Origin of the sequence: Actinomadura sp. 3N407 (assembly GCF_052245875.1) — a bacterium.
In the GTDB taxonomy this organism is placed as follows: Bacteria; Actinomycetota; Actinomycetes; order Streptosporangiales; family Streptosporangiaceae; genus Spirillospora.
Genome location: NZ_JBQQBP010000017.1, coordinates 1 through 57,671 on the forward strand (window position 1 = coordinate 1; position 57,671 = coordinate 57,671).

At 72.2% G+C, this 57,671-nt stretch carries 47 protein-coding genes (1 of these 47 running past the window's edge); 31 read left to right on the forward strand and 16 right to left on the reverse strand.

Features of this window, described 5'->3' with window-relative positions; translation table 11 throughout:
• The 3 genes from ACTWPP_RS33730 to ACTWPP_RS33740 all read left to right on the forward strand — a co-directional run.
• On the forward strand, positions 1-427 hold a 427-nt coding region (locus ACTWPP_RS33730; RefSeq protein WP_443108449.1), incomplete at its 5' end, for an alpha-glucosidase C-terminal domain-containing protein.
• 2 nt (positions 428-429) lie between these two features.
• On the forward strand, positions 430-1,869 hold the full coding sequence (locus tag ACTWPP_RS33735) for a maltokinase N-terminal cap-like domain-containing protein (protein WP_443108450.1): 1,440 nt from the start codon (positions 430-432) through the stop codon (positions 1,867-1,869).
• Positions 1,870-2,038: 169 nt separating this feature from the next.
• Entirely contained in the window at positions 2,039-3,118 is a 1,080-nt protein-coding gene (locus ACTWPP_RS33740; RefSeq protein WP_443108451.1) for a C40 family peptidase, read from the forward strand.
• A gap of 171 nt (positions 3,119-3,289) precedes the next feature.
• On the opposite strand, the gene ACTWPP_RS33745 is transcribed toward ACTWPP_RS33740, so the two are convergent.
• Both ACTWPP_RS33745 and ACTWPP_RS33750 read right to left on the reverse strand, forming a co-directional pair.
• Positions 3,290-5,098 carry an N-6 DNA methylase gene (locus ACTWPP_RS33745; protein ID WP_443108452.1) on the reverse strand — a complete coding sequence of 603 codons (1,809 nt, stop codon included), beginning with the start codon at positions 5,096-5,098 and terminating at the stop codon, positions 3,290-3,292.
• A gap of 167 nt (positions 5,099-5,265) precedes the next feature.
• On the reverse strand, positions 5,266-6,087 hold the full coding sequence (locus ACTWPP_RS33750) for a PP2C family protein-serine/threonine phosphatase (protein WP_443108453.1): 822 nt from the start codon (positions 6,085-6,087) through the stop codon (positions 5,266-5,268).
• 187 nt (positions 6,088-6,274) lie between these two features.
• On the opposite strand from ACTWPP_RS33750, the gene ACTWPP_RS33755 reads away from it, so the two are divergent.
• The 8 genes from ACTWPP_RS33755 to ACTWPP_RS33790 all read left to right on the forward strand — a co-directional run bounded on the left by ACTWPP_RS33755 (position 6,275) and on the right by ACTWPP_RS33790 (position 16,691).
• Positions 6,275-7,198 carry a metal ABC transporter solute-binding protein, Zn/Mn family gene (locus ACTWPP_RS33755; protein ID WP_443108454.1) on the forward strand — a complete coding sequence of 308 codons (924 nt, stop codon included), beginning with the start codon at positions 6,275-6,277 and terminating at the stop codon, positions 7,196-7,198.
• Positions 7,195-7,857, forward strand: a complete 663-nt coding sequence (locus ACTWPP_RS33760; protein WP_443108455.1) for a metal ABC transporter ATP-binding protein — start codon at positions 7,195-7,197, stop codon at positions 7,855-7,857. Before ACTWPP_RS33755 ends, ACTWPP_RS33760 begins: the two co-directional genes overlap by 4 nt.
• Positions 7,854-8,780 carry a metal ABC transporter permease gene (locus ACTWPP_RS33765; protein WP_443108456.1) on the forward strand — a complete coding sequence of 309 codons (927 nt, stop codon included), beginning with the start codon at positions 7,854-7,856 and terminating at the stop codon, positions 8,778-8,780. The genes ACTWPP_RS33760 and ACTWPP_RS33765 overlap by 4 nt, the downstream gene beginning before the upstream one ends.
• 181 nt (positions 8,781-8,961) lie before the next feature.
• Complete coding sequence (locus ACTWPP_RS33770; protein ID WP_443108457.1) at positions 8,962-10,026, forward strand: rod shape-determining protein; 1,065 nt, start codon at positions 8,962-8,964, stop codon at positions 10,024-10,026.
• 63 nt (positions 10,027-10,089) lie between these two features.
• On the forward strand, positions 10,090-11,088 hold the full coding sequence (locus tag ACTWPP_RS33775; RefSeq protein WP_443108458.1) for a DUF5954 family protein: 999 nt from the start codon (positions 10,090-10,092) through the stop codon (positions 11,086-11,088).
• A 49-nt stretch (positions 11,089-11,137) separates the two neighbouring features.
• The gene (locus ACTWPP_RS33780; protein WP_443108459.1) at positions 11,138-12,076 is read left to right on the forward strand and encodes an MBL fold metallo-hydrolase; all 939 of its coding nucleotides are present in this window, start codon (positions 11,138-11,140) and stop codon (positions 12,074-12,076) included.
• 109 nt (positions 12,077-12,185) lie between these two features.
• Positions 12,186-15,734 (forward strand): protein kinase domain-containing protein, encoded by a 3,549-nt coding sequence (locus ACTWPP_RS33785; RefSeq protein ID WP_443108460.1) that lies wholly within the window; start codon positions 12,186-12,188, stop codon positions 15,732-15,734.
• Positions 15,735-15,791: 57 nt separating this feature from the next.
• The gene (locus ACTWPP_RS33790) at positions 15,792-16,691 is read left to right on the forward strand and encodes a tetratricopeptide repeat protein (protein ID WP_443108461.1); all 900 of its coding nucleotides are present in this window, start codon (positions 15,792-15,794) and stop codon (positions 16,689-16,691) included.
• Between the two features lie 36 nt (positions 16,692-16,727).
• On the opposite strand, the gene ACTWPP_RS33795 is transcribed toward ACTWPP_RS33790, so the two are convergent.
• Positions 16,728-18,116, reverse strand: a complete 1,389-nt coding sequence (locus tag ACTWPP_RS33795; protein WP_443108462.1) for an FAD-dependent oxidoreductase — start codon at positions 18,114-18,116, stop codon at positions 16,728-16,730.
• Between the two features lie 125 nt (positions 18,117-18,241).
• Positions 18,242-19,339 (reverse strand): amidohydrolase family protein, encoded by a 1,098-nt coding sequence (locus ACTWPP_RS33800; protein WP_443108463.1) that lies wholly within the window; start codon positions 19,337-19,339, stop codon positions 18,242-18,244.
• Positions 19,340-19,432: 93 nt separating this feature from the next.
• Between ACTWPP_RS33800 and ACTWPP_RS33805 the strand changes: the two genes are divergently transcribed.
• A complete protein-coding gene (locus tag ACTWPP_RS33805; protein ID WP_443108464.1) occupies positions 19,433-20,905 on the forward strand; it encodes a hypothetical protein in 1,473 nt (490 codons plus the stop codon).
• Here the strand turns inward: ACTWPP_RS33805 and ACTWPP_RS33810 are convergent.
• On the reverse strand, positions 20,902-21,048 hold the full coding sequence (locus ACTWPP_RS33810) for a hypothetical protein (RefSeq protein WP_443108465.1): 147 nt from the start codon (positions 21,046-21,048) through the stop codon (positions 20,902-20,904). The two genes, ACTWPP_RS33805 and ACTWPP_RS33810, sit on opposite strands and share 4 nt — an antisense overlap.
• Before the next feature lie 133 nt (positions 21,049-21,181).
• Between ACTWPP_RS33810 and ACTWPP_RS33815 the strand changes: the two genes are divergently transcribed.
• Both ACTWPP_RS33815 and ACTWPP_RS33820 read left to right on the forward strand, forming a co-directional pair.
• A complete protein-coding gene (locus ACTWPP_RS33815) occupies positions 21,182-21,721 on the forward strand; it encodes a CGNR zinc finger domain-containing protein (RefSeq protein WP_443108466.1) in 540 nt (179 codons plus the stop codon).
• 247 nt (positions 21,722-21,968) lie between these two features.
• A complete protein-coding gene (locus ACTWPP_RS33820; protein ID WP_443108467.1) occupies positions 21,969-23,228 on the forward strand; it encodes an FUSC family protein in 1,260 nt (419 codons plus the stop codon).
• Between the two features lie 160 nt (positions 23,229-23,388).
• Here the strand turns inward: ACTWPP_RS33820 and ACTWPP_RS33825 are convergent, their stop codons facing one another.
• A complete protein-coding gene (locus ACTWPP_RS33825) occupies positions 23,389-24,855 on the reverse strand; it encodes an LVIVD repeat-containing protein (RefSeq protein WP_443108468.1) in 1,467 nt (488 codons plus the stop codon).
• Positions 24,856-25,025: 170 nt separating this feature from the next.
• Between ACTWPP_RS33825 and ACTWPP_RS33830 the strand changes: the two genes are divergently transcribed.
• The gene (locus ACTWPP_RS33830) at positions 25,026-26,552 is read left to right on the forward strand and encodes a peptide ABC transporter substrate-binding protein (protein ID WP_443108469.1); all 1,527 of its coding nucleotides are present in this window, start codon (positions 25,026-25,028) and stop codon (positions 26,550-26,552) included.
• A gap of 110 nt (positions 26,553-26,662) precedes the next feature.
• On the forward strand, positions 26,663-27,685 hold the full coding sequence (locus ACTWPP_RS33835; protein WP_443108470.1) for a LacI family DNA-binding transcriptional regulator: 1,023 nt from the start codon (positions 26,663-26,665) through the stop codon (positions 27,683-27,685).
• A 116-nt stretch (positions 27,686-27,801) separates the two neighbouring features.
• On the opposite strand, the gene ACTWPP_RS33840 is transcribed toward ACTWPP_RS33835, so the two are convergent.
• Positions 27,802-28,884 (reverse strand): polysaccharide deacetylase family protein, encoded by a 1,083-nt coding sequence (locus ACTWPP_RS33840; protein WP_443108471.1) that lies wholly within the window; start codon positions 28,882-28,884, stop codon positions 27,802-27,804.
• A gap of 252 nt (positions 28,885-29,136) precedes the next feature.
• Here ACTWPP_RS33840 and ACTWPP_RS33845 point away from each other — a divergent pair, with 252 nt between their 5' ends.
• Positions 29,137-29,715 (forward strand): TetR/AcrR family transcriptional regulator, encoded by a 579-nt coding sequence (locus tag ACTWPP_RS33845; RefSeq protein ID WP_443108472.1) that lies wholly within the window; start codon positions 29,137-29,139, stop codon positions 29,713-29,715.
• 20 nt (positions 29,716-29,735) lie between these two features.
• Here the strand turns inward: ACTWPP_RS33845 and recD2 are convergent, their stop codons facing one another.
• On the reverse strand, positions 29,736-31,976 hold the full coding sequence (gene recD2 / locus ACTWPP_RS33850) for an SF1B family DNA helicase RecD2 (RefSeq protein WP_443108626.1): 2,241 nt from the start codon (positions 31,974-31,976) through the stop codon (positions 29,736-29,738).
• On the opposite strand from recD2, the gene ACTWPP_RS33855 reads away from it, so the two are divergent.
• Together ACTWPP_RS33855 and ACTWPP_RS33860 are read left to right on the forward strand one after the other, a co-directional pair.
• Positions 31,947-33,626: a M28 family peptidase gene (locus ACTWPP_RS33855; protein WP_443108473.1), complete on the forward strand. Its 1,680-nt coding sequence runs from the start codon at positions 31,947-31,949 to the stop codon at positions 33,624-33,626. The two genes, recD2 and ACTWPP_RS33855, sit on opposite strands and share 30 nt — an antisense overlap.
• A complete protein-coding gene (locus tag ACTWPP_RS33860) occupies positions 33,623-34,696 on the forward strand; it encodes an aldose epimerase family protein (protein ID WP_443108474.1) in 1,074 nt (357 codons plus the stop codon). The genes ACTWPP_RS33855 and ACTWPP_RS33860 overlap by 4 nt, the downstream gene beginning before the upstream one ends.
• Here ACTWPP_RS33860 and mtnA read toward each other — a convergent pair.
• Positions 34,675-35,811, reverse strand: coding sequence for an S-methyl-5-thioribose-1-phosphate isomerase (gene mtnA / locus ACTWPP_RS33865; RefSeq protein WP_443108475.1), 1,137 nt, complete (start codon positions 35,809-35,811; stop codon positions 34,675-34,677). The two genes, ACTWPP_RS33860 and mtnA, sit on opposite strands and share 22 nt — an antisense overlap.
• Before the next feature lie 145 nt (positions 35,812-35,956).
• On the opposite strand from mtnA, the gene ACTWPP_RS33870 reads away from it, so the two are divergent.
• From ACTWPP_RS33870 to ACTWPP_RS33890, 5 genes are all read left to right on the forward strand, one after another.
• Positions 35,957-36,718, forward strand: coding sequence for a hypothetical protein (locus tag ACTWPP_RS33870; RefSeq protein ID WP_443108476.1), 762 nt, complete (start codon positions 35,957-35,959; stop codon positions 36,716-36,718).
• A complete protein-coding gene (locus ACTWPP_RS33875) occupies positions 36,715-38,247 on the forward strand; it encodes a DNA polymerase Y family protein (RefSeq protein ID WP_443108477.1) in 1,533 nt (510 codons plus the stop codon). The genes ACTWPP_RS33870 and ACTWPP_RS33875 overlap by 4 nt, the downstream gene beginning before the upstream one ends.
• 99 nt (positions 38,248-38,346) lie before the next feature.
• Positions 38,347-41,661, forward strand: a complete 3,315-nt coding sequence (locus ACTWPP_RS33880) for an error-prone DNA polymerase (protein ID WP_443108478.1) — start codon at positions 38,347-38,349, stop codon at positions 41,659-41,661.
• A gap of 287 nt (positions 41,662-41,948) precedes the next feature.
• Complete coding sequence (locus tag ACTWPP_RS33885; protein ID WP_443108479.1) at positions 41,949-44,144, forward strand: protein kinase domain-containing protein; 2,196 nt, start codon at positions 41,949-41,951, stop codon at positions 44,142-44,144.
• Between the two features lie 26 nt (positions 44,145-44,170).
• A complete protein-coding gene (locus ACTWPP_RS33890; protein WP_443108480.1) occupies positions 44,171-45,235 on the forward strand; it encodes a hypothetical protein in 1,065 nt (354 codons plus the stop codon).
• Between the two features lie 25 nt (positions 45,236-45,260).
• Here the strand turns inward: ACTWPP_RS33890 and ACTWPP_RS33895 are convergent, their stop codons facing one another.
• Entirely contained in the window at positions 45,261-46,190 is a 930-nt protein-coding gene (locus ACTWPP_RS33895; RefSeq protein WP_443108481.1) for a Ppx/GppA phosphatase family protein, read from the reverse strand.
• Positions 46,191-46,356: 166 nt separating this feature from the next.
• Here ACTWPP_RS33895 and ACTWPP_RS33900 point away from each other — a divergent pair, with 166 nt between their 5' ends.
• Positions 46,357-46,785 (forward strand): PH domain-containing protein, encoded by a 429-nt coding sequence (locus ACTWPP_RS33900; RefSeq protein WP_443108482.1) that lies wholly within the window; start codon positions 46,357-46,359, stop codon positions 46,783-46,785.
• 10 nt (positions 46,786-46,795) lie between these two features.
• Here ACTWPP_RS33900 and ACTWPP_RS33905 read toward each other — a convergent pair whose 3' ends face one another.
• Together ACTWPP_RS33905 and ACTWPP_RS33910 are read right to left on the reverse strand one after the other, a co-directional pair.
• Entirely contained in the window at positions 46,796-47,671 is an 876-nt protein-coding gene (locus tag ACTWPP_RS33905) for a ribokinase (RefSeq protein ID WP_443108483.1), read from the reverse strand.
• A 122-nt stretch (positions 47,672-47,793) separates the two neighbouring features.
• Entirely contained in the window at positions 47,794-47,952 is a 159-nt protein-coding gene (locus ACTWPP_RS33910) for a hypothetical protein (protein ID WP_443108484.1), read from the reverse strand.
• Positions 47,953-48,266: 314 nt separating this feature from the next.
• Between ACTWPP_RS33910 and ACTWPP_RS33915 the strand changes: the two genes are divergently transcribed.
• Positions 48,267-49,325, forward strand: coding sequence for a DUF2293 domain-containing protein (locus ACTWPP_RS33915; protein WP_443108485.1), 1,059 nt, complete (start codon positions 48,267-48,269; stop codon positions 49,323-49,325).
• 24 nt (positions 49,326-49,349) lie between these two features.
• Here the strand turns inward: ACTWPP_RS33915 and ACTWPP_RS33920 are convergent, their stop codons facing one another.
• Entirely contained in the window at positions 49,350-50,141 is a 792-nt protein-coding gene (locus ACTWPP_RS33920; RefSeq protein ID WP_443108486.1) for an aldo/keto reductase, read from the reverse strand.
• A gap of 239 nt (positions 50,142-50,380) precedes the next feature.
• Positions 50,381-50,779, reverse strand: coding sequence for a MarR family winged helix-turn-helix transcriptional regulator (locus ACTWPP_RS33925; RefSeq protein ID WP_443108487.1), 399 nt, complete (start codon positions 50,777-50,779; stop codon positions 50,381-50,383).
• Between the two features lie 168 nt (positions 50,780-50,947).
• Here ACTWPP_RS33925 and ACTWPP_RS33930 point away from each other — a divergent pair, with 168 nt between their 5' ends.
• A complete protein-coding gene (locus ACTWPP_RS33930; protein ID WP_443108488.1) occupies positions 50,948-51,295 on the forward strand; it encodes a DUF1801 domain-containing protein in 348 nt (115 codons plus the stop codon).
• Between the two features lie 68 nt (positions 51,296-51,363).
• On the opposite strand, the gene ACTWPP_RS33935 is transcribed toward ACTWPP_RS33930, so the two are convergent.
• Positions 51,364-52,179, reverse strand: coding sequence for an SDR family oxidoreductase (locus ACTWPP_RS33935; RefSeq protein ID WP_443108489.1), 816 nt, complete (start codon positions 52,177-52,179; stop codon positions 51,364-51,366).
• Between the two features lie 171 nt (positions 52,180-52,350).
• Between ACTWPP_RS33935 and ACTWPP_RS33940 the strand changes: the two genes are divergently transcribed.
• From ACTWPP_RS33940 to ACTWPP_RS33955, 4 genes are all read left to right on the forward strand, one after another.
• Complete coding sequence (locus ACTWPP_RS33940) at positions 52,351-52,932, forward strand: dihydrofolate reductase family protein (RefSeq protein WP_443108490.1); 582 nt, start codon at positions 52,351-52,353, stop codon at positions 52,930-52,932.
• A 777-nt stretch (positions 52,933-53,709) separates the two neighbouring features.
• The gene (locus ACTWPP_RS33945; RefSeq protein ID WP_443108491.1) at positions 53,710-55,041 is read left to right on the forward strand and encodes a DUF222 domain-containing protein; all 1,332 of its coding nucleotides are present in this window, start codon (positions 53,710-53,712) and stop codon (positions 55,039-55,041) included.
• Between the two features lie 690 nt (positions 55,042-55,731).
• The gene (locus ACTWPP_RS33950) at positions 55,732-56,643 is read left to right on the forward strand and encodes a LysR family transcriptional regulator (RefSeq protein ID WP_443108492.1); all 912 of its coding nucleotides are present in this window, start codon (positions 55,732-55,734) and stop codon (positions 56,641-56,643) included.
• Positions 56,644-56,719: 76 nt separating this feature from the next.
• Positions 56,720-57,217: a DinB family protein gene (locus ACTWPP_RS33955; protein WP_443108493.1), complete on the forward strand. Its 498-nt coding sequence runs from the start codon at positions 56,720-56,722 to the stop codon at positions 57,215-57,217.
• 56 nt (positions 57,218-57,273) lie between these two features.
• On the opposite strand, the gene ACTWPP_RS33960 is transcribed toward ACTWPP_RS33955, so the two are convergent.
• On the reverse strand, positions 57,274-57,671 hold the final stretch of the coding sequence (locus ACTWPP_RS33960) for a family 78 glycoside hydrolase catalytic domain (protein WP_443108494.1). It continues 2,839 nt past the right edge of the window; the window shows 398 of its 3,237 coding nt (coding positions 2,840-3,237); its start codon lies off the right edge, out of view — the gene reads right to left on this strand; it ends in the stop codon at positions 57,274-57,276.

Below are 57,671 nucleotides of genomic sequence, written 5' to 3' on the forward strand. Positions count from 1 at the left end.
CGGATCACTCCTGCACTGGACCCGCAAAATGATCGAGATCCGGCAACGCCACCCCGTCTTCGGCGTCGGCTCCTACGTCGAACTCTCCGCCTCCAACCCCTCCGTCCTCGCCTTCACCCGCGAGATCACCGAGGAGGAGAGCCCCTGGGGCGAGATGGACACGATCCTGTGCGTCAGCAACCTGTCGCGCTTCCCGCAGCCGGTCGAACTCGACATGCGGCGCTTCGAGGGCTACTCCCCCGTCGAGTGCATGGGCGGCGTCCAGTTCCCCGCCATCGGTGAGCTGCCGTACCTGATGACGCTTCCCGCGCACGGGTTCTTCTGGTTCCAGCTGATCCCCCCGGACGACGGCGACACCGTCCCGGACGTGGCCACGGGCGCGGCCCGGGGTTCGGTCCCCGGCACGGGCACCGGAAGGACCGTCTGAACGTGCTGCCACCTGAACCGGCCCTCACGCGCGACCTCGCGGAGTGGCTGCCCCGCCAGCGGTGGTTCGGCGGCAAGGACGGTCCCATCGACGCGTTGTCCATCGGCACCGCCACCGAACTGCGCACCGGCGACCCGGGCCTGCACCACCTCATCCTCGACGTCACCCAGAACGGCACCACCGACCACTACCAGCTGCTCCTCGGCGTCCGCCGCGACCTGCCGGACCGGCTCCTGCACGTCGAGATCGGCGGGATGCCCGGCGGCCCGGACGGCCCGGAGGCGCACCTGTACGACGCCGCCCACGACCCGGACCTGACCCGGATCCTCCTGGACGAACTGGCCGCCGAGGCGTCCGTCGGCCCGCTGCGGTTCCGGACCGCCGGCGGCGCCGGCATCCGGACGGACCTGACGAGCCTGCCCATCACCGCCGAGCAGAGCAACACCTCGCTGCTGTTCGGCGACGCCTACATCTGCAAGCTGTTCCGGCGGCTCAGCACCGGCGTCAACCTCGACCTGGAGGTCAACCTCGCGCTGACCCGCGGCGGCTGCGCGCACGTCCCCGCCGTCCTCGGCTGGATCGAGCTGGAGCCGGGACGGGGCGCACGGGCCGGCGGGAACGGGGAGCCGGTCACGCTCGCCCTGCTGTCGGACTACCTGCACACCGGCGCGGACGGCTGGAGCCTGGCGATCGCGAGCGTCCGGGACTGGTTCGCGCACACGCCGACGGCGGGCGACGACGAGTGGGCGGAGCTGGACGCGAGCGCCGCGGGCGGCGACTTCGCGGCCGAGGCGGAACGCCTCGGGGCCGCGACCGCCGAGGTGCACCGGGCGCTCGCGGACGCGTTCGGCGTGACGACGCTCCCGGCCGCGGAGGTGCACACCATGGCGGCGCGGATGAACGCCGAGCTGACCGGCACCTGCCGCGCCGTGCCCGGCCTGGCGCCGCACGCGAAGGCGCTCACGGCGGCGTTCCTCGACCTGGCCGCGCAGGCGAGGCCGCTGCCCGTCCAGCGCGTCCACGGCGACTACCACCTCGGCCAGGTCCTGCGCACCGAGAGCGGCTGGACGCTGCTGGACTTCGAGGGCGAGCCGGCGCGGACGCAGCACGAGCGGCGGGCGCCCGCGCATCCGCTGCGGGACGTCGCCGGGATGCTGCGCTCGTTCGAGTACGCGGCGAGGTTCCTCATCGCCAAGTCCGGCACGGTGCCGCCCGAGCCCGGGGGCCGGCTGGAGACGCGGGCGCACGCCTGGGCGGCGCGGAACAGGGCCGCGTTCTGCCGTGGCTACGCGGCCGCCGGCGGCGCCGACCCGGCGGCGCATTCGGTGCTCCTTCGCGCCTTCGAATTCGAGAAGGCGATCTACGAGGTGCGGTACGAGGCACAGAACCGGCCGGCCTGGCTGCCCGTTCCGCTCACTTCGCTGGCCCATCTGGCCACATGATCAAAGACACCAAAGAGCGCCACTAATTCCGCGTCATGATCATGCAAAATCGGCGCGCACTCCCAATTCCGTCACGATCAACGGGGTACCCGGACTCTCGGCGGGATCCTGATCACCCGCCCCGTGGAAAACCCGCGGCACATCCGGAAACGGAACGGAGAGCACAGGAATGTCCACCGCACACCGCTCACACGAGGACGACGCCGGGAACGGAGCACGCGCCGGCCATACCGGCCGCGCCCGGACGGGAGCCCGAAAACAGGGAATGCTCCGGACGGCGGTCACCGTGACGGCGACCGGGCTCGCGCTGGCGGTTCCTCTGAGTTCGCAGGCCTGGGCGGACCTCAATCCCGCCGTGCTGAAGAGCCTGCATCTGGACTCCGCCACGCTGAAGAAGGTCAAGGCGTACGACAAGTACCGGACGCGCGTGGCGGCCCAGCGTGAGAGCGCGAAGACGGCCCTCAAGTTCGCCCGCAAGCAGATCGGCAAGCCCTACCGGTGGGGCGCGGAGGGACCGGGCGGCTACGACTGCTCCGGGCTCGCGATGGCCGCGTGGCGCAAGGCGGGCGTCAAGATTCCCCGCGTCACCCACGCGCAGTACCGGAAGGTGGACCGGAAGGTGAAGCTGAAGGACCTCAAGCCCGGGGACCTCATCTTCTTCCGGGGCCGCCGACATGTCGGAATATATGTGGGTGACGGTAAGTATCTGCACGCACCGCGCAGCGGGGAGAAGGTCCGGATCGACAAGCTCACCAAGAGGCGCAGGAAACAGTTCGCCGGCGCTGTCCGGCCCGGTGCGCCCGCCTACAAGAAGTGGTCGCCGTCGGTGAAGGAACTCGTAGAAAAGATCGACAAGATGAGCGCACAGAAGAAAGCGGATCAGAAACCACCTGATAAGCAGCGGACCCCCCAGATTCCGCCACCCACCGACATGTTTCCCAAAAACGACGACCAGCCCAACACTCCCGATAACCCCCAAATGAACGCCCCCGGACACACCCCGGCGGAACAGGCGGCGCCGCCCGGAGGCCCCGCCCCCAGGCCGGATGATTCCGCGGCCCAGGGCCCGCGAAGCGACGCACCGTCGGACAAGACGAAGCCCGCCCCCCGGCCGAGGTACGAGACCGAGCAGGGCACGGCATCGCAGCAGGGGCCCTCCCGGAACCGCTCGGAGGTCCGCCCGTGGACCGAGTACGTGGGCCAAGACCCGTTCAACACCCTGACCGCACCCGGTCACACCGCGAACTGACGGATCCTCTCGTGGAGGGACGGCACGTCCTGCGGACGTTGCTCCACTTCTTCTCCAGAAGGCCCTGAACGAGAGCGTTGAGCTCGGCAGGCACGCCGGGAACGGACGAGGGCCGTTCCCGGACGTGCTTGCCGGCTGTCCAATCCGCTTCCCGTAGCTGGACCTCCGGGGCTAAGGAGCCGGATGGAGGTGGCCGTCCAGGAGCCCGTCGAAACTCAACCGGACCAGGGTCTCCCCCAGCGACGACATTTCGCGCAGTGTCTCTGTCAGGCGGGCCAGTTCCTGGAATGCGCGGCCGTAGGAGCGCTGGCGTTCGAGGGAAAGCCGGGGGATGCGGGTACGGCGCAGGTCCATGCGGCTCGACCCGGTGCCGGCGCGGGTGTGCGCGAACGTCAGGAAACCGGCGAGGAACCCCGCGTCGAGCCGCTCCCCGTCCGGGCGGTAGAGCGTGAGGTAGGGGCCGAGCGCTGCGCCGGGCTCGGTGATCACCCGGGCGGAGCCGGCGGCGGTGGCGACCACGTCACCGGGTTCGAGCATGATGAGGCCGGGACCGGCGGCGGACGTCCCGGACGGGCCCGTCCCGGCGCTCACGTCGTCGACGGTGAGGACCGGCGCGTCGCCGCCGGACGGCAGCCGGGCGGGCGCGTGGCTGATCGCGACGACCCCGGCCTTGGCCAGCTCGGACAGCGTCGTGAACGGCAGCGGCCGCCGGTCCGGCAGCAGGTCCAGGGCGGGCGGGACCGGGGTGGCGGCGGCCAGCCGGTCCAGCGCATCGGTGAAGCGGCGGCCGAACGCCTCGCCGCTCTGCCGGGGACGGTGCCGGGCCGGGCTGACGTCGACCTCGTCGTCGAGCAGGTCGATGACGGGCACGGAGAACTCGCCGTCCGGATGCCGATCCCATTCGCGCTCGGCCCGCGCGAGGTCGCCCTCGGCGTCCAGCAGCAGGACGGCGGCCGGGGGCCGCTCGCCGGGCTTCGGGCGGTGCAGGAGCCACAGGTCGGGGCCGCCGGGCGCGAGCGTCACGACGGCCCGCAGCGCGCCCGACCGCAGCAGGTTGCCGCGGACGCGGCGGCCGGGGCGGCGGCTCGCCACCGCCGACGGCATCAGCACGGCGGCGCATCCGCCGGGCCGAACGTGGGCGAGGCAGTGCTGGGCCCAGGCCAGCTCGGATTCGCCGCGCGGCGGCAGCCCGTGCTCCCAGCGCGGATCGCCGGCCAGGTCCTCGTGCCCCCACGCGCGGTCGCCGAACGGCGGGTTGCAGACGACGGCGTCGGCGACCTCGCCGGGAAATCCGTCGCGCCGCAGGGAGTCGCCGGGGACGATCTCGGCGGGCGTCCCGGCCAGCAGCAGCCGGATCGCGGTGATCCGGGCGGCGGAGGCGTTGCTGTCCTGGCCGAGCGCCAGCCGCGCACCGGGCACCGACAGCAGCAGTGTGCCGAGCCCGCACGCCGGGTCGAGGACGACGTCGCCGTCCCGGCAGGCGAGGCGCGTCATCAGCCGCGCCACGTCCCCGCGCGTGACGACGAGCCGCCGTGAGTGGGCCTGGACGTAGCGCTGGACCAGCAGGTCGAACGCCGCGGCGTGGCCGTGCTCGGCGGCGAGGTCGGCGAGCAGGCGGGGAAGGTCGGGGTCGTCGGGTTCGATGGCGGGCGGGGGCATCCTCCCGGGTGCCGGCGGGGCGTCTCCGCGGAGTTCGAGGAGGCGCAGGCCGGCCCAGCCGACGAGGTCGGCGAGCCGGAAGTCGTCACCGGACGCGCGGAGCCGCTGCCAGAGCCGGTCGGCCGCCGACACCTCGAACGGCTTGCCGTTGCGGCGCAGCCAGCTCTCGACGTCGGCGAGCGAGAACAGCGGGCTGGTCGCGGTGCCGCCGACCGGGCGCGGGAAGTCGTCGTGGCGGCGGCGCCAGTTGCTGACCGTCGCGCGCCCCACGCCCGCCAGCCGGGCGATGTCGCCGGCGGTCACACCCGGATCGCCGCTCATTCCGTCACCATACTTGATCTTTGCAACATCGATCGGCTCGAAGAATGACTGTGAACAGAGTCAATTTACCAGTTGATGACGATGCCGGCCGCGCGCCGCAGACCGCCTCACAGACCGCCTCACAGACCACGCCACAGACCACGCCACAGACCGCCTCACAGGCCGGGTCATGGGCGGCGGAGCCGGCGGCCCAGCCGGGCGAGTAGTCCGGGGTCCTGCGCGGCGGCGCCGAGCGTCATCGGCTCCTGCCGGGGGACGAGCGAGGGCGCGATGACGTCCGCGACGACGCAGGTGATGTTGTCCTGCCCGCCGGCCTCGTTGGCGAGTTCGATGAGGCGCGTGACGGCGTCCGCCGGGCTCGCCGCGCGCGCCATCGTCTCGCGGATCTCTTCCGGCGCGACGAAACCGGAGAGCCCGTCGGAGCACAGCAGGTAGCGATCGCCGGGCCGCGCGTTCTGCCGGAACACGTCGGGCTCGGCGCTGCTCCCGCTCTGCAGCGCCTTGATCAGCGCCGATCCCCGCGGATGGCGCGCGGCCTCCTCCGGGGTGAGCTGCCCTCCGTCCACGAGCGACTGGACCATCGTGTGGTCGCGGGTCAGCTGGACGAGGTCCCCGGCGCGCAGGACGTACGCGCGGGAGTCGCCTATGTGCGCCACCGCGAAGCGGACGCCGTCCCAGGCCATCGCGGTCAGGGTCGTGCCCATCCCCGCCAGTTCGGGATCCTCCCGCACCAGGTCGTCGAGCCGGTCGGCGATCTCGGCCACGCCGGCGGCGAGGTCGGCGGCGAGGTCGGCGGCCGGGTCACCGGTGAGCGGCAGGTCGACGATGATCGCGATGGCGGTCCGGCTCGCGACGTCACCGTGCGGATGGCCGCCCATCCCGTCGGCGACCGCGAGCAGCTGCGGACCGGCGAACGCCGAGTCCTCGTTCACCTTCCGCCGCTTGCCGACGTCCGTCCCGGCGGCGAACCGAAGTGCATGGTGAGCCATGCATCTCATGCAACCACGTTAAAACACAATTCACAAGCATCTAACGCAGGGATTCGGCTTGCGTCGGGTGCGCGCGACCACGCCCCGACGCCAGGACGGCGCACGCCGGGTCGAGGGCGCACGCCGGGTCGAGACGGATCATGCTACCTTCACAATGAAAACCGTTTTCATTTTCGGGAGTTCTGCAATGACCCCTGTTCAGCGTGCCCGTCTGCTCGGCGCGGGCGCCGTGCTCGCCGCCTCGGCGCTTGCGGCCGCCGCCTGCGGCTCGTCCTCCGACGCCGGCGCGGTGACCCCGGGCGGCGCCCCCGTGTCCGTCGTGACGTCGACGAACGTCTACGGCGACATCGCGCGGCAGATCGGCGGCGACAAGGTGGAGGTGACGTCGTTCATCAGCGACCCCGGGCAGGACCCGCACTCCTTCGAGGCCGGGACCCGCGCCCGCCTCGCCGTGTCCAAGGCCGCGGTCGTGGTCGAGAACGGGGGCGGCTACGACGACTTCGTGGGCACGCTGATGAAGGGTTCCGGGTCCAAGGCCGAAGTGCTCAACGCCGTCCAGGTCTCCGGGAAGACCGCGCCGGACGGCGAGGAGCCGAACGAGCACGTCTGGTACGACCTGCCGTCCACCGCGCTGCTCGCCGACCGGCTCTCCACCGCGCTCGCCAAAGCCGACCCCGACGACGCGGGAACGTACTCGGCGAACGCCGCCGCGTTCAAGACCAGGCTGAAGGCCCTCGAAGGGAAGGTGGCGGCGCTCAAGGCCGCGCACTCCGGCGACGGTGTCGCGATCACCGAGCCCGTCGCCGTCTACCTCCTTGAGGCCGCCGGGCTGCGGAACCAGACGCCCGACGAGTTCAGCGAGGCGATCGAGGAGGGCGGCGACGTGCCGCCCAGGGCGCTCCAGGAGACGCTCGCGCTGCTCACCGGCAAGAAGGTCGAGGCGCTCGTCTACAACTCGCAGACCAGCGGGCCGCAGACCGAACGGCTCAAGAAGGCCGCGGAGGACGCCGGCGTGCCCGTCGTGCCGGTCACCGAGACCCTCCCGGAGGGACGGGACTACATCACCTGGATGGACGGCAACATCGCCGCCCTCCAGAAGGCGCTGTCGTGATCTCACTGCACGGCGCCGCCGTGGCCTACGGGGACCGGACGCTGTGGCGGGGACTCGACCTCGACGTCGCGGCCGGCGAGTTCCTGGTCGTCCTCGGGCCGAACGGGTCGGGGAAGACCAGCCTGCTGAAGGTGCTGCTCGGGCTGCGGCGCCTCACCGCCGGGACCGTCACGGTGAACGGGCGCCCGCCGCGGCGCGGGAGCGACCTCATCGGGTACGTCCCGCAGCACGGGACCGTGGTCCCGCACACCCCGCTGCGCGCCCGCGACCTGGTGCGGCTCGGGATCGACGGGCACCGGTGGGGACCGCGGCGGGCCCGCCCGGAGACGCGCCGCCGCGTCGAGACCGTCCTGCGCGATGTCGGCGCCGCGCCGTTCGCGGACGTCCCGCTCGACCTGCTGTCGGGCGGCGAGCTGCAGCGCGTCCGGGTCGCCCAGGCCCTCGCCACCGGCCCGCGCATCCTGCTGTGCGACGAGCCGCTGCTGTCACTGGACGCCGAGCACCAGCGGATCGTCGCCGAGCTGGTCGACCGGCGGCGCCGCGAGCACGGCACCGCCGTCGTGTTCGTCACGCACGAGGTCGAACCCGTCCTGCCGCTGGCGGACCGCGTGCTGGACCTCGGCGGCGTGCGGGGCGGTGTGGAGGTCGGGGCCGCATGAGCTGGCACGAGGTCTGGGGCGAGATCTTCAACTTCGAGGACTACGGGGCGCTGCTCGGGCTCGTCCGCAACTCGCTCATCGCCGGGGCGGTGCTCGGGCTGGTCGGCGGGCTCGCCGGGACGTTCGTCGTCATGCGCGACCTCGCGTTCGCCGTGCACGGCATCGCCGAGCTGTCGTTCGCGGGCGCCGCGGCGGCGCTGCTGATCGGGACGAGCGTCGCGGGCGGATCGATCGCGGGCGCCCTGCTGGCCGCCGCGCTCATCGGCGTGCTCGGCGCCGGGGCGCGCGACCGGGGGTCGGTCATCGGCGTGCTGATGCCGTTCGGGCTCGGGCTCGGCGTGCTGTTCCTGTCGCTCTACAAGGGACGGTCGGCCAACAAGTTCGGCCTGCTCACCGGGCAGATCGTCGCGATCGACACCCCGCGGCTGTCCTGGCTGCTGGTGACGTCGGCGGTCGTGCTGGTGTGCCTCGCGGTCATGTGGCGTCCGCTGGCGTTCGCGAGCCTCGACCCGGACGTGGCGGCGGCGCGGGGCGTGCCGGTGCGGGCGCTGTCGCCGGTCTTCATGCTCGTGCTCGGCCTCGCGGTCGCCGTGTCGGTGCAGATCGTCGGTGCGCTGCTGGTGCTCGCGCTGCTGTGCACACCGGCCGCGGCGGCCGTGCGGGTCACCGCGTCGCCGGTCCTGGTCCCCGTGCTGAGCACCGTCTTCGCGACCGTGTCGGTGGTGGGCGGCATCCTGCTGTCGCTCGGGTCGAGCATCCCGATCAGCCCGTACGTCACGACGATCTCCTTCGCGCTTTACGGGGTGTGCCGCGCGGCCGGGGCCGTCCGGGCACGGCGCGGATGGACGGCGCGGATGGACGGCGCCCGGCCACGGCGCGGCCCGGCCCGGCACAGTCACCGCGTGAACACCGTCCCATCATGATCTCTTGGTGCCCGCCCGGCGTTCTCCGCCGGGCGGGCGACGCGCACCGGTCGGCGTTCCGGACATGCCGGACCCGTGTTCGCCAGGACATTGCGATTCGCTTACCCGCGCGTGGGCATCGCCGCGGGGCGCGGGGGCATCAACAGGGCTCTTGTGACTTTCGGGGCGATTGGGGGACGCGATGTGGGATTTCGCGGGCCGTGACACCGCTATCGACATGGGCAGCGCGACCGTGCGGATGCATCTCAAGGACCGCGGGGTCGTCTGCCGGGAACCGTCGCTGCTCGCCCGCTGCCGGCGCACCGGACGCATCCTCGCGCTCGGCGTCCCGGCGCAGGAGATGGCGGGACGCAACCCCGACGTGACCCTCATCCGGCCGGTCCGCGGCGGTGCGCCGACCGAGACCGACGCGGCCGAGTACATGATGCGGGCGCTGGTCCGCCGCCACCAGAGGCGCCACTACACGGCCCGCCCCCGGCTGGTCGTGACGGTTCCGAGCGGGCTGAGCTCCGTCCACTACCGGGCGCTGCGGTTCTCCGCCTACCAGGCCGGTGCGCGGCGCCTCACGCTCGTGCCGACGCCGATCGCCGCCGCCATCGGGATGGACATGACCTCGTCCGTCCGGTCGGAGATCACCGTCATCGCCGACATCGGCGCGGACGTCACCGACGTCGGCGTCATCGCGTTCGGCGGACTCGTCACCTCCCACACCGCGCCCATCGGCGGGTCGGCCCTGGACCGCGCGATCGTCGACCTCGTCCGGCGCGAGCACCAGGTGTCGCTGTCGCGGTCCGCCGCGGAGGCCGCGAAGGTGGAGGTCGGGGCGGTGCCGCCGCTCGGGCGGCGGCCGGTGCGGCAGACCGTGGTGCACGGCCGCGACATCGCGACGGGCATGCCGCGGGAACTCGTCCTCACCACCGTGGACGTCGGCCGGGCGATCGCCGGTTCCGTCGCCGAGATCGTCGACGCCATCCGCGCCGGCGTAAGCGGCTGCTCCCCCGAGATCTCGGGCGAGCTGCTCAGCGTCGGCGTCACCCTCACCGGCGGGTCCGCCCGGCTGCCCGGCCTGGAACGGCTGATCCGCGACCGGACGGGGCTGGCCGCGCGGATCGGGGACACCACCGGCGACGCGGCCGTCCTCGGCGCCGGCGAGGTGCTGCGCGCGGCCCGCTCGCCGGAGCCGCCCGCCCGCGACAGCTCACCGAACCCGCATCTGCTGACGACCCTGCCCGAGTTCGAATACTGATACCGGCGCTGTCCGTGGGTCGTTTCCACGGCGCGGGACGCGGCGGCACGTCACGATGGACGCATGTCCTTCGAAGGGATGCCGGGACACGACCTGATCAACGTCGTCAGGGACCTGGAACCGGTGGCGGCCGTCCGCGACCAGGAGGCCGCCGAGCGGCGGCGCGCCTACCCCGAGATCGTGGGCATGGGACCGCCGGAGTTCGGCTGCGCCGAGCAGGCCGGCGGCGTGTGGCGGATCCTGTCGCTCGGTGCGCTGGACCCCCGCGAGGCCCGGGTCGACCTGTCGGTGCATCTCCGCGGCGTCGCCGGCGACCACGAGCCGGCGGTGCGCGAGGACATGCTGCGCATCGCGGACGCGCTCGAACAGGCTGGGCTCGAACAGGCTGCGCCGGAAAGAGCAGCGCCGGAAAGAGCAGCGCCGGAAAGAGCAGGGAGCGCCGCGCCCGAGGGCGGGGCGGGCTGCAACGAGTGCGCGGCCGGGCCGCTGCGGTTCCGGATCGTCCGCGTGCTGGGCTTCGCCCGGTTCGGCGACGACGGGCCCGAGCCGGCCCGCGTCACCGACGGCGAGGACGGGCCGCTGCGCGAGTTCGCCATCGACCCCGCGGCGCCGGTCGGCCCGGCCGACGCGGCGCTCAGGCTGGAGTTGCTGGGCCTGGCGCCGGCCGAGGGCACCGTCCCGGACGAACTGCGCCGCGAGGCCGTCACCGCGATCAAGGCGCATCCGGGCGTGGTGCTCCTGCCCCCGGAGTTCACCGTCCTGGAGGACCGCGACGGCCTGTGGCGGCCGGTCACCGGCGGGATCGGCCCGCAGGACGCCCGCGACTCCCTCGCGCACTACTTCCGCGTGCTGCTGCCGAAGGCCGGACCGGAGGACTGCGGGCCGCCGCCGAGCCCCGGCGAGCTGGCCGAGTACGCGGAGGCCGCCGACCGCATCGACGCGGACGGCGGTGTCGAGTTCGTGGCGTGCGGGCGGCGGTTCCGGATCGTCCACGTCATCCGGATGATCCGGGTCGGCCCGGACGGTCCCGAACCGGCCCGCCCTTCCGACGAGGACCCCTGACCGCGCGGCATCCGCGGTCTCGGCGTGCCCCGCAATAGGATGCCGTCCCATGAGCGACGCGCCCGACCGCGAAGGTCCCGGAACCCCGCGCCTGGAAGAGGTCTCGGACGGGGTGTTCGCCTACGTCCAGCCGGACGGCACCTGGTGGATCAACAACACCGGCTTCCTCGTCGGGGAACGCGGCGTGGCCAGCGTGGACTCCTGCTCGACCGAACGCAGGACCCGCGCCTACCTGGAGTCGATCCGCTCGGTCACGGACCGGCCGGTCCGGACGCTGGTCAACACCCACCACCACGGCGACCACACGTTCGGGAACTACCTGTTCTCCGGCGCGACCGTCGTCGGCCACGAGCAGACGCGCGAGAACGCGCTGTCGTGGGGCAAGCCGTTCGACGAGCCGGTGTGGACGAAGGTGGACTGGGGCGACGTCGAGCTCGAACCGCCGTTCCTCACCTACACCGAAGGCGTGACCCTGTGGGTGGACGAGCTGCGGTGCGAGGTGCGGCACGTCGGGACGCCCGCGCACACCACCAACGACTCGATCGTGTGGATCCCGGAGCGGCGGGTGCTGTTCTGCGGCGACCTGCTGTTCAACGGCGGCACCCCGTTCCTGCTGCAGGGCTCGATCTCAGGCGCGATCAAGGTGCTGGAGGAGGTCATCGCGCCGCTGGACGCGGAGACGATCGTGCCGGGCCACGGCCCCGTCGGCGGCCCGGAGCTGATCGACCGGGTGGTCGGCTACGCCCGGTTCGTGCAGACGACGGCCGCGGCGGCGAAGCCGGCCGGGCTGACGCCGCTGGAGGCCGCCCGCGAAGCCGGTCTCGGCCCGTTCGCCGAGCTGACCGACGCCGAGCGGCTCGTCGGCAACCTGCACCGCGCCTACGCCGAGCTGGACGGGCTTGAACCCGGCGGGCAGATCGACGTGACCGCCGCCATCGGCGACATGATCGCCTTCAATGGCGGCCGTCCCCTGACCTGCCGGGCCTGAGCACGCTGACCTGCCGCGCCTGAGCACGGTGACCTGGCGGTCCAGCTCACCCATCGCGGCTCTCGCGCAACCATAGAAGAAGATGCCGGCATATCCGTAGGATCGGTAAATGGTCCACGTGGACGCCCCCCGGACATGGCGGCCGGGCGACGTCGTGCTCGACCTCTACGACGTCCTCGACGTGATCGTCAGCGGCGGCATGGGACTGGTCTACCGGGTACGGCACCGCGGCTGGGACACCGATCTGGCCATGAAGGTGCCCCGTCCCGAGCTGGTCGGGTCGGAGTGGGGGCTGCGCAGCTTCGAGGCCGAGGCCGAGACATGGGTGGGGCTCGGGCTGCACCCGCACACCGTCGGCTGCGCCTATGTGCGCCGCCTCGGACCGCTGCCGGGCGTGTTCGCCGAGTGGGTCGACGGCGGCAGCCTCGCGGACGCCGTCCACGACGGGCGGCTCTACGGCCCCGACCCGCGGCGCACCCTCGGCCGGATCATCGATGTCGCGGTCCAGTTCGCATGGGGGCTGGAGCACGCGCACCGGAGCGGGCTCGTCCACCAGGACGTGAAGCCCGCCAACGTGATGCTCACCCCGGACGGCACGGCGAAGGTCACCGACTTCGGGCTGGCCAAGGCCCGCGTCCTGGCGGGCGAGGGCGGCGAGCCGCGCGCCGACCCCGATCCGCTGGTCAGCTACGCGGGGCTGACTCCGGCGTACTGCTCGCCCGAGCAGGCGCGGGCCGCGGCGGACGGCCGGACGCCGCTGAGCCGCGCGACGGACGTGTGGTCGTGGGCGCTCAGCGTGCTGTCGATGTTCACCGCCGGCCCGCCGACCAGGATCGGCCAGGCCGGCGGCGAGGTGTTCGAGGGGTTCCTGGCGGAGGGGGCGGGCGACCCGCGGATTCCCGCGCCGCCGCTCGGCCTCGTCGACCTGCTGCGGTCGTGTTTCCGGCCGGACCCGGCGGACCGGCCGGACCGCATGGACGAGATCGCCGACGCGCTCGCCACCGTCTACGCGCAGGTCGTCGGGGACCCGTATCCGCGGGACCGGCCCGCCGCCGCCCCGCTGCTCGCGGACGGGCTGTCGAACCAGGCGCTTTCCATGCTCGACCTCGGCCACACCGAGGAGGCCGAGGCGCTGTGGGAGCGGGCGCTGCGCACGGACCCGCACAACCCGCACGCCGTGTTCAACCGCGGGCTGCACCGCTGGCGGGCGGGGCGGCTGACCGACGCGCAGCTGCTCGCCGAGCTGGAGCGGGTCCGGGCGACGCATCCCGGCGACTGGATCGGCGACCATCTGCTCGGTCTCGTCCATCTGGAGCGCGGCGCCCCCGCCGAGGCGGCGGCGCTGCTGCGGGCCGCCGCCGCGAAGGCGCCGCACGCCCCGGAGCCCGCCGCCGCCCTGAAACGCGCACAGCGGCAGGACGTCCCGCCGCCGCCCGCCGCCCTGGAGGGCCACCCCAACGCCGTCAGCGCCGTCGCGCTCGCCGGGGACGGCGCGCTGGCGGTGACCGGCGGCAGGGACGACGCGTCCCCTCCCCCGCCCGGCGCCGAAGGCGGCACCGTCCGGGCCTGGGACCTCGCCACCGGACGCTGCGTCCACGTGCTGCCGGCGCATTCCACCGGAATGGGCGGCGGCGTGAGCGCCGTCGCCGTGAGCCCCCAAGGCGGCCTCATCGCCTCGGGCGGCGCGGACCGGCTCATGTTCGTGTGGCACCTGGCCACCGGCCGCCTTCTGCACCGGATCGACGACCACGCCAGCCGGGTCGAGGCGCTGGCGTTCACCCCGGACGGCTCCCTTCTGGTGTCGGCCACCGAAGGCGGAGCCGTCCGGATCTGGGAGCCCGGCGGAGGACGCTGCGTCCGGACGTTGCAGCGGGAGCAGGACCTCGGCCGCGGCCACGGCGGGACCGTCGCGGTGACCGGCGACGGCCGGCACGTCGTCAGGTGGGAGACCACCACGATGCGCCTGCGGGCATGGGACCTCGCCACCGGAACCCTCGTGCGCTCGACACCGCTGCCGCGGGCCCGGGTGGCGTTCAGCGCGGAGGGACGCGTCGCCGTTGCCTTCACCCACGTTGCCTTCACCCACGTTGCCTCTTCCCACCAGGACCGGTCCCGGACGGAGGTGCGCGTCCTGGACGCCGTGACGGGCCGGGCGCTGATGTCCGCGGACGTCCCCGCCGGGCGTGAGACGCGGTTCACGGTCACCGGCGACGGCACGCGGGCACTGTCGCACGGGCCGGACGGCCTGCAGCTGTGGGACCTGCGCGAGGCACGCTGCCTCCGCACGCTGCCGGACAGCGCCTCCGCCGTCGGGTCTGTGGCGCTGAGCGACGATGGACGGTTCGCGCTCCACGCGTCCGGCGGCCAGGACGTCCGGGCGTGGCACCTGGCGCCCGCCGGGCCGCGCTCGCCGTGGAGCCACGCACGGCCGCGCGCGGCGGCGGAACTCACGCGCGAGGCCGGCGCCGTGGACCTCGCCCTGGCCCGCGCCCGCAGGCTCGCGGACGGCGGCCGGTGGGCGCGGGCGGCGGCGGAACTGCGGGCCGCGCGGAACGTGCCCGGCCACGAGCGGAACCGGGACCTGCTCGGCCTGTGGCGGGAGGCCGGACGGCACGGCGTCCGGACGGCACTGAGAGGGGCCTGGCAGGCGCGGGAACTGCCGGGCGACGGCCGGATGCCGGCGCGGACCCGCGCACTGGGTCCCGGCGGCGTCCTCGCGGTGACGTTCGGCGGGTCGGTCGTGCGGCTCGTCGACGTGGGGTCCGGTGAGGTCACGCACACCCTGCGGGTCGGCGGCACGTCCCTGAACGCCCTCGCCTTCACCCCGGACGGGCGGCACCTGCTGACCGGGGCCAGCGACCGGAAGGTCCGGATGTGGGACGTCGCGACCGGGGAGAACGTCCGCGTCCTCGGCGGGCACAGGGCCGAGGTCACCGCGGTGGCGGTGAGCCCCGACGGGGTGCTCGCCGCGTCGGGCGACGAACACGGCACCGTCCGGGTATGGGACCTCGCCAGAGGGCGGCGCCGGCACGTTCTGAAGGGACACAGCGGGCACATCTGGTCGTTGCGGTTCGGTCCCGGCGCCCGGACCGTCCTGGTGGGCGACTTCCGCAGCGTCGTCACACTGTGGGAACTGGACGGCGAACGCTCACACGTCCTGCCGGGGCAGGCGCCCGCCACGATGAGCACGGATGGCCGCAGGGTGGTGTCGTGCGGCCACACGGTCGGGACGCTGTGGACGGCCGACGGGACGACGGGCGAGGGGACCGGCTACGTCCGGGGACCGTCCGAGCAGCTCAGATCGATCGACGTGAGCGCGGACGGCCGCCTCGCCGTCACCGTCGGCCCGGGCGGTGCGCTGCGGGTGTGGGACCTCGACGCCGAGCGCCTCCTGCACGGCGACCTGTCGGAGTCGGCGACCTGCCTCGCGCAGAACGCCGGGGACCGGTTCGCGGTCTCCGGTGAAAGCGACGGGACGCTGCGCGTATGGGACGTCCCCGCCGGACGGTGCCTGCTCTCCCTCAAGGCGCACACCGCCGCCGTCGAATGGGTCGGGCTCGGCACCGGTTCCCACCTAGCGGTGTCGCACGGCAAAGACGGAACGATGCGCGTCTGGGAACTCGACTGGGACTACGCGTTCCCCGAGCCGACGGACTGACAGACCAGATCCGCCCGCGCGGAGGCGGGCACGGACGGAAGAACGGAGAGGACGGCCATGCTCCTCGGTTGTTCGGGCTGGGCGTGCACGCGGCTCATCTCGGTGTCCAAGGTGCCCGGCGGCAACCCCGTCGCGCGGAACGACCCCGAAGGATTCGCGATCGATTTCATGATCTGCGAAGACTGCCACAGCAACTTCTGCGACCGATGCCACCCGCCCGGGACCCGCTTCCGCCCGCCCCGGTGCACGTCCTGCGGCGGCAAGCTCATCCCCGGCAGGAAACTGGAGCAGATCAGCGGACGCGCCCTCCCGCCCGAGATCGAGCACCACCAACGCGGCGTCGAACTCGTCGAGTCCGGCCGTTTCGAGGACGCCCTGGCGGAACTCGACGCGGCCGTCCGGCTCCGACCCGGATACGCGGCGGCCCACTACTGGCGGGGCGGCGCCCTCCTCCAGATGAACCGCACCGCCGACGCCCTCGCCGCGTTCGAGACGTCGCTCCAGCACAACCCGTCCGACGTGGCGGCGCTGTTCGAGAAGGCCGGAGCCCTCAGCAGGATGGAGAGGACGGACGAGGCGCTCGCCGCCTACGACCAGGCGATCGCCGTCCAGCCCGGCTACCCGGCGCCGCGGCTCAGCCGGGCCGTCCTGTACCTCAACGGCGGCCGCGACGCGGACGCGCTGGCCGCCGCCGACCACATCATCGCCCTCATCGGCGCCGAGCGGAGCGTCGGCGGCCGCACCCACGACAACGCCGGCGCCCACAGCGTCAAGGGGGCCGCGCTCATCAGGCTGGGCCGCTACGAGGAGGCCCTCCCCGTCATCGACTACGCCATCGACAACGGCCCCGACTCCTGGAACGACCACTACAACAAGTCCTACGCCCTGGAACGCCTGGGCCGCCTCGAAGAGGCGGCCATCGCCCGCGAGATATCCGACACCCTCCGCAACGCCTAGGAGCCTGCCGAAGAAGGCGCCCCTCGACCGGGTCCCTCAATCGGCGGTGTGCATGTCCTGTTCGACGGCGTCGGCGGCCTTGCGGGCGGCGATCAGCACCGGGTCCCAGGCGGGTGAGAACGGCGGCGCGTAGCCGAGGTCGAGACCGGTCATCTCCTCGGCCGTCATCCGGTTCCACAGCGCGATGGCGAGGCCGTCGACGCGTTTGCCGGCGTTCTCCTCGCCGACGATCTGCGCGCCGAGGAGCCGGCCGGAGCGGCGCTCCACGATGAGCTTCGTCTTCATCCTGGTGGCGTCCGGGTGGTAGCCGGCGCGGGTGGTGGACTCCACGACCACGCTCAGCGTCTCGAATCCCGCGGCGGCGGCCTCGCGTTCGTTCAGGCCCGTCCGCGCGACCTCCACCTGGCAGATCTTGGAGATGGCGGTGCCGACGACGCCGGGGAACGTGGCGTAGCCGCCGCCGAGGTTGATGCCCGCGACGCGTCCCTGCTTGTTGGCGTGCGTGCCGAGCGGGATCGCGACGGGCCCGCCGGAGACGAGGTGGCGGGTCTCGACGCAGTCCCCGGCCGCCCAGACCCGTTCGGTGCGGGTGCGCATCCGGCGGTCGGTGACGATGCCGCCGGTCGGGCCGGTCTCGATCCCGGCGGCACGGGCGAGGTCGGAGCCCGGCCGCACGCCCAGCCCGAGGACGACGAGGTCGGCAGGCAGGGTGCGGCCTCCGGTGCGGACCCCCGTGACGTGCCCGTCCGGGGACGTGTCGAAGCCCTCGACCGGCTCCCCGAGGTGCAGCTTCACGCCGATGCCGCGCATCGCGTCCGCGATGATCGCGCCCATGTCCGCGTCGAGGGTCCGCATCGGCTGGTCGGCGAGGTCCACGAGGGTCACCTCCAGCCCCCGCATCACCATCGCCTCGGCCATCTCCAGGCCGATGTAGCCGCCGCCCACCACGACGGCGCGGCGCGCCTTCTCCTGCTCGACGGCCTGCCGGATGGCGATCCCGTCACCGAGGATCTGGACGCCGTGCACGCCCTTCGCGTCCGCCCCGGGCAGCCGCGGCCGCACCGGGACCGCGCCCGTCGCGACCATGAGGTCGTCGTAGGACTCCCAGCGCTCCCCGCCGCCCTCCACGTCGCGGACGCGGACGCGGCCGCCGTCCACGTCGATCTCGACGGCCTCGGTGCGCAGCCGCAGATCGATGTCGCGGTCGCGGAACTGGGCGGGCGTGCGGGCGATGAGCTTGTCGAGATCGTCGACCACACCGCCCACGAAGTACGGGATGCCGCACGCCGAATACGACACATGGTGCCCGCGCTCGACGACGAGGATGTCCAGGTCGTCCGCCGCTCGCCGCCTGCGGGCCTGGGACGCGGCGCTCATCCCCGCCGCGTCGCCCCCGATCACGAGCAGCCGTTCACGTGCGGCCATGCCGGTCGCCTCCTGCAGTGTCGTGTTGCTCAGATGCCGTGTTTGCTCAGATGCCGTGTTTGCTCAGATCCCGTGTTTGCTCAGATCCCGTGTTGACAGATCCGTGTTGGTCAGATCCCGTGTGCTCAGATCCCGTACACGCGGCGGGCGTTGCCTGATGCGATCAGCCCGGCGACGCGTCCGGCGTCCCGGGCCGTCCAGGCGCCGTCCTCCACTCCCCCGGCGAGCAGCCCCGCCAGTCCGCGGCGGAACAGCAGCGCGCCCAAGTGGTAAAGCTCGGCGAGCCCGAACGCGTCCGACGAGTAAAGCACCTTTCCGAACGGCGCCAGCTCAAGCAACTCGGCGATCAGCGCGGGCGCCCGGTGCCCCAGGTTGTGGGTGGCCAGACCGGCGTCGACGTACACGTTCGGGAGCACCTGCGCGAGGTAGCCGGCGTGCCGGTGGAACGGGTAGTTGTGCAGGAGCATCGCGGGGACGGGGTCCATGGCGCGGAGCAGCTCGATGAGCAGCAGCGGGTCGCCGCGGCGCAGGTCGGCGTCCACGTCCCCGTAACCGACGTGGAACTGCACCGGCAGCCCGGCGTCGACCGCGCACCAGACGAGGAACCGGTGCATGACCTCGTCGCACACCCGCGGCCGCTCCCGCCCCATGAGCCGCCCGGCCGCCGCCGTCACCTCCGCGGCGGACGGCCGCTCACCCGACAGCTCCAGCCCGGCACGGTACGCGGCGATGGACTTGGCGCCCACGGCGTCCCGTCCGCTGATCCGGGAGCGCACCTCGTCCGCGAACCGCGCCGCGTCGACGCCGTCTCCCGCGACCTGCTCGGCGACGGTCTCCAGCCGCACGATCTCGTGGGCCGCCGCCCCGGCGAGACGTCCCAGATCCGGGGGATCCAGCATCGCCCGCGGCGTGTACCCGGTGTCCACGCACAGCGCGTCCAGCCCGGCCCCCTCCAGGAATCGCCGGCCGACCTCGGCGGCGCCCAGCTCCGCGCGGCGGGCGAGATAGGCGTCCGGCTCCGCATGGGCCTCCAGGTCCAGGACGGGCGGGCACCAGCGCCGCAGCGCGAAACCGACCTGCGTGTCGAACATGCTCACGCCCGGCGGGCCCGGCGTCTCCGCCTCCGTGAGCATCTCCTCGAACTCCGCGCGGCCGAGGTCGCGGCCGAGGACGCCGTGGCAGTGGTGGTCGACCAGCGGCAGCGACTCCAGGTACTCCAGCACCGCATCCGCCTCCTCCTGAAACAGGTCTCCGATCTTCCTACGATGCCCTTACGTACACCGCCATTCTCGCCACTCCGATCGGGAGCCAGCACCGTGGAACAGATTCCCGAACGCGTCACCGCCGGGCAGACGCTGAACGCGCACGCACGCGCACGGCTCGGTGCCCGTGCCGCCGAGACGGCGCGGCGGCTGACCGGGCAGGGCATCGTCGCCGTCGCGCTGACGTGGGTGGACATCAGCGGGATCACGCGCACGAAGACGGTCCCGGTGGAACGGCTGGAGCACGCCGCGGCGTGGGGCGTCGGGATGTCCCCGGTGTTCGACGTGTTCCTGCTGGACGACTCGATCGTGTCCGGGCGGCACATCGGCGGCCCGGTCGGGGACCTGCGCCTCCACCCGGACCTGGACCGTCTCGTCCCGATGGCGGCGCTGCCGGGCTGGGCGCACGCGCCGGCGCACCGGTACGCGCAGGACGGAACCGTCCATCCGCTGGACACGCGGGCCGTGCTGCGCCGCGAAACGGACCGGCTCGCGGGGCACGGATGGTCGGTGAAGGCGGCGTTCGAAATCGAATGGGCAGTGTCCAACAAGAACGGATCCAACAAGAACGAGGCCAACAAGAACGGGTCGGAGGGGGAAGGGGACGGTTTCTTCCCCGCCTGCCGTGGGCCCGCGTACGGGATGACGAGGGTCACCGAGCTGGCCGGCTACCTGCGGGACGTCCTCACGGCGCTGAGGGAGACAGGCGTCACGGTCGTCCAGCTGCATCCGGAGTACGCGGCCGGGCAGTACGAGGTGTCGGTGGCCGCCGAGGACCCGATCGGCGCGGCCGACACCGCGGTCGTGGTCAGGGAGACGATCCGGGCGGTGTCGATGGAGCACGGCCTGGCCGCCTCGTTCTCCCCGAAGGTCGAGGCGGACTCGGTCGGCAATGGAGCCCACGTCCACCTCAGCCTGTGGCGGGCGAACGCGGACGGTCCGTCGAACGCGATGGCGGGCGGTGACGGCCCCTGCGGGATGACGGCCGCCGGGGAGGCGTTCACCGCCGGGATCCTGCACCGGCTGCCCGCGCTGCTGGCCGTCGGGGCGCCGACGGTGGCCAGTTACCTGCGGCTGATCCCGTCGCACTGGGCGGGCGCGTTCGCCTGCTGGGGGCTGGAGAACCGGGAGGCGGCGCTGCGGTTCGTCACCGGCGCCGACGGCGAGCGGGCCACCGCGGCGAACGTGGAGGTCAAGTGCGTGGACGCCGCCGCCAACCCGTACCTGCTGCTGGCGGCGCTGCTGGCCGCCGGGCGGGACGGGCTCGACGCCGACCGCGGGCTGCCGGAGCCGGTCGGCGTGGACCCGGCCGGGTTCGCGGCGGACGAGCGCGCCGCCCGGGGAATCGACCCGCTGCCGTCGTCGCTGGCCGAGTCGGTCGCGGCGTTCGAGGCCGACACCGTCCTGCGGGACGCGCTCGGCGAGGCCGTCACCGACACCGTGTCGGCCGTCCGGCGCGGCGAGATCGACCTGCTGGACGGCGCGACGCCGCAGCGGGTCGCCGCCGTCACCCGCTGGCGCCACTAGGACCGGTCCGGTGAAGGGACGTCACCGCACCGGGCGGCCACGACCGTGCCGGACTCGAACCGCTGCACGCGGACCTGCACCTCGCCGCAGGCGCAGCGGGTATAGCTCACCACACCCTCCGACGTCAGATGGCGCGAGAGCACCTCGTACACCTGCGACTCGGGCCAGCCACAGCGTGGGCATTCCTCCACCGCGCATCCCCATGGAAGTGTGAGTTTCAATCTGTAAGGGTTATAACTAAGATGCCGTTTACAGCATGACATGTCAGCGGAGGCCATGGCAATGCGGATAACCGGGTACAAGAGCCACGGCGTGGCCGCCGCCGCCGCGCTGGTTAACGCCGTCACCAGCGCGGACGGCGACGACTCCGCGGACGCGCTGCGCCGGGTCCTGCGCGAGAACCAGTTCTTCTGGCAGGAGTTCGAGGACGCCGACGCCGCCGACTTCCGGCGCTGGGGCCGGATCCTGCGGCCGTTCTTCGAGGCCCCCCGGGTCGAGGACGCGATGGCGCTGCTGAACGGGCTCATGCTGGAGGTCCCCATGCACCCGCACCTCGCCGACCACGAGCCGCACGGGCTGCACATGCACTACGCGCCGCCCTCGTCCCGGCTCCCGGACCGCTTCCGCGCGACCACTCTCATGAACCTCGCCGAGCTGATCGTCGAGCACGGCCTCGGCCGGACGGGCGTCTGCGCGGCGGACGGCTGCGACCGCGTGTACGCCGACACGTCCCGGGCGGGACGCCGCCGCTTCTGCTCGGAGTCCTGCTCGAACCGCACGAACGTCGCCGCCTTCCGCGCCCGCCGCCGCACGTGAGCCGGCGCGGACTCGTCCGAGTCCGGGTTTTGCCGCGATATTGCCCGCATGCGGGAAGAACCCCGGCATGGCACCCGCGTTCTTCCGCCGCCGCGACCGTCCAGGCCGGGCATACCGGACATGCTGGACAGGCTGGACCAAACGGCTAGGCGGGACCGAACGAACAGACGGGACCGAGCGAACAGACGGGGCCGAGCGAACAGACGGGGCCGAGCGAACAGACGGGGCCGGCCGGTCTCCGCTGCACGTGGCGACGGAGGTGCAGTCCGCCGTCTTCCGCATCGCCCGGCTGACGATCACCGCCACCCTGTCCTTCGTGCTGGCCCTGACGATCCTTCCGCCGGGCGGCCCGAAACCGCTGCTGTCGCCGCTGACCGCGCTGCTGGTCGTCCAGTTCTCGGTCTACCAGACGATCCGGGCCGGCATCCTGCGGGTCGCCGCGGTCACCTCGGGGGTTCTGGTCGCGGTCATGGCGTCGAGCACCATCGGGTTCTCCTGGTGGACGCTCGGGCTGACCATCCTCGCCGCGCTCGTCATCGGGCACGTCCTGCGGCTGCGCGAGCACGTGCTGGAGGCGCCGATCAGCGCGATGCTGATCTTCGCGCTGGGGGCGGCCAGCGAGGCCGGCGCCACCACACGCGTCCTGGAGACGCTGATCGGCGCGGCCACCGGCCTGGCGGCGACGCTGCTGGTGCCGTCGGTGCGCGTCCGGCCCGCCGAGGAGGCCGTCCAGGACATCACCGAGAAGCTGCGGCGGCTGATCGAGGAGATCGCCGACGGGCTGCGGGGCGAGCGCGCCGAGGACGAGGCGGCCCGCTGGCAGGACGCGGCCGAGCAGCTCGCCCGGGAGATCGGCCGCACCGACCGGCAGCTCAGCGCGGCGGAGGAGAGCGTCCGGCTCAACCCGCGGACGCGGGCGCGGCGGCTCATCGACGCCGGGGTCGCGTTGCGCAACGCCATGGAGACGATCGAGCACTTCACCCTCTCGCTGCGCGGCCTCACCCGGTCGCTGGCCGACGACGAGCGGTTCGGCGAGCACGGGCGGCTGCTGACCGAGCCGGCGCTGCGCCGCGAACTCGGCGACGCCCTCGCCGGGATCGCCGCGAGCATCGCCGCCTACGGCCGGCTCGCCCGCTCCGACCTGGCCCGCGACGCCCGGCCGTTCCTCGCCGAGCACGACCTCGAGACGCGGGTCGACGTCGCCCGCGAGCGCCGCGCCCGGCTCACCCGCAGGCTGCACGAACGGGCCGCGTCGGGGGACCTGTGGCCGCTGTACGGCGAGGTGTCCATGGACGTCGACCGCCTCATCGAACATCTGCGGGTCGAGCACCGCGCCCGCGCCCGCGAGCACTGGCGGCGGCACCGCGGCGCGGCCCGGCATCTGCCCGCGCGTCCCGTCCGCGTCGTCCAGCAGGCCGGGCACCAGCTGCGCAGGGCCGCCGAGTCGGCCGCCACCGCGGCCGACCGGAACGCCAGGGAGTCCGACGACCCGGACCACCGCCACTGACGCACGCCCTTCCCGACGCGCCCCTCCCCCGACGTGCCCCTCCCTGACGCGCCCCCTTCCCTGGCGCGGCCTCCCGCCCCGGAACCATCGCGGCCCGGAAAGGCAGAGGCCCGTCCCTGGGGGGAAGGGACGGGCCTCTCTGGGGAAAGGGCCTTGCGGTTCAGCGGAAGGTCGGCTCCAGGACGTCGATGCCGCGGTTGTTGTCGGCGACGTAGACGTACCTGCCGTGCCAGTACGGCTGCCAGGACGAGGCGTCGGCCGGACGGTAGTAGGCGACCTGCCTGGGGTTCGTGGGATCGCGGACGTCCAGGAACCGGGTGCCCTGCGCGTAGAACGACTGCACGATCACGCCGTCGCGGACGTCGAAGTAGTGGGCCGAGCAGTCGGTGCTCTCAGGGTCGCTGCCCTCCTTGCCTGCGACGCCCCACGTGCCGATGGTGCGCAGGCGGAACGGGTCGTCAGGCGTGGACCGCCAGCCCTCACCGTCGTAGGAGCCCTTCAGCGACGCGATGACGAGCAGGCCGTCGTTGGCGCAGCCTTCGCTGAACGTCTCCTCGGTGACGTACAGCAGCTTGCCGTTGCCCCACCTGCGCGGGTCGGCGGCCTGGTTCCGGGTACGGCCGACCGCGCGGTAGCTGTTGTGCATGAACGCGGAGTTGGTGGTGGCCTCGTCCAGGCCGCCGCCCGCATACGGGACGGGGTCGTAGGCCGTGGCTCTGCGCCACCTCTTCTCCACCGGGTCGTAGTGCCGGCCCCTGGTGTGGTAGCCGCGCACGCCGCCGCGTCCGGACGCCCAGGCGACCCCATTGGAGTCGACCTGGATGTCGTGGGTGTAGTCGGTCTTGCCGTCGTTGCGGCCCGTGTCGATGGGCTTCTTGTAGACCTTCGGCTTGGCGGGGTCGCGGACGTCGGTGACCCAGACGGGCCGTCCGCCCCAGTCCTCGGGCATCCAGTCCGCCTTGGCGGGACCGCCCGTCCACAGGTACCTGCAGTCGTTGACGCAGGTGGTGGTGTGTCCGGCGGGGACCTTCACGTACGTGATCTGCCGCAGGGTCTCCGGCTTGGACGCGTCCACGACGTAGATTCCCGACTCGCCGGTCCGGGTGTCGCCGCCGAACGCGCGCGGGTCCCGGGACAAGTAGATGATCTTGCGTTTCGGGTCGAAGTCGGTGTCCTCGGTCTCCCACATGCCCGGCATGCTGAGCTGCCCGACCAGCTTGGGGACGCGGGGGTCGGCGGTGACGTCGTAGGCCCTCAGCCCGTAAGTGCCGGTCGCGTACATGATCGTGCGCTTGTGCCGGCCGTGGCCGTAGTCCATGAACATCAGCGAGATCGTGCCCTCGACGCCGGACACGCCGCCGACGCGCCGCACGCCCTTGGTCGCCTCGGACTTCGTGGCGGCCGCGTCCGCCCGGTGGTAGTGCCCGGCGTGGCGGGCGCCGGTGCCCTCACCTTCGGCGGCGGTGGTCTGCTTCTCCTGCTTGTTCTTGGGGTCTTCGGGCGGGCACGCCCAGGCGGTCCCGGCCATCAGGGCCAGGGACACCGCGGCCGCGCCGCCGCCCTGGAGCAGACGTCTGACGGTGACACCGGCGGCGATGCCGGTGGAATGAGATGTGCGGGGGAGCATCACGCCTCCACGGGAGGGGATTTCGCAAGCGCCAGTGTGAACGGGGTCGCGCACTTGATCAACAGTCCGCCATGTCACGAAATGGACTCAGGACCGCCAGGGCTGGTCGGACCTGTCGCGCTGCCGTACGCTCCTCGGCGTCCGCCCCCTCCGGCTCCCAGGAGAGGCCGATGAAGAGCTCCACGCGCACCGCGGCCCTGGTGACCGGGGCCGTCGCGGTGCTGCTGGCCCCGGTCGCGGCCCTCAAGGCGTGGAGCGAACCCGCCGACCCGCGGATCTCGGTCGGCGCGGCCGCCCCCGCGACGCTGCTGCCCGGCGACGTCCGCGACGCCACCGGCCGGATGATCGCGAACGCGGTGTGGACGGGCCTGGTCTCCTACCACCCGGAGACCGGCGCGCCCGCGAACGCCGCCGCCGCGTCGATCACCAGCCCGGACCGGCGGGTCTGGACGATCCGGCTGCGTCCCGGCGCGACGTTCCAGGACGGCTCGCCCGTCACGTCCCGCTCGTTCGCCGGTGCCTGGACGACGGTCCTGCGCGAACGCTGGGCCGGGGCGCGGCTGCTCACCGATGTCGCGCACGTCAAAGGCGCCCGGCGCGGCGAGGACGAGGTGCCGGGCATCGAGGTCAAGGACGGCCTGACCTTCGAGGTGACGCTCGACCGTCCGCTGAACGGGTTTCCCGCCCTGCTCGGCGACCCCGCGTTCTTCCCAATGCCCGAGAGTGTCCTGGAGTCGCGGGACTGGGCGTCCTACGGGCGGGAACCGGTGGGCAACGGCCCGTTCCGCGTCGGGTCCCGGAACGCGCGGGAGATCGTCCTGCAGCCCCGTGAGGGCGGCCGTCCCGTGGTCGTCAAGGCGATGCCGGACGCGCGCACGCAGTACACCGCCGCCGTTGCCGGCGACCTGGACGTCGCCACGCGGGTCCCGCCCGGCCGGCACGCGTCGATGGACGCCGACTTCGGCGACCGCCACCTCGCCGTCCCCGGACGGGACATGACCTACCTGGCGTTCCCCGGCTGGGAGGAGCGTCTCGCGTCCCCCACCGTGCGGCACGCGCTGTCGATGGCGATCGACCGTTCCGCCGTGACGGAGGGGCCGCTCGGCCACCAGTACTCCCCCGCCGACGCGCTCGTCGCGCCCGGCGTCCGGCCGGGCCGGCGCGAGGGCCAGTGCCGCCACTGCGTCCACGACACGAAGGCCGCGGTCGCCGCGCTCGCCGACGCGGGCGGGCTGACCGGGCCGCTGACGCTCTGGTACGAGGCGGACCGCGGCGACGGCGCCTGGGTGAAGGCCGTCGCCGATCAGCTCCGCAAGGAACTCGAGCTGGACGCGCGGCCCCATCCCGTCACCGGCCTCCGCGAGGCGCTCGAAGACCGGAAGGCGGACGGTCCGTTCGTCGTCCACACGGCCGCCGCCTACCCGGCCCCGGTCGCCGCGCTCGCCCCGCTGCTGGAGGCCGGCACGGGGTTCGACGACGACGACACCCGCGGGCTCGTCGCCGAGGCGGAGAGCGCCGAGAATCCCGGTGAAGGCGTGATCCCGGCGCGGCTGGCGGAGAGCGCCATGCTGCGCGACATGCCGCTCATGCCGCTGTGGTCGCACCATGATCACCTGGTCTGGTCGGAACGGGTGCGGGGCGTCACGGCCGACGCCTTCACCGGCCTCCGCCTCGACGCCCTCACGATCAAGGACTGACGCGGCACGGACCGGCACGGCACAGACCGATGAGCACGCGCCCGGCACCGACCGACCGGCGCGGTGACCCCAACTTTCGGTGGAACCTCCGAGATCTCTATGCTTCGGACATGCAACAGGACGAGGATTCCGGCCGGGTGACCCTGGCCCAGGTGGCCGATCAGGCCGGTGTCTCCGTTTCGACCGTCTCGAAAGTTTTGAACGGACGCGAGGACGTGGCACGCAAGACCCGCCTGCGGGTGGAGCGTCTGCTGGAGCACCACGGCTACCGGCGGGGGGTCAGGTCGGCGCCCGACGCCCCGCTCATCGAGATCGTCCTGCACGAGATCGAGAGCCTGTGGACCATGGAGCTGATCCGCGGCGTGGAGAGCGTCGCCAAGGCCAACGACGCGAGCGTGGTGCTGACCGAGAGCGGCACCCGGCACTCCCCCGGCCCCGAGTGGATCAGCGGGGTGCTGCGCCGCCGCCCCCTCGGCGTCGTGCTGCTGTTCTCCAGCCTGGCGCCGGAGTACAAGAAGCGGCTGCGGTCCCGCTCGATCCCGTTCGTCATCATCGACCCGGCCGGGGACCCCGAGCCGGACGTGCCCTCGGTCGGCTCGGCCAACTGGTCCGGCGGGCTGGCGGCGACCCGGCACCTCATCGACCAGGGCCACCGCCGCATCGCGATCATCACCGGGCCCGCGGACATGCTGTGCTCCATCGCGCGACTGGACGGGTTCCGCTCGGCGATGAGCATGGCGGGGCTGGACGTCGATCCGTCCCAGGTCACCTACGGCGACTTCCACGTCCAGGGCGGCTTCGAGCGGGCGATGGAACTGCTCGGGCGGCCCGACCGGCCGACGGCGATCTTCGCCGGGAGCGACCTGCAGGCGCTCGGGGTGCTGGAGGCCGCGCGCGTGCACGGGCTGCGCGTCCCGGACGACCTGTCGGTCGTGGGGTACGACGACGTCGCGGTCGCCCCCTGGGCCAGCCCTGCCCTGACCACGGTCCACCAGCCGCTGCGGCAGATGGCGGAGTCGGCCACCCAGATCCTTCTCGGCATCCGGGCCGGGGAGGCCGTCGCCACCCGCATGGAGCTGTCCACCAGCCTCGTCGTCCGCAAGAGCACCGCCCCGCCGCCCACCACGGAGTGAGATCCCGGCACTGAGTGAGACCCCGGCACTGAGTGAGACCCCCGGAACGGCGACCGCCTTCCCGCGGCCGGGGCCTGGCCGCGGGAAGGCGCGCCTGCGGGGGGCGGCGGGTCAGGTCATGCGGCCCGGCAGGAGACCGACGGCCAGTTCCAGTTGCCGTGGTGCATGATCGTGAAGCCGAAGGCGTTGCCGCTGCCGTTCGGCCGCATCGTCATCACGTTCCCGCCGGAGTCCCAGGCCGGCGACCCGTTCCAGGTCGCGATGATCTCCTGCGGGTTCTGCACGGTCACGGTGACGACCCAGTCGTTCGTCCCGGAGACGCTGACCGACAGGTTGAACCGGTCGTTCCACTGCTGACCCTGCGAGATCTGCGCCGTGCAGGAGCCGCCCTGCGGAGGCGGGTCGTCACCACCGCCACCACCGTCACCACCGTCACCACCGTCACCACCGCCGCCGGTCGGGGCCACGGCCCGGCCGGTGGCGGGTGAGATCATGCCGGCGCACAGGTTGCGGCTCTTGAGGTTCGCGGCGATCTGCGGGACGGCCGCGATCGTCGTGGAGTAACCGTCGTGCATGAGGATGACCTGGCCGTTCTGAAGGGAACCGGCCCGCTGCACGATCTGGGCGGTGGACGCGCCGTTCCAGTCCTGGGAGTCGACGTCCCACAGGACCTCGGTCAGGCCGAGCTGCTGCTCGACGGCCCGCACCGTGGAGTTGGTCTCCCCGTACGGGGGCCGGAACAGCCGGGGCGCCGTCCCGGTGATCTGCTGGAGGGCCTGCTGCGTCCGCTGGAGCTCCGACATGATCTGTGACTGCGGCAGCTGGGTCAGATGCGGGTGCGACCAGCTGTGGTTGGCGATCCACATGCCCGCGTTCTTCTGCGCGTTGACCAGCGACGGGTTGTTCTGGGCGTTCTGCCCGGTGTTGAACATGGTGGCGCGGAGGCCGTTCCGCTGCAGAGCGGACAGCAGCGCCGAGGTCTGGCCCGTGGGGCCGTCGTCGAAGGTCAGCGCCACATAGCCCCCGCTGCAGTCGTCCGCGGCGGCGATGCCGTGGCGGCCGGTCTCGGACGCCGCGGCACCGGTGGCGGCGGTCACGCAGACCATGGACCCGGCGGCGAGCAGGGTGGCGAAGGCGAGGACGAACGCTCGGCGGGTGGTGCGTGCGGGTCTGCCCCGCGGGGGAGCGTGTTCGATCATCGGTGTTCCTCCAGCGGAACGGACGGGACGGGGCGGGGCCGTCCTCCCGGCGGACCTCATTGTGAAAACTCCCACGAAAGGTGTCAAGACATCGAAAGGCACTTTCGAAGCCGAAATCCGTTCGAAGAGTCGATGAACACAGCTGACATGCGGCAATCAATTCGAAATATTTCGAAGTGCTCAGAAATGTGCGGCTGTCCAAAGATGCGATCCGGCTTGAGAATGTAGACCGGTCGGTCTAATATCGTGGGCATGGCACCCCGGGGCGAGACGAGAGAACGGGTTCTGCGGACTGCGGCGGACCTGTTCCAGCGGCAGGGCTACCACGGCACCGGGCTCACCCAGGTCCTCGCGGACAGCGGGGCACCGAAGGGTTCGCTGTACTTCCACTTCCCGGAGGGCAAGGAGCAACTCGCCTCCGAGTCGGTGGCACTGTCCGGGCGGACGGTCGGCGGCGCGCTCGCCGAGGCCGTCCTCGCCGCACCGGACGGCCGGGCCGGAATCGCGGCCCTCGGTGAGCACTTCGCGCGCAGCCTCCTCGACTCGGATTTCAGCAAGGGCTGCCCGGTCGCGACCGTGGCGCTCGAGACGGCCGCCGAGAGCGAGACGATCCGGGCCGTCTGCGAGTCGACCTACGACGACTGGCAGCGGGGCATCGCGGTCGCCCTGCGCGGATGGGGCGTCCCCCCGGAACGGGCCGAACCGCTGGCGGCGCTGGTCCTGTCGTCCTTGCAGGGCGCCGTCATGCTCGCCCGCGTCCGGCGGGACGTGTCCGTCATCCACGACGTCACCCGGCAGCTCGGCGACCTGGCGCACGGCGAGACGGTCTGAGACGGTCTGAGGCGCCCAGCTCACCGCTGGGAGAGGCGGTGTGTGAGGGCGGTGTGGCGGCGGCCCGCACCGGCCGTGCGGACGGCCGCGGCCAGGGCCCGGCGTGAGCCGACGAGGACAACGAGCTTCTTCGCGCGGGTGATCCCCGTGTAGAGCAGGTTGCGGCGCAGCATCATCCACGCGCCGGTCGTGAGCGGGATGACGACGGCCGGGTACTCGCTGCCCTGCGACCGGTGGATCGTGATCGAGTAGGCGTGGGCGAGTTCGTCGAGCTCGTCGAAGGCGTAGTCGATGCTCTCGTCCTCGTCGGTCAGGACCGTGAGGGACTGGTCTTCGAGGGACACGGACGTGACGACGCCGACCGTGCCGTTGAAGACGCCCGCCTCGCCCTTGTCGTAGTTGTTCCGGAGCTGGGTGACCTTGTCGCCGACGCGGAACACGCGTCCGCCGTAGCGGCGTTCGGGACGCGCGTCGTCGTGCGGCGTCAGGGCCTCCTGCAACAGCGTGTTCAGGGACCCGGCCCCCGCGGCGCCCCGGTGCATCGGCGCGAGGACCTGGACGTCGCGGCGCGGGTCGAGACCGAACTTGCGGGGGATGCGGTTGGCGACGACGTCCACGGTCGTCTCCGCCGCCTCGTCCTGTTCCTCACACGGGAAGAGGAAGAAGTCGGGGTACCCGCGGGTGTGGGGGTGGTCGCCGGAGTTGACGCGGTGCGCGTTGACGACGATGCCGGACTGCTGCGCCTGCCGGAAGATCCTCGTGAGCCGGACGCGCGGGATCACTTCGGCGCCGAGCAGGTCGGCGAGGACCTCGCCGGCGCCGACGGACGGGAGCTGGTCGACGTCCCCGACGAGCAGCAGATGCGCCCCGCGCGGGATCGCCTTCACCAGCTTGTTCGCGAGGACCAGGTCGACCATCGAGCTCTCGTCCACCACGACGAGGTCGGCGTCCAGTGGATTGTCCTGGTCGAACTTGGGGTCTCCGCCTGGCTGGAGCTGGAGGAGCCGGTGGACGGTCGCGGCCTCGTGCCCGGTCAGCTCGGAGAGGCGCTTGGCGGCCCGTCCCGTCGGCGCCACCAGGACGATCCTGGCCTTCTTCGCGGCGGCCAGCTCCACCACCGAGCGGACGGTGAAGCTCTTGCCGCAGCCGGGACCGCCGGTCAGCACCGACACCTTGGACGTCAGCGCGAGCTTGACCGCCTCCTCCTGCTCGGGGGCCAGGGCCTGGCCGGTGCGCTGCTTCAGCCACGGCAGCGCCCTGTCCCAGTCGACGCCGACGAACGCCTTGAGCCGGTCGGCCGGGGCGTCGAGCAGCTCCAGCAGGCCGCGGGCGAGGGACCGCTCGGCCCGGTGGAACGGCACCAGGTAGACGGCCGGGATCGTCGCGGCGTCCTCCCCCTCCCCCGGGATCGGCTCCCGGACGACGCCCTCGTCGCGGGCCAGCTCGTCCAGCGCCGGGACGATCAGCTCCCGCTCGACGCCGAGGATCTTCTCCGCCGCCGTGACGAGGTTCGGCTCCGGCAGGAAGCAGTGGCCGTCGTCGGCGGCCTCCGACAGCGTGTACTGGAGCCCGGCCTTGATCCGCTCGGGGCTGTCGTGGGGGATGCCGACGGCCTGCGCGATCGTGTCGGCCGTCTTGAACCCGATGCCCCACACGTCCGACGCGAGCCGGTACGGCTCCCGGCGGACGGTGTCGACGGACTTGTCGCCGTACTGCTTGTAGATGCGGACGGCCAGGGACGTGGAGACGCCGACGCCCTGCAGGAAGACCATCACCTCCTTGATGGCCTTCTGCTCCTCCCACGCCTCCCCGATGCGCTTCGTGCGCTTGGGGCCGAGGCCCTGGACCTCGACGAGGCGTTCCGGTTCCTCCTCGATGATCCGGAGGATGTCGGTGCCGAAGTGCCCGACCATGCGGTCGGCCATCACCGGCCCGATCCCCTTGATCATGCCGGAGCCGAGGTAGCGGCGGATGCCCTGCACGGTCGCCGGCAGGACGGTCGTGTACGACTCGACCTCGAACTGCTTCCCGTACTTGGGATGCGAACGCCACCGCCCGACCAGGCGCAGGCTCTCCCCCACCTGCGCGCCGAGCAGCGCGCCCACGACGGTCAGCAGATCGCTGCCGCTCTTGGCGGTCGCCACCCGCGCGACGGTGTAGCCGGTGTCCTCGTTCGCGTAGGTGATCCGTTCCAGCACGGCCTCAAGTTCCGCAGGTCGCGGCGGCGTGGCGTGGGGCGTCGGGGAGGTCGGCACGACCATCATGATGGCCGATCCGGAGGGCGCTCTGGCCGGAACCGGCACACGTGCTGGATCTTCCACGGCATCTCGGTCAAGGGAAAGATCGTCCTCGCCCGGTACGGGGCGGTGTTCCGCGGTGTGAAGCCCCGGGAGGCGGCCAAGCGCGGCGCGAAGGGCGTGCTTCTGTACTCCGACCCCGCCGACGACGGGTTCACCAACGGCGAGGTGTACCCGGACGGGCCGTGGCGCGCACCGGACGGCATCCAGCGCGGCAGCGTCGCCCAGATCCAGCTCGCCGCCGGCGACCCGCAGACGCCCGGCTGGCCGTCGGTGAAGGGAGCGCACCGGATCCCGCCGTCGCAGGCCCCGATGCTGAAGGGGCTCATCCCGACGACGCCGATCTCCTACGGCGCGGCCGAACCGCTGCTGCGGGCGCTGAAGGGCCCACAGGTGCCGGACGAGTGGCAGGGCGGCCTGCCGTTCGAGTACCGGTTCGGGCCGGGCGGGACGAAGGTCCACCTGGACCTGAAGAACGAGTTCGAGGTCCGTCCGCTGTGGAACGTCATGGTGCGCGTCCCCGGAAGCCTGCACCCCGAGCAGGAGGTCATCCTCGGCGCGCACCACGACTCCTGGACGTACGGCAGCAGCGACAACCTCTCCGGCGCGGAGAACGTGCTCCAGGTAGGCCGCGCTCTGGGGACACTCCTCAAGAAGGGGTGGCGCCCTAAGCGCACCATCGTCCTGGCCACGTGGGACGGCGAGGAGTACGGCCTGTTCGGGTCCACCGAGTACGCCGAGCACCGGGCCAGGCAGCTCCGCAACGCGGTCGCGTACGTGAACATGGACGGCGCGGGAGGCTCGCGGTTCGGCGCCGCGACGACGCCCGCGCTGGACCAGTCCGTCATCGACGCGACGAAGGAAGTGCGGTGGCCCGGCACGGACGGGACGCTGTACGAGGCGTGGAAGGCGCAGAACGACGGGAAGACGCCGATCGGCCGCATCGGCGGCGGCTCGGACTTCCAGGCGCTCTTCCAGCGGTACGGGGTGCCCGCGATGGACGTGGGCTCGTCCTCGCCGGGGAACGCCGGGAACTACCACTGCGCGTGCGACGACTTCTACTGGATGTCGCGCTTCGGCGACCCGAGCTGGGAGTACCACGCGGCCATGTCCCGGCTGGCCGGCATCACGACGCTGCGGCTCGCGAACGCCGACGTGATCACGCTCGGCTACCGCCCCTACGCGGAGGAGACCGTCCAGTACCTCACCGACTTCGTCCAGGAACAGCGTGAACGGCTGGGGCGCGTGGTCGTGGACGTCTCACGTGACATCGAGCAGGCCGAGGCTTGGCAGCGCGCCGCGAAGGCTCTGCAAGCGCGCGCGGAGGAGGCGCTCCGCGAGGGCGACACGGCCGCGTTCCGCCGCCTGAACGTTAAGATCATGAAGACCGAGCGGGACCTGCTGACGCGGGCGGGCCTGCCGGGCCGTCCCTGGTACCGGCACCAGATGTACGCGCCCGGAATCGACACCGGCTACGCCACGCAGCGGCTGCCCGCACTCAACGACGCCCTGTTCATCGACAGGGACGTCCGCACCGCCAAGGCGTACGAGGCCCGGCTGTACCGCAGCCTGCGCGCCGCGACCCGCACCCTCGCCGCCCGAGGAGAGTCATGAACAGAACCCTCACCCGGCAGCCCTTCGGCACCCTGGAGGACGGCACGGCGGTCGACCGCTACACCCTCACCAGCGGGAACGGCATGCGCGTCCGGATCCTCACCTACGGCGGGATCGTGCAGACCGTCGAAACACCGGACCGGCACGGCCGCGACGCCAACATCGCCCTCGGCTTCCCGGCGCTTGAGGACTATGTCGGCAAGAACGGCGGCCCCTGCTTCGGAGCGGTCATCGGCCGTTACGCGAACCGCATCGCCAAGGCCCGGTTCACGCTGGACGGCGAGACGTACCGGCTGGCCGCGAACAACGGCGAGAACAGCCTGCACGGCGGTCCCGGAGGCTTCAACACGAAGGTGTGGAAGGCCCGCCCCGTCGAGGGTGGCGACAGCGTCGGCCTGCGCCTGGACTACACCAGCGTTGACGGCGAGGAGAACTTCCCCGGCACGCTCACGACGACCGTCACCTACACGCTCACCAGAGGCAACGAACTCCGGATCGAATACCACGCGACCACGGACCAGCCGACCATCGTGAACCTCACCAACCACTCGTACTTCAACCTCGCCGGTGAGGGCACGGGCGACGTCTACGGCCACCGCGTGACCCTCAACGCATCCCGCTACACGCCGGTGAACGCCGCCCTGATCCCGGTCGGCGAACCAGCCCCGGTCAAGGGCACGCCGTTCGACTTCACGAGCCCGCACAGCATCGGCGAGCGGATCCGCGCGCACGACCCGCAACTGCTCATCGCGCAGGGATACGACCACAACTTCGTCCTCGACCAGCCTCACCCAAGCCGGCTCACCGAGGCCGCACGGGTGACCGAACCGCGCTCTGGACGCGTCCTGGAGATCAGCACGACCGAGCCGGGCGTGCAGTTCTACACGGGCAACTTCCTCGACGGCTCCCTCATCGGGACCGGCGGCCGCGCCTACCGGCAGGGCGACGGGTTCGCGCTGGAGACCCAGCACTTCCCCGACTCCCCCAACCAGCCGGGTTTCCCGTCGACCGTCCTGCGCCCCGGCGAATCGTTCGACTCCACGACCGTCTACGCGTTCTCAACCGGCTGAGCCATCTCCGCGTTCTCAACCGGCTGAGCCATCTCCGCGTTCTCAACCGACTGAGCCATCTCCGCCTCGAGCGCCGGCCCCTGACCGGGCGTCGCGCCGGCTGAGACCTCCAGTACTCCCGTCTCGGTGACCAGCGCCGTCACGAGGCGGGCGGGCGTGACGTCGAACGCGGGATTGAACGCGCCCACCCCGGCCGGGGCGGTCCTCGCGCCGCCCCAGGCCAGGATCTCCTCCGCGGGACGTTCCTCGATCGGGACACCGCCGCCGTCCGGAACGTCCAGGTCGACGGTGCTCCACGGCGCGGCGACGACCAGCGGGATGCCCGCCGCCTCGCAGGCCAGCGCCACACCGACCGAGCCGATCTTGTTGGCGGTGTCGCCGTTGGCGGCGATGCGGTCTGCGCCGATGACGGCCACGTCCGCCAGCCCGCGCAGGATCGTGCTCGGCGCCGCGGCGTCCGCCTGGACGACGCACGGGATCCCGGCCTGGTCGAGCTCCCACGCGGTGAGCCGGGCGCCCTGGAGCAGCGGGCGTGTCTCGTCCACATAGACGATCTCGACGCGTCCCCTCAGGTGCAGTTCCCGGACGACGCCCAGGGCCGTCCCCCACCCGGCCGTGGCGAGCGCGCCGGCGTTGCAGTGCGTGAGGACGCGCAGAGGGCGGTCACCGGCGCGGCCGAGGATCCAGTCCGCGCCGTACGCGCCGATGGCCCGGTTGCCGCGCACGTCCTCGTCCAGCAGCGCCTGGGCCTCGGCCGCGACCGCGTCGGCTCCCCTGCCGATGAACGGCAGCACGCGGTCGACGCCGGCGGCCAGGTTCACCGCGGTCGGGCGGGCCTCCCGGACGCGGGCGATCGCGGCGTCGCGCGCGGCGTCGTCCCAGCCCTCCCGCGCGGCCTGGCGCACGGCGATGGCGACGCCGAACGCGCCCGCGACGCCCAGTGCGGGGGCGCCGCGCACGACCAGCCGCCGGATCGCGTCCACGAGCGTGCCGACATCGCGGACCACGAGGTACTCGACCCGGGCGGGCAGGACGGTCTGGTCCAGCAGCCGCAGCCCGTCGCCCGCCCATTCGAGAGGGCCCGCCCACTCGATGGTCCGCACATCACTCGTCATACCGCCCATGATGCCCGCAAAATCCCGCGAACCCCCATGCCATCGGAGGTTCAGGCCGCACCATCACACTCTGTGACCTGCGAGAACTTGACATGGGTCGAACTTGTGTTCGAAATTGTGCGGAGGGGATGAAGGGAGGCCGACCGTGCCGGAGGCGGCGCTGCGGGAGCTGGTGCTGGATTCGGCACCGCGTGGCACGGTACCCGTGCTGCCCGCGCTCCGCCCCGTCGTCCCCGGCGGGCTGCGGCCCGGCTCGGTCGTCGGTCTCGACGGTCTCGGCGCCGCGTCCCTCGGCTCGGCGCTCGTCGCGGGCGTCTCGCTTCACGGCGGCGAGGACGGCACCGGCGGCTGGTGCGGCGTCGTCGGCCTCCCCGGCTTCGGCGTGGCGGCCGCCGCCGGGATGGGCGCCGTCCCCGAACGCCTCCTCCTCGTCGACGACCCCGGCGACCGCTGGCCCGACGTCGTCGCCGCGCTGTGCGAAGCCGTGGATCTGGTCCTGCTGTGCCCGCCCGAACGTCCCGGCGCCGCCGCCGTCCGCCGCCTGTCGGCGCTGGCCCGCAAGCACGGCTGCGTCCTCACGCTGACCGGCGCGTTCGCCCGCGACTGGCCGGGCACCCGGCTCCGGCTCCGCCTGGACGACGTCGCCTGGGACGGCCTCGCAGACGGCCACGGCCGCCTCACCGGCCGCCGCGTCCAGATCGTCGCCGGGGGCCGCGACGCCCCCGGCCCCGGCCGCCGCGCCCGCGTCTGGCTGCCCGCCCCCGACGGCACGGTCAAGCCGGCCGAGACCGCCCGCCCGCCGCTGGAACTCGTCCCCGAGCCCGTCGCCGCCGGTGCCCCGGTCCATCCGCGGCCGTCCGGCGGCCCGCCGCCGGTGCGGGCGGAGGTCGAGGAGGGGATCGCATGACCCGGGTCTTGGTGGTGTGGTGCCCGGACTGGCCGGTGACGGCGGTGGGCGTGGACGCGTCCATCGCCGGTGCCGTGGTGGTGCAGGGGCAGGTGGCGGCCTGCACGGCGGCTGCGCGGGCCGAAGGGGTGCGGCGGGGTCAGCGGCTCCGGGACGCGCAGCGGCGGTGCCCCGAGCTGGTGGTGCGGGAACGCGACGTCGACGCAGAAGGGCGGCTGTTCGAGATCGTCGTCGAGGCGGTCGCGGAGCTGACGCCGCGCGTGGAAGTGGTGCGGCCGGGGCTGTGCGCACTGCCGGCGGGCGGCCCCGCCCGGTTCTACGGGGGCGAGGAGGCGTTGCGCGTCCTCGTGCAGGACACGGTCGTCGAAGCCGGGTACGACTGCGGGTCGGGAGTCGCGGACGGGCTGTTCGCGGCGGAGCTGGCCGCGCGGGCCGGGGAAGGCGGCCTGGTCGTGCCGGAGGGCGGCGCGGCGGCGTTCCTCGCGCCGTATCCGCTGTCGGTCCTGCACTCTCAGGACGCCGGCCGCCCAGAGCTGGCGGATCTGCTGCGGCGCCTGGGCGTCAAGACGCTCGGGGACTTCGCCGCGCTGCCGTCCGGGCACGTCGCCGCGCGGTTCGGGACGGACGGGGCGCTCGCGCACCGCCTGGCCAGGGGCGAGGAGCCGCGCCCGCTCGCGCCCGTCAAGGCCGCCGCCGACCTGTCGGTGCGCGCCGCGTTCGACCCGCCCGCCGAGCAGGCCGAGCGGGTCGTGTTCGGGGCGAAACGGCTGGCCGCCGAACTGCACGAGGCACTCGCTGCGGGCGGGCTGGCCTGCGTCCGGCTGGAGGTCGCGGCCGGGTTCGCGGACGGGCACGTGCTGCGGCGGCTGTGGCGCCACGACGGCCTGTCGGCGCTGGCGGTGGCCGAGCGGGTCCGGTGGCAGCTGTCGGCCTGGCAGCCGAAGGGCGGTCAGGTCGAGGACGTCTGGGGCGGGGTCACCTGGCTCGAACTGGCACCCGACCAGATCGTCCCGGACGGTGGACGCCAGGAGGCGCTGTGGGGCCGCACGACCGTCACCGACCGCATCGCCCGGGCCGCCGACCGCATCCAGGCGCTCCTGGGGCACCAGGGGATCACCCGGCCCGTCCTCGTGGGCGGGCGCGGGCCGGGCGAGCGAGTCGTCCGGGTACCGGTCGGCGACCTGGTCCCCTCGGGCCTGCCCGAGGGGCCGTGGCCGGGACGCGTGACGGGTCCCGCGCCCGCGGTCGTCCCGGTGACACCGTCCCAGGCGGAGCTGGTCGACACGTCCGGCGACGCGGTGGTGGTGTCGGCGCGCTGCGAGGTGTCCGCGCCGCCCGCCACGCTCACCGTCCGGGGACGTCCCGCCGCGGTGACCGGCTGGACGGGCCCATGGCCCGCCGACGAGCGCTGGTGGGATCCCGACCGGTCACGGCGCAGAGCACGGTTCCAGGTCACCACCGATGACGGCGCGGCCTACCTTCTCGCCATCGAGCGCGGCCAGTGGCATGTCGAGGCCGTGTATGACTAGGCGCTGCATGACCGGGCGCTGCATGACCGGGCGCTGCATGACCGGGCGCTGCATGACCGGGCGCTGCATGACCGGGCGCTGCATGACCGGGGTCGGCTGATGGGCTGGAGCAACCCGCCGATCTCGTGGCGGGAGTTCGAGGAGCGGTTGTCATGGCGGCCCACCGAGCGGCAGCCGGACGAACCGCCGGACACGTCTCGCCCCCCGCCCAGCGCCCCGTCCCCCGCCCCGTCCCCCGCCCTGTCTCCCATCCCGTCCCCCGCCGGGGATGTGCCGTTGCCGTGGGCGGAGCTGCACTGCCACTCGTCGTTCAGCTTCCTGGACGGGGCCAGCGATCCCGGGTCGCTCGTCGCGGAGGCGGCGCGGCTCAGTGTGGAGACGATGGCGATCACCGACCACGACGGCATGTACGGGGCGGTGCAGTTCGCGCAGGCCGCGCACGACGCCGGAATCGGGACGGTGTTCGGCGCGGAGCTGAGCCTCGGCCTGCCGGGGCCGCAGACCGGCGAGCCCGACCCGGCCGGACGTCATCTGCTGGTGCTCGCGCGCGGCGCACCCGGGTACGCGCGGCTCTGCTCGGCGATCACGGCCGCGCAGCTCGCGGGCGGACGCAAGGGCCGTCCCGTGTACGACCTGGACGCCCTTGCCCACGACGGGCACTGGGCGGTGCTGACCGGGTGCCGGAAGGGCCCGGTTCCGGCGGCGCTGGAAGCGGGCGGCCCGGACGCGGCGGAGCGGGAGCTGCGGAACCTGATCGGCAGGTTCGGCCGCGACAACGTGTTCGTCGAGCTGATCGACCACGACCAGCCGGACGACGACCACCGCAACGACACCCTTTTCGCACTGGCCGGGCGGGTGGGCGTGGACGTGGTGGCGTCCAACAACGTGCACTTCGCCGCGCCCGGGGCCGATGCGCGGCTGGCGCAGGCGATGGCGGCCGTCCGGGCCCGCCGCAGCCTGGACGACATGGTGGGCTGGCTTCCCGCGGGAGGCACGGCGCACGTCCGGAGCGGCGCGGAGATGGCGAAGAGGCTGGCACGCTTCCCCGGCGTCCGGGAACGAACGGTCGCGCTGGCGAAGGAGTGCCTGTTCGACTTCGATGTCGTCGCGCCCCGCCTGCCGGACTGGCCCGTCCCGGACGGGCACACCGAGGCGAGCTGGCTGCGGCACCTGGTGGAGGAGGGGGCGCTCAAGCGGTACGGGCCGCCGGAGCGGGAACGGATCTCCGGCGCGTACGAGCAGATCGCCAAGGAACTCGACGTCATCGAGCAGCTCCGCTTCCCCGGCTACTTCCTGATCGTGCACGACATCGTGGAGTTCTGCCGGAGCAGGGGCATCCTGTGCCAGGGACGGGGGTCGGCGGCGAACTCGGCGGTCTGCTACGCGCTCGGCATCACGGGCGTCGACGCCGTCCGGCACGGGCTGCTGTTCGAGCGGTTCCTGTCACCGGGACGGGACGGGCCGCCCGACATCGACCTGGACATCGAGCACCGCCGCCGCGAGGAGGCCATCCAGTACGTCTACGGCAAGTACGGGCGCGAATGCACGGCCCAGGTCGCGAACGTCATCAGTTACCGGCCGCGCATGGCCGTCCGCGACGCGGCGCGGGCGCTCGGCTTCTCCCCCGGCCAGCAGGACGCGTGGTCCAAGGGCATCGATCCGCGTGACCCCGTCGGCTCCGAGTCCGACATCCCCGCGCCGGTGACGGACCTGGCGAGCCGGATGCTGACGCTCCCCCGGCATCTCGGCATCCATTCCGGCGGCATGGTGATCGCCGACCGGCCCGTCGGGGAGATCTGCCCGATCGAGTGGGCGACGATGCCGGACCGCAGCGTCCTGCAGTGGGACAAGGACGACTGCGCGGCGGCCGGGCTCGTGAAGTTCGACCTGCTCGGCCTCGGCATGCTCGCGGCGCTGCACGACTGCTTCGACCTGGTCGACGAGCACCACGGGCGGCGGTACGACCTGCAGTCCGTCCCGGCGGAGGACCCCCTCGTCTACGACATGCTGGGCGACGCCGACACGGTCGGGGTGTTCCAGGTGGAGTCGCGGGCGCAGATGGCGACGCTGCCGCGGCTGAGGCCCCGCGAGTTCTACGACCTGGTGGTGGAGGTGGCGCTGATCCGGCCGGGGCCGATCCAGGGCGGGTCCGTCCACCCGTACCTGCGCCGCCGGAAGGGCATGGAGCCCGCGAGCTGCCCGCATCCGCTGATGGAGCCCGCCCTGTCGCGGACGCTCGGCGTGCCGCTCTTCCAGGAGCAGATGATGCAGCTCGCCGTGGACTGCGCCGGGTTCACCCCGGCGGAGTCCGACCAGCTCCGGCAGGCGATGGGCGCCAAACGCGCACCCGAGCGCGTCGAGCGGCTGAGGCGGCGGCTCCTGGACGGGATGGCGGAACGCGGCATCCCCGCCGACATCGCGGAGAGCGTGTACGAGAAGATCCTGGGCTTCACGGGGTTCGGGTTCCCGGAGTCGCACGCGCAGAGCTTCGCGCATCTGGTGTACGCGAGCGCCTGGCTGAAGCGGCATTTCCCGGCCGCGTTCACCGCCGCCTTGGTGCGTAACCAGCCGATGGGGTTCTACAGCCCGCAGAGCCTCCTGGCCGACGCCCGGCACCACGGCGTCGTGGTCAGGGGCGTGGAGATCAACGCCAGCGACGTCCACCCGACGCTGGAGGAGGCGACCCCGGTCGACTCCGACCATCCGCACGCGCCCGCCGAGCCGCAGCCCGCGATCCGGCTCGGCTTCGCCGGCATCCGCAACCTGGGCGACGAGACGGCGGAGGCCATCGCGACGGGCCGCCCCTACACGAGCATGGAGGACCTCGCCCGGCGCGTGCCGCTGTCGGCCGGGGCCCTGGAGTCGCTCGCCACGGCGGGCGCGTTCGACCGGCTCGGCCTGTCGCGGCGTGAGGCGCTGTGGGCGGCGGGCGCGCTGGCGGGTTCCGGCCCAGGGCAGCTCGAAGGGGTGACGCCGGGCACGTCCGCGCCTGCGCTGCCCCCGATGACGCCGATCGAGGAGACGCTCGCCGACCTGTGGGCCACCGGCGTGTCCCACACCCATCCCGTGGCGCACGTCCGGGAGGCGCTGGACGAACTGGGCGCAGTGTCGTCCAAGCGGCTCGCCGAGACGCCGGGCGAGACCAACGTCGTCGTCGCCGGGCTCGTCACCCACCGGCAGCGCCCGCCGACCGCCGGCGGCATCGTGTTCATGACGCTGGAGGACGAGACCGGCATCATCAACGTCGTGTGCCCGCCGCAGGTGTTCCAGCGGCACCGCGGCCTCGCCGTCGACTCGCAGGCGCTGCTGGTCAGCGGCCGGTTGGAACGCGCCGACAACGTCGCGAACGTCCGCGCGACCCGGCTGCGGCGCCTGCCCGTCCCCGGCCGCGTCCGCGCCCGCAATTTTCATTGAGCTGCCCTTGGCGTCGGGCGCTGGGGGCGCCCTCCTTCGGCGGGTGACTCGGCGATCGCCGCATCGCTCCGGCCCGCCTTGCGGCTCGCCGCGCGATCAGTTTCTCGCAGGCTCGAACTGCCTTCGGACGCGATCGCGATGGTTCAGGTTGTCGACGGCTGGGGCCATCGGCTGATGATGTCGCTAGAACCTCGCAGCCTCCTCTGACATCGTAAGGAGACGTGGGCCGCGTGCCGCCGCGTCGGCGGCCGCCAAGACGCGGCTCGTGGGGCGGAAAGGTGATCTCTATGGACGGCCCGCGAGCGTCTTCTCTGCGCGAACTGCGCCCGGGGGACCCCACGCGGATCGGCCCGTACCGGATCGAGGCCAAGATCGGCGAGGGCGGGATGGGCGCGGTGTACCTCGGCCGCGACGGGGACGGGCGACGCGTCGCGGTGAAGGTCGTGCGGTCCGCGCTGTCCGACGACCGCACGTTCCTCGCCCGCTTCCACGACGAGGCCGCCAACGCGCAGCGCGTCGCGTCGTTCTGCACCGCGCAGGTCCTGGAGCACGGTGAGGACCTCGGCCTCGCCTACATGGTCACCGAGTACATCGAGGGCCCTTCCCTGCTGGAGCACGTCACCGAGAACGGCGCCCTGTCCCCCGGGATGCTGCACGGCGTCGCGGTCGGGGTGGCCGCCGCGCTCGTCGCCATCCACAGCGCCGGCCTCGTGCACCGCGACCTCAAGCCCAGCAACGTGCTGCTGTCCATCTCCGGACCCCGGGTGATCGACTTCGGGATCGCCCGGGCGCTGGACGTGGCGTCCGCGCACACCCGGACCGGCCAGGTCGTCGGCACCCCCGGCTGGATCGCGCCCGAGCAGGTCACCACCCAGCAGGTCACCCCGGCCGTCGACGTGTTCGCGTGGGGCTGCCTCGTGGCGTTCGCCGCGAGCGGCCGCAACCCGTTCGGGCAGGGCCCGTTCCAGCTCATGGTGGCCCGCGCCGTGCACGCCGAACCCGAACTCGGGGAGCTTCCGCGGTCGCTGGCCGGGCTCGTCCAGTCCGCGCTGCGCAAGGACCCCGAGCAGCGGCCGGGCGCCCGCGACCTGCTGCTCGCCCTCGTCGGCGGCGCGGGCGAGTCCGAGGTGACGACCGAGCTGGGCGAGTCGTGGACGCCCCCACCGGACGACCCCGGCGCCACCTCCCGCGACGTCACCGCCCGGCACGCCGCCCCGCCGCCCGTCACCGCCGCCGCACCTCCGTCTCCTTCCCCGTCCCCGTCCCCGTCTCCAGCCCCGCCGCCTTCTCCTTCTGCGGCCCCATCTTCTTCTGAAGCAACGCCGCCTTCTCCAGCCCCGTCTCCGGCCCCGCCTCCGGTGACCGATCTGGCGCCGGAATGGCCCGTCCAGGAAACGAAGACGGAGCCGGCGTACGAACGGCGCACCGACCCCGTCACCGAACGCCAGTTCGCCGCGCCTCCTCCCCTCCTCCCTCCGGTCCCCGGCTGGGCGGACGGCCCGCGCGGGCGGCGCGGGCCGAGCGGGCAAGGCGGGCAGGGCGGACTGTCCCGCCGCACCACGCTCATCGCCTCGACGATGGCCGGAGTGCTGGTCGCAGGTGCCGTGGCCGGGGGTCTCTACTACTTCAACCGGCCGTCCGGCGAGGCGGAGAACAAGAGCGGGCCGGCGACGTTCCCGTCCGCCCCGCTGCTCGTCCGGATCGACAACGAACCGGGCTGGCCGAAGTCGTGCCACGCCGACATCGGCCTCTACAAGCCCGGCGAACCGGCCGCCACGAAGCTCATCGGCGGGGACCGGTGCGAAATACTGCCCGAGCCGTCCCCGGACCGCAGCCGCATCGCGTTCACCCGGAGAGGCGGCGGCAGCACAGAGGCGTGGGTGATGAACGCCGACGGGACCGGTGCGCAGAAGGTCACCGACATCGTGGACGGGCGGGTGACCTGGTCGCCGGACGGCACACGCCTGGCGTACATGGGCAAGGTCGGCGACACCCGGCAGATCTTTACGATCACCCTGCAAGGACGCAAGGTCACACAGCTCACCGACGACGACTCACTCAAGGACGATCCGATGTGGTCGTCCACGAACAAGCTCGTGTTCTGGAGCGAGCAGGACGACGCCCTGCAGATCTACACCCTCGACCCGGACCGTCCGGGATCCGACTGGACGAGGCTGACCAAGGACGGCGTGCGCGCGGTGGACCCCGAATGGTCACCCGACGGCTCCAAGATCGCGTACGTGCGCGGCCCGGACGAGAGCAGCACGATCTGGGTGATGAACGCCGACGGGACCGGGGCCCGCGCCCTGACGACCGGCGGGCTGGACGACATGGATCCGGCGTGGTCCGCCGACGGCCGCTGGCTCTGCTACGTGCGCGGCAAGGTCACCGACCCGGTGATCCACGCCGTCCGGGCGGACGGCACCGGCGACCGGGTGATCACCCCGGCGGGCCACACGTTGGGTCACCCAAGCTGGATGTAGCGCGAACGACCACTACGCTCCCTCGGGTGCGATGGCGACATGACACCTGGGTGAAACGCGGCGGGCTGGCACTCGCGGTCGTGGTCCTGTTCAGCGGCGGCTACCTGTGGTTCTGGCTGCGCTCCGCGGAGCATCGGGTGTCGCAGATCTGCGGCGGGATGCTCCCGGTCGACGACACCGTGGGCATGATCTTCGGTGTCGACGACCTCAAGCTGGAGAACAAGAAGCTGAACATCACCTCGACCGAGGTGCCCGAACTCAGCTGGCGCTGCAAGGCGAACAACATCTGGGTCACCATCGAGCCCGCGACCGGAACGGAGGACACGCTCGGCCCCTCCTCCTTCTCGTCGAGCAACCACGAGCACTTGCCGGTACCGCTCGGTTCGGGGTGGACGGGCTTCGTCCTCAGAGACGATGGCAGCGACAAGGGGGCGGTCCTGCTCGACTGCCGGAACTGGGCCGGCGACAAGGGCGAAGGCCTCTTCATCACCGTCAGGGACAGCTACGGCGCGGACACCCGCCTCGAGAACCGCGCGGACCTCGCCCGCGTCCTGACCGGCACGGCCCGCCGCGCCGCCGAGAAGACGGGCTGTGACGCCGAGCCGGGCTCCACGATCGACCGCATCGCCCCGCTGCCGCCGGAGGCTCCCCGCAGGCTCTCCGAAGCGACGGGCACCTGCCAGGGGATGACGTCACAACCGTCCGCCCGGGGCACGGCGGCGGGCGGGTCCCCGGCCGAGTACTGCGTTCTCGGTCCCGAAGTCCCTCAGGGTGGAGGCCCCGAACAGGGACTGGTCCTGACCGCCATGTACGGCCCTTACGCCGTGCCGATCCCCGGTTTCTTAAAGGAGCCCGCAGGTATCCGAGGTGACTCGATGTGGGCATCGGCCACCTGCAAGGACGTCCTGGGTACCGCCCGGTACCTGGCATCGCCCCAGGATGAGAGGCGTCTGTTCACCTCCGAGGAGAACAGCTCCGCCCTGGAGCCGCTCACCGACGCCGAACTCGCGGATTTCGCCCGCTTCGCCGAGGCGTCCGCCGCCCGGCACGGCTGCGAGGCACCCGTCCTGCCCCCGGCGGCCGACGCCTGAGCCGCCCACCCGCCCGCGCCGGAGCTCAGCCGGTGATCATGTCGAGGCGGCGCAGGATCACACCCTCGCGCAGCGCCCACGGGCAGACCTCCAGCTCGGTCAGCTCGAACAGGTCCATCGCGGCGTCCGCGACGATCGCGCCGGCGAGCAGCTGCGGGGCGCGCCGCTCGGAGACGCCCGGCAGCTCGGCGCGCTCCGCCGACGGCATCGGCGCGAGCTTCTCGGCCCACTCCGTCAGGTCGGCTCCCGCCAGGACCCGCCGCTGGTACGGCCCGTCGGCGGTGGGGGCGGCGCCGCCGATCCGGGCGAGCTGCTTGAAGGTCTTGGACGTGGCGACCGCATGGTCGGCCGGACCGTACCGGGAGACGTCCCCGACCCTGCGGGCGATCTCCGCCCGGACATGCCGCCGCAGGTCGCGGACCTCGTCCGGGGGCGGCGGGTCGGCGGTGAACCGGTCGCGGGTGAGCCGGCCCGCGCCGAGCGGCAGCGAGAACGCCACGTCCGGTTCCTCGTCGATCCCGGACGCGATCTCCAGCGAGCCGCCGCCGATGTCCACCACGAGCAGCCGGCCCGACGACCAGCCGAACCAGCGCCGGACGGCGAGGAACGTCAGCCGCGCCTCCTCCTCACCCGACAGCGACCGTATGTCGATCTCCTTGTCGGCGCGGACCCGCCCGAGGATCTCCTCGCCGTTGACGGCGTCACGGACGGCGGAGGTGGCGAACGCGACAAGGTCCTCGACGCCTTTGTCCTCGGCGATCTGCAGCGCCTCGTCGACGAAGTTGCGCAGCAGCGTCTCGCCCTCCTCGGACAGGCGGTCCCCGTCGTCCAGGTGGGCGGTGAGCCGCAGGTCCGCCTTGTGGGAGTACGCGGGAAGGGGCCGTGCCCCCTCGTGCGCGTCCACCACCAGCAGGTGCACCGTGTTCGAGCCCACGTCCAGCACGCCGAGTCGCATGGGCAAAAAATATCGGACGGCCCTGCCGGGATTCGGGACGACCATGCCCAAACCACCAGCACGGATGCATTCCCGCACGTGAGACCGGGGGCCGGACACAGCAATGTGGCGGTCGGGCACGCTGCGTGGTCCGGACGACACCCGGGCTGCGGCTACGGTGTCGGGCATGGAAGCGGGTCCGGAACGCCGGTGGCGTGTACCGCCAGGTCATGTGGCGGTCAAGTGCGCCGCGGCGACCGCCGTCACGGCGCTCATCGTCCTGTACTCCCACGACCCCCAGTTCCTGTTCCTGGCGGGCGCGGCCGCGGTCGGCCTGAACGCCCTGACGCTGCGCGACCTCGTCGCCCCGGTGCGGCTCACGGCCGACGGCGAGGGCATCACCACCGTGACCGGCTACGCGGGCCGCCGCCGCATCCCCTGGGACCGGGTCACCGCGATCCGGGTGGACGAACGGCGCCGGCTCCTCCTGCACACCCGCATGCTGGAGATCGAGACCGAGGACGACCTGCACCTGTTCAGCACGTTCGACCTCGGCGCCGACGTCCACGACGTCGCCGAAGACCTGTACCGGCTCCGCGCCCGCACCAGCGGCTGAGCCCGGCGGGTCAGTCGACCGGCAGTTCCTCGGGCGTCGGGTAGGAACTCTGCGCACCTCGCTTCCGGACGGCCGCTGCGCCCACGCGGGTGGCGTAGCGGGCGGCGTCCCGCAGCGAGTCGCCGCGGGCGAGCCGGAGGCAGAGCGCGGCGGTGAAGGCGTCGCCCGCGCCGGTCGTGTCGACGGCCTCCGCCTTCGGGGACGGAATGGACGCCGTCCCCTCGCCGTCGGCGACCACGACCCCCTCGGCGCCGAGCGTGACGACGACCGACCGGGGCCCGGACCGGACGAGCGCCGCCGCCATCTCGTGCGGGCCGCCCTCACCGCCCAGCAGATAGGCGGCCTCGTGTTCGTTGACGACGAGCGGGTCGCAGAGGGCGAGCAGCCCGTCCGGGACGGGGGCCGGCGGCGAAAGGTTGAGGACGACCCGGCCACCCGCCTCGGCCGCGGCGCGGGCGGCGGCCTCGACGGCCGGCATCGGCACCTCCAGCTGGAACGACACGACGGCCGCGCCCGCGATCATGTCACCGGCCGAGCCGATGTCGTCCGGGCCGAGCCGGGCGTTCGCGCCTGGCGAGACGATGATGCTGTTATCGCCGTCCGGCCCGAGCGTGATCAGGGCGACGCCGCTGGGCGCGCCCTGGGTGGTGGTCAGGTGGGCCAGGTCCACCCCGTCCGCGGCGAGGGCGGCGCGCAGCAACTCGCCGTGCCCGTCGTCGCCGACCCGCCCGACGATGCCGACCCGCCCGCCGAGCCGGGCCGCCGCGACGGCCTGGTTGGCGCCCTTGCCGCCCGGATGGGTGGCGAGGTCGGAGCCGAGTACGGTCTCCCCCGGCGCGGGCCTCCGGTCGACGCCGACCACCAGGTCCGCGTTGACCGATCCCACGACGACGACTTCCCAATTACGCGAGTGTTCCCGATTACGCGAGTGTTCCCGATTACGCGAGTGCTGTCCGATCACGGTGTAACCGACTACACGGGCCGGACCCTCCAGCGCAACTCGTGTCGCTACCGAGTGCGCAGCTCAGCGAGGTTCACCACCTCCGCCAGCTCCTCCACGGACGAGTAGTAGCCACGCCCGGCGAGCACCCCGTTCCTCGTGACCAGAAACGCGCTCTGACCGCGCACACCGGCGAACTCGGCCAGCACCCGATGCGCACCACTCAACCGCACCGCCGTGACACGCAACCCGCCGGGCCCAGTCCAACTCCCCCGACCATCCCCCATACACAGAACGTTACGACTAGTGACATTACGTAACACATGCGGGTCCCAGAACTACGCGGGTCCCAGAACTACGCGGGCGCCATGCCTACGCGGGCGCATGCCTACGCGGGCGCCATGCCTACGCGGTGCCCTGCGCTCACGCGAAAGTCCTGCACCTACGCGAAGTCCCACGCTCACGCGAAGTCCCGCGCCTACGTGGGATCCTGTATCCATAGGGGGCCCATGCCAACGTGGGTCCTATACCGTGGTGCGCCGTGAGTGAGGTGCACGAGTCCCGGCTGGCGCGCCGGGTGACCGAGGCCGCCGACGAACTGCTGCGCCGGTCACGCTCGGTCGCCCCCGTGGACGTCTTCGCCCGCATCGGCTGGATCAACGCCGCACAGGTCGATCGGTGGCGGCAGGGCCGGATCGACCATCTGCATGAGGCGATGAACGTCCGTCCCGACAAGATCGCCACCGCCTTGAGGACACTGCGCGCCTGGGCAGAGGCACAGAGCCTCGAACCCGCAGAGACCGCCTACACCGCCGCCACCCGTGACCGCCGTCCCCTGCGCTTCACCACCGGCGGACGCGAACCCGCCGAACGCGAACACCGCACCCACTGGATCTCCCCCGACCTGACGCCCGCCCAACGCGACCGCATCACCGCCCGCGACGCCAAGGTCCCCGACCTCGTCGTCCTGCAGGCGACGGCCGAGTGGACGTGCGGCGGCTGCCACGGCACCGGCGACTTCACGATCGTCGAAGATTCGGTGCCGCTCTGCATGGCCTGCGCCGACCTCGGCCACCTCGTCTTCCTGCCCGCCGGGAACGCCGCGCTCAGCCGCCGCGCCAAGAAGGAGAGCGGGCTGTCGGCCGTCGTCGTCCAGCACAACCGGCGCCGCAAGCGGTACGAGCGGCGCGGGATCCTGGTCGAGGAGTCCGCACTGGAACGGGCCGAGGAGCAGTGCCTCGCCGACGACGACGCACGGGCCCGCCGCCGCGACCGTGACCGGGAGCGCCGCACCGAACAAGACGCGGAGTTCGTGACCCGGATGACGGCCGAGATCGTCCGGCTGTTCCCGGGCTGCCCCGCGGACCGCGCCGAGGAGATCTCCCGGCACGCGGGCCTGCGCGGCAGCGGCCGTGTCGGCCGGACCGCCGCGGGCCGCGACCTCGACGAGGACGCCGTCACGCTCGCGGTGGTCGCGTCCGTCCGGCACCTGGACACCGGCTACGACGCCATGCTGATGGCGGGGGTTCCCCGGCGGGAGGCGCGTGACCGCATCCGCGGGGACGTGGACGCCGTCCTCACCACCTGGCGCCAAACCTGACGCCGCGTCAACCAACCACGGGGGTCAGCCGCTATTGAAGGTGGCGGGGTCGGGGCCGACGCGGATGCCCTTGTCCAGCTCACCGATCGCCTTCATGTCGTCCGGAGACAACTCGAAGCCGAACACGTCGATGTTCTCGGCGATCCTGGACGGCGTCACCGACTTCGGAATGACCACGTTGCCGATTTGCAGATGCCACCGCAGGGCGACCTGCGCCGGGGTGCGGCCGTGGTCACGCGCGATGCGGCTCAGCGCCGGATCGTCCAGCAGCCCCTGTCCCTGGCCGAGCGGCGCCCACGCCTCGGTGCGGATGCCGTGGTCCCGGTGGAAGGCGCGCAGGCCGTCCTGCTGGAAGTACGGGTGCAGCTCGATCTGGTTGACTGCCGGGACGACGTCCGCCTCATCGATGACCCGCCGCAGCGTCTCCACGGTGAAGTTGGACACGCCGATCGAGCGGGCACGTCCGTCCTCCCTGAGCTTCTCGAGCGCCCGCCACGTCTCCAGGTAGGTGCCGCGGTCCGGCATGGGCCAATGGATCAGGTAAAGATCCAGATGGTCGAGACCGAGGCGGGACAGGCTCGCGTCGCAGGCCCGAAGCGCGTTGTCGTAACCGTGTTCGCTGTTCCACAGCTTGGTGGTGATGAACAGCTCGTCGCGCGGCACACCCGAATCACTCAGGGCGCGCCCGACGCCCTCCTCGTTCCCGTAGGCGCTGGCCGTATCGATGCTGCGGTAACCGTTCTCAAGCGCCGCGCCCACCGCGCGTTCGGCCTCGTCGTCGGGGACCTGGAAGACCCCGAATCCGAGCTGTGGCATCGCGGCCCCGTCAATGAGATCAACGTTCGGTACCGTCACGATCTCCGTCCCCCTTCAGCGGTTCTGCTGGGCCGTTCGGCGGCGCCCTGGGAGGACCCTGCCCAGCGGGGCCCACCTGACTCACACGACCGGCAGCGTCTTCCCCCACCCCCACCCCGATGCCGTCCCCCTCCCCCGACGCCGGCGGTCCGGCGGTCCGGCGGTCGAGATTCACGGTCGTCATGGGGGCGAGGCAGGTCTCAAGCGGTTTGGTGGGCGCGCTGGTTACAGGCGACCTCCCGGAAGGCGTCCTTGAAGGCGTCGTAGCGCTCTTCGCCCAGCGCGTGCCTGTGGCGTTGCTCGATGTCGGCGAGGATGGCGCGGGCCTTGGCGACCTCGTCGAGGCCGTGCGCGGTGAGAACGATCCTCTTGGCGCGGCGGTCGGTGGGGTCGGGTTCGCGACGGACGTAGCCGAGCGCGACGAGTTCGTCCACGATCGTGCCGACGATCTGCTTGTGCTGCCCCGATCGGGCCGCGAGTTCGGTGGCGCGCACGCCGGCGGGTTCGAGGAACGCCAGGACGGTGCCGTGCCGTGGCCGGACGTCCGGGTGCCCCTGCTTGGCCAGACGCTGGAACAACTCCTCCTGAAGCGATCGCATCAGCTGACCGACAAGGATCCCTAGGTCGTGCCCCCTGCTCTCGGCGTTCATGAGTGGCGCCTCCCAAAAATTTAATCACGAATCTTGACTATCAATATCCGTGACTATAGCTTACTCCCAAGACGCGGACCACCGCACGCCGAGCCGCAGAGTGAAGGGAAACCCATCATGGGAAACGAGATCGACACCTACGTCGCCACGAAGCTCGACCCCAGGTACACCGAGATCCTCGCCTCGCTGCGGACGCTCATGGCCGAAGGCGCCCCCGATGCCGCCGAGTGCCTCACCTACGGCTCGCCCGCTTGGCGCGGCAACAAGATCCTCGCGGTCATCAGCCAGAGCAAGACCCACCTCACCTTCGCGTTCGAGCGCGGCGCCGAGTTCGACGACGAACACGGGCTGCTGGAGGGCGTCGGCAAGAAGACCCGCCACGTCAAGGTCAAGACACTGGACGGCATCAACGAGGACGCCCTGCGCGGATACATCACCCAGGCCGTCCGCCTGGACCAGAGTTGACCGACGCCCGAGCGCCCCCAGGACGATGCCAGGGGGCGCATGTCGGTCCGACGGCCGGTGTGCGACCGTCAACTCACGTCCGTCGAGTGGGCCAGGTCCTTCTGGGCCTCGACGTCCGCCAGCCGGTCGCTCAAGGCTGCGTGAACCCGGCCGTAGGCGTCCGACCCGAGCAGCAGGCGGCGCGGCGGGGCGTCGAGACCGGCGGCGTCGATCATTGCGGCCGCGACCTTGGCCTGATCGCCGGGCATGTCCTCCACGGGCACCGCGTCGCCGCGCATGATGGCCGGATTGGACGCGTACGCCGCGTGGACGGCGGCCCGCTGCACGGCGGAGTAGAACGAAGTGCGGACCATGCCCGGCTCCACCAGGATGGTGCGGACGCCGAACGGCTCCAGTTCGGGGGCCAGCGCCTCGAAGAAGCCCTCGATGCCCCATTTGGTGGTGTGGTAGAGCGAGAACCCGGGGAAGGCCATGTGACCGCCCATGCTGGACACCTGCAGGATCCGGCCCCCGCCCTGAGCGCGCAAGTGCGGGACGACCGCCCGGACGAGCTGGATCGAGCCGGTCAGGTTGGTGGCGATCAGATCGTCGATGTGGTCGTCGGTGAGTTCCTCGGCGGCCCCGATGACCCCGTACCCGGCGTTGGAGACGACGACGTCGATGCGGCCGAGTTCGGCGAACGCCGCGTCCACGACCTCGCGGAGCCGGACGGTGTCGGTCACGTCCAGCGGACGCACCCACAGCCGGTCGCCGTACCCGGCCAGGCCGGCGAGGCGGCTCGGGTCGCGGAGGGTCGCCGCGACGCGGTCGCCGCGGGCGAGGAGCTGTTCGGTCAGCTCGCGGCCGAGACCGCGGGACGTTCCGGTGATGAGCCATGTCTTCATGTCTCCATCACACGGCGGCAGGGGCCGGTGAACAACGAGGAAGCCGCGCACGACCGACAGGCCCAGCCTGTCGACCGAGGTCACCGTCGGTGTCCGATGAGTTTTGGAGGGGACGATGGTCTGCATGGGGACGGATCCGCGAAAAGCGCTCCTCCAGAAAGAGGCAGAAAAATGGCTCTGGTCGTAGCCGAGATGACGATGTCGCTGGACGGTTACATAGCCGACCCGTCCGACGGTGTGGACGAACTGTTCGGCTGGTACTCGAACGGTCCCGTGGAGATCCCGACACACGACCCGTCGATCACGTTCCGCGTCTCCGAGGCGAGCGCCGCGCACCTCCGCGAAACGCTCGACGGCGTTGGCGCGATCCTCACCGGGCGGCGCCTCTACGACATCACGAACGGCTGGAACGGCACTCACCCGCTAGGCGGCGCGATCTTCCTCGTCACGCACCGGGCACCCGACGACCCGCCCGCCGGGGTCACCGTCGTCACCGGCGGCATCGAGAAGGCCGTCGCCGCCGCATCTGCCGCTGCGGGCGACGGCATCCTGGGCGTCGGCGGCGCGGCCACCGCCCAGGCCTGCCTCGACGCGGGGCTCCTGGACGAGGTCCGTGTCAACCTCGTCCCCGTCCTCCTCGGCAAGGGCATTCCGTTCTTCTCCGGCCCGTCCACCGCCCCCGTCCGGCTCGACACCCCCTACCGCGTCATTGAGGGCACCGGCGTAACCCACCTGTACTTCCGCGCCCGCTGACGGCGGAACCACCGGACGCCACCGCCCCGATATCGGCCGGTCCGGCGCGCCGGGTTCCGTGACTGCCGACGGATGGGGCTCAATGGGCTACAGGTCTCACGGGACGTACGCGCCCTCGTCTCGGTGCTGCTGACCAATCTGGTAGTCGTCCTTGGGACGAGTGCCGCCTGGCTGGCGCTCGGCAGGGGACCCCGACGATCGTGGGACGGCCGCAGCACTGCTGGCCCTCGTCGGCGGCATGCTTCCGTGCGTCCGACGCAGAGACACCGCTGAGGAACCTTCATCGTGGCCGCCGTTCATTCTCGCGGTCATTCCAGCAGCCTGCCGTCGCATTCGCCGTCCCCCAGCACGATCTGTAGGACTCAGTGCTCCCGGTTTAGCCCATTTGTTCATTCGCTGCTCGTTCCTTCATAACCACGTGGGCTGAGCCTGGTCACGTCCGTTGCGGCGGTCTTTTCTCGGATTTGTGTGGCTGATGCAGGTGCACGGTTGCGGTGGCCCCTGACCGGTCAGCGCGTCCGTCCAGGTCAGCGCTGATTGCTGGCACTTCGGCTGAGGTCGGTGGTTTGGGTTCGGTGTTCATCGCTCGGGTGGGGCGTCGGCCGAACTGAGTGAACACACCACCTGAAGAGCATTCTCGGCGACTACTCCGACATTCTCTCCATCTCCCCCAATTTCGGGCACCACGATCAAGCTCAGCGGGAATGTAGCCGGAGAGACTCAATAATCTAACCAAATATCAACTTCTCGATCTTCAATGTTCGATAATATTGGTTCATGAGTTCGAACCAAGTGATCGACGTCGAGTCGGCGTCCACCGCTGAGTTGGTGGACGCGGCGGCCTCGATCGCGGCCGAACTCGCCCGCCGTCCCGTGGCCGCCAGCCCGGCCGTCTGCATGGAGCAGGCCGAGACGCTGGCCCGCACCACCGACCTGCATGAAAGCACCCTGGCCGGGTTGATCGGCCGAGTCGATCGCGCTGGGGAGATGCGCAGGTGGGGCCTGCCGTCCGCGCTCGCGTGGCTGCGAACCCGCATGGGCATGCGGGAAGCCCGCGCCAAGGAACGACTGGCCCTCGCCCGCCAGCGGGACCGGCTTTCGCAAGTGGCCGACCGACTCGCCTGCGGTGAGCTGTCCTACGGATACGCCGCCACGATCGCAACCGCCGTCCCCCGCCTGAACGACGAAGACTGCGCCACCGCCGAAGAGATCCTCCTCGACCTGGCCGGGCAGGGATTCTCGGCGGGCAAGGTCGCCGCGTTCGGCAACAAGATCACCGATCTGATCGCCGAACGCGACGGCACCGAACAGGCACCCGACGACGACACCCGACGCGGCTACGAACGCTCCTGGATCGACTCCACCCGCGCCTTGGACGGCGGCCGCTACATCAAAGGCTGGCTCAACGCCGAAGACGCCGCCGTCTGGGACGGGACCCTGGCTCCCCTCGCCAAACCCGCCGGCACCGACGACCGCCGCGACCTGTCCGAGCGCACCGCAGCAGCCCTCACGAGCGTCCTGTCCGGCGGCCACAAGGCCACCAAGGTCACGGTCATCTGCGACCTGGACACCCTCACCGGCGGCCAGGCACCCGCCCGCCTCACCGACGGCACGCCCATCCCCGCCGCCCAAGCCCGCCGCATCGCCCTGTCCGCCGGAGTCTCCCCACTCATCCTGGGACGCGGCAACACCCCGCTCTACCTAGGGCACAGGGAACGGTTCGCCTCCCCCGGCCAACGCCGGGTCCTGGAGACCCTGTACCCCACCTGCGCGGTCCGCGGCTGCGAAGTCCCCGGAACACTGTGCGAGGTCGACCACGTCAACGGCTGGGCCCTCGGCCACAGCCCCACCGACATCGACCAACTGGCCCTCACCTGCGGCTGGCACAACCGCTGGAAAGCGTCCAACCCCGCTCACATCCACATCACCAAAGGCCAGGACGGACGATACACATACCGCGTCCGGCCACCGGATGATCCGTGCCCACCACCACAGACACCACCCGCCACGGACCTGTGGAACCCAGCCGCAAACCATCGGGTACAGCCCCGCCCCCGCCGACACCGCCCCAGCCCGACCCGAGGCCGACGCCAGGCAGCGGGCCCCTAAACCATCACGGACAAATCCGACACCACCGTCCACCGGGCGCGGGAACGAAACCTTCCCACAACAGGGCGCTGATCGCTGCCGCCAGCACCTCGGCGACCGCTGCCGCACCCCCGGTTGCCCCCACTCGCCCGCAAGGCCCCGCAACGCCTCAAAGCCCCGAACGCCACAAGCGGACACGCCCCACCCCGTCCCCCCACCCGTCCCCCACTCCGTCCCGACCCCCGCCTGAGCTCGCCGCCTATCGCCGCGCCCATCGGGCGCGGCAACAACCGCACCCCGCAACAAGCCGCACCAGCACACCCACCTCACGCTCCAACCCCAGCCAAAGTGACCCCAGCCACAACCAAGCCGCACTCGATCACCCACCCGCAGAGGCCACCTCAGCCACCCACCCACGCCAGCCACACAATCCCGGTAAAGACCACCGCAACACACGCAACAAACACCAGCCCCCGCTGACGTCGTCGACCAACACCCCCGCCCCAAACCACGTCCCGTCGCCACACCACCGCGCCGCGCCACACCACCGCGCCGCGCCACCGCCCCGTCGCCACCGCCCCGGCGCCACACACCACCGCGCCGCGCCGCCGCGCCGTGCCATGTCGTTCTGCCGCATCAACGGCTTTTGGGATATGGCGGCGGCGACGGGATAACGGCGGCGCTGACGGGGTGCGTAGGATCGGGGTGGCCATGGAGCTTCGGCAACTGGAGTATGTGCTGGCCGTCGCGGAGGAACTCCACTTCGGACGCGCCGCCGCTCGCATGCATGTGACGCAGCAGTCGGTGAGCGAGCAGGTCCGCCGGCTGGAGCGGGAGCTGGGGAGTCCGCTGTTCGCGCGTACGAGCCGCCGGGTGTCTCTCACGACGGCCGGTGAGGCGTTCCTGCCCGAGGCACGTCGTGTCGTCGACGCCGCCCGGCACGCGTTGGACGTTGGACGCCGCTCCGCGCGCGGGGGCATGGAGATTCGCGTCGGCTACGCGGACGATCTCGGCCCGCGGCTCTTCGGACTGGCGGTTCCGCGCGCCCCGTCGATCAAGGTGACGCCTCGGCCGATGACGACACCGGAGCAGATCGCGGCTCTTTCCGAGCACCGCCTTGACCTCGGGCTCGGCTGGACGCCGGATCTCAGGCCCGGACTGTCGAGCCTGCTGGTCGCCCGCGAACCCCTCGTGGTCGCGCTCGCCGAGGGCCATCCCTTGGCGGACGGGGCCGCCGTGGACCCGGCACGTCTGTCGCATCAGCCGCTCGCCGTCGTCCCCCGCGATGTTAACCCGTTGCTGCACGACCGCATCATCGGGCAGCTCGTGACCCGCGGCGCGGCCGTCACCGTCCACCAGGAGATTCCCAGCCTCGACCGGATGCTGCCGCTCGTCCTCGCCGGCTCCGCCCTGGGGATCACGGTTCCGAGCGCCGCGGCGGCGAATCCGTTCGCCGGGGTGGTCTACCGGTACTTCAGCGATCCCGGCCCGTACATCGACTGCAGCCTCGTGTGGCGGCGCGACGACACCAGCGTGGCGGTCGCGGAGCTCGTCGGGGTGGTGCGCGAACTCCGCGACGAAGGCGCCTTCCTGCCGCCCGACCTGGATGGCGGACACCGCTAGTTGTACCGGGCCGGTTCAGGTACGTGGGGGCGATGGCGTCTCCGCCGGGCTGATGCGCCGGGCATAGGGTCGGGGGATGAGTGATCCACGTGGGGATGTGCGTCCGCCCGGCCTGAACGCCGATGAGAGGACGACGCTGCTGACGTTCCTCGACTATCTGCGGGACGCGGTGGTGGCCAAGGCGTCCGGTGTTCCGGACGAGGCGGCGCGCACGCCCGGGGTCGCGTCGGGCACGAGCCTGCTGGGCCTGGTCAAGCACCTGACGCACACCGAGCTGAACTGGTTCGTCTGGGCTTACGAGGGCGCCGACGTCCCTCAGTGGGACGGCGGGGAACCGCCGGGTGAGGAGGAGACGGCGGAGAGCCTCATCGCCGCGTACCGGGCGGCCGTCGACCGCAGCAACGCGATCGTCGCGGGGTGCCCGGATCTCGATCGGGTGTGTGTCCGGTCGTTGCGGGAGACGCCGCCGCCGTCGATGCGCTGGCTGCTGGTGCACATGATCGAGGAGACCGCACGTCACGCGGGGCACGCCGACATCCTGCGGGAGCAGATCGACGGGTCGGTGGGCCGCTGACCGGGCGGCCCACCGGACCGCCCGGTCAGGGATTCACTTCGTCGGGTTCCTGCCGGTCATGGGGTCTTTCCTTCGAACGTCCAATCGCCGGAGCCGATCTCGAAGACGGCGCTGCCGTTGTGGACGCCGATCCACTTGGCGTCCTCGGGGGCCTCCGGGCGTGCCGTGGCGCCCAGCAGCGGGAACTCGACGCGGGCCCGGGTGCCGGGCGGGACGGTGACTTCCAGGCGGAGCTTCCGGCCGGTGCGGCGCCAGGAGGCCGCCGCATGGCCGCGCGGTGTTTCGTAGGTGGCGGCGGCGCGGGTGATGTCGCCGACGACGGCGGGTCTGATGAGGAGGGTCTCGTAGGCGATCGAGTCGTCGGTCTGGCCGAGGCCCGCGAGGCCGGCGTGGAACCATTCGTCGATCGCGCCGAGCATGAAGTGGTTCTGGGAGTTGCCGGACGTGGGGCCGT

What these genes read in the sequence shown, in the direction of transcription:
- ACTWPP_RS33740 (WP_443108451.1), top strand. Translation starts at nt 2,039, where the DNA reads ATGTCCACCGCACACCGCTCACACGAGGACGACGCCGGGAACGGAGCA.
- ACTWPP_RS33745 (WP_443108452.1), bottom strand. Translation starts at nt 5,098, where the DNA reads ATGAGCGGCGATCCGGGTGTGACCGCCGGCGACATCGCCCGGCTGGCG.
- ACTWPP_RS33750 (WP_443108453.1), bottom strand. Translation starts at nt 6,087, where the DNA reads ATGGCTCACCATGCACTTCGGTTCGCCGCCGGGACGGACGTCGGCAAG.
- ACTWPP_RS33755 (WP_443108454.1), top strand. Translation starts at nt 6,275, where the DNA reads ATGACCCCTGTTCAGCGTGCCCGTCTGCTCGGCGCGGGCGCCGTGCTC.
- ACTWPP_RS33765 (WP_443108456.1), top strand. Translation starts at nt 7,854, where the DNA reads ATGAGCTGGCACGAGGTCTGGGGCGAGATCTTCAACTTCGAGGACTAC.
- ACTWPP_RS33770 (WP_443108457.1), top strand. Translation starts at nt 8,962, where the DNA reads ATGTGGGATTTCGCGGGCCGTGACACCGCTATCGACATGGGCAGCGCG.
- ACTWPP_RS33775 (WP_443108458.1), top strand. Translation starts at nt 10,090, where the DNA reads ATGTCCTTCGAAGGGATGCCGGGACACGACCTGATCAACGTCGTCAGG.
- ACTWPP_RS33780 (WP_443108459.1), top strand. Translation starts at nt 11,138, where the DNA reads ATGAGCGACGCGCCCGACCGCGAAGGTCCCGGAACCCCGCGCCTGGAA.
- ACTWPP_RS33785 (WP_443108460.1), top strand. Translation starts at nt 12,186, where the DNA reads ATGGTCCACGTGGACGCCCCCCGGACATGGCGGCCGGGCGACGTCGTG.
- ACTWPP_RS33790 (WP_443108461.1), top strand. Translation starts at nt 15,792, where the DNA reads ATGCTCCTCGGTTGTTCGGGCTGGGCGTGCACGCGGCTCATCTCGGTG.
- ACTWPP_RS33795 (WP_443108462.1), bottom strand. Translation starts at nt 18,116, where the DNA reads ATGGCCGCACGTGAACGGCTGCTCGTGATCGGGGGCGACGCGGCGGGG.
- ACTWPP_RS33815 (WP_443108466.1), top strand. Translation starts at nt 21,182, where the DNA reads ATGGCAATGCGGATAACCGGGTACAAGAGCCACGGCGTGGCCGCCGCC.
- ACTWPP_RS33825 (WP_443108468.1), bottom strand. Translation starts at nt 24,855, where the DNA reads ATGCTCCCCCGCACATCTCATTCCACCGGCATCGCCGCCGGTGTCACC.
- ACTWPP_RS33830 (WP_443108469.1), top strand. Translation starts at nt 25,026, where the DNA reads ATGAAGAGCTCCACGCGCACCGCGGCCCTGGTGACCGGGGCCGTCGCG.
- ACTWPP_RS33835 (WP_443108470.1), top strand. Translation starts at nt 26,663, where the DNA reads ATGCAACAGGACGAGGATTCCGGCCGGGTGACCCTGGCCCAGGTGGCC.
- ACTWPP_RS33840 (WP_443108471.1), bottom strand. Translation starts at nt 28,884, where the DNA reads ATGATCGAACACGCTCCCCCGCGGGGCAGACCCGCACGCACCACCCGC.
- ACTWPP_RS33845 (WP_443108472.1), top strand. Translation starts at nt 29,137, where the DNA reads ATGGCACCCCGGGGCGAGACGAGAGAACGGGTTCTGCGGACTGCGGCG.
- recD2 (WP_443108626.1), bottom strand. Translation starts at nt 31,976, where the DNA reads ATGGTCGTGCCGACCTCCCCGACGCCCCACGCCACGCCGCCGCGACCT.
- ACTWPP_RS33860 (WP_443108474.1), top strand. Translation starts at nt 33,623, where the DNA reads ATGAACAGAACCCTCACCCGGCAGCCCTTCGGCACCCTGGAGGACGGC.
- mtnA (WP_443108475.1), bottom strand. Translation starts at nt 35,811, where the DNA reads ATGACGAGTGATGTGCGGACCATCGAGTGGGCGGGCCCTCTCGAATGG.
- ACTWPP_RS33875 (WP_443108477.1), top strand. Translation starts at nt 36,715, where the DNA reads ATGACCCGGGTCTTGGTGGTGTGGTGCCCGGACTGGCCGGTGACGGCG.
- ACTWPP_RS33880 (WP_443108478.1), top strand. Translation starts at nt 38,347, where the DNA reads ATGGGCTGGAGCAACCCGCCGATCTCGTGGCGGGAGTTCGAGGAGCGG.
- ACTWPP_RS33885 (WP_443108479.1), top strand. Translation starts at nt 41,949, where the DNA reads ATGGACGGCCCGCGAGCGTCTTCTCTGCGCGAACTGCGCCCGGGGGAC.
- ACTWPP_RS33895 (WP_443108481.1), bottom strand. Translation starts at nt 46,190, where the DNA reads ATGCGACTCGGCGTGCTGGACGTGGGCTCGAACACGGTGCACCTGCTG.
- ACTWPP_RS33900 (WP_443108482.1), top strand. Translation starts at nt 46,357, where the DNA reads ATGGAAGCGGGTCCGGAACGCCGGTGGCGTGTACCGCCAGGTCATGTG.
- ACTWPP_RS33920 (WP_443108486.1), bottom strand. Translation starts at nt 50,141, where the DNA reads ATGCCACAGCTCGGATTCGGGGTCTTCCAGGTCCCCGACGACGAGGCC.
- ACTWPP_RS33925 (WP_443108487.1), bottom strand. Translation starts at nt 50,779, where the DNA reads ATGCGATCGCTTCAGGAGGAGTTGTTCCAGCGTCTGGCCAAGCAGGGG.
- ACTWPP_RS33930 (WP_443108488.1), top strand. Translation starts at nt 50,948, where the DNA reads ATGGGAAACGAGATCGACACCTACGTCGCCACGAAGCTCGACCCCAGG.
- ACTWPP_RS33935 (WP_443108489.1), bottom strand. Translation starts at nt 52,179, where the DNA reads ATGAAGACATGGCTCATCACCGGAACGTCCCGCGGTCTCGGCCGCGAG.
- ACTWPP_RS33940 (WP_443108490.1), top strand. Translation starts at nt 52,351, where the DNA reads ATGGCTCTGGTCGTAGCCGAGATGACGATGTCGCTGGACGGTTACATA.
- ACTWPP_RS33945 (WP_443108491.1), top strand. Translation starts at nt 53,710, where the DNA reads ATGAGTTCGAACCAAGTGATCGACGTCGAGTCGGCGTCCACCGCTGAG.
- ACTWPP_RS33950 (WP_443108492.1), top strand. Translation starts at nt 55,732, where the DNA reads ATGGAGCTTCGGCAACTGGAGTATGTGCTGGCCGTCGCGGAGGAACTC.
- ACTWPP_RS33955 (WP_443108493.1), top strand. Translation starts at nt 56,720, where the DNA reads ATGAGTGATCCACGTGGGGATGTGCGTCCGCCCGGCCTGAACGCCGAT.